General features: G+C 51.7%; 56 protein-coding genes (2 of these 56 only partly in view). 22 read left to right on the top strand and 34 right to left on the bottom strand.

The features are described 5' to 3' along the window. The 3 genes in view from CFI03_RS03795 to CFI03_RS03785 are tightly spaced (at most 13 nt apart) and all read right to left on the bottom strand, a layout consistent with a single transcriptional unit that may run on beyond the window. On the bottom strand, nt 1-1,472 hold the 5' portion of the coding sequence (locus CFI03_RS03795) for a PAS domain S-box protein (RefSeq protein WP_248756474.1). Its footprint begins 301 nt before the window's first position; the window shows 1,472 of its 1,773 coding nt (coding positions 1-1,472); it begins with the start codon at nt 1,470-1,472; its stop codon lies beyond the left edge, outside the window. Beyond that, on the bottom strand, nt 1,444-2,286 hold the full coding sequence (locus CFI03_RS03790; protein WP_248756473.1) for a CheR family methyltransferase: 843 nt from the start codon (nt 2,284-2,286) through the stop codon (nt 1,444-1,446). Before CFI03_RS03790 ends, CFI03_RS03795 begins: the two co-directional genes overlap by 29 nt. 13 nt (nt 2,287-2,299) lie before the next feature. After that, the gene (locus CFI03_RS03785; RefSeq protein ID WP_248756472.1) at nt 2,300-4,975 is read right to left on the bottom strand and encodes an ATP-binding protein; all 2,676 of its coding nucleotides are present in this window, start codon (nt 4,973-4,975) and stop codon (nt 2,300-2,302) included. Between the two features lie 238 nt (nt 4,976-5,213). Here CFI03_RS03785 and CFI03_RS03780 point away from each other — a divergent pair, with 238 nt between their 5' ends. Together CFI03_RS03780 and CFI03_RS03775 are read left to right on the top strand one after the other, a co-directional pair. Continuing rightward, nucleotides 5,214-6,689 carry a circularly permuted type 2 ATP-grasp protein gene (locus CFI03_RS03780; RefSeq protein ID WP_248756471.1) on the top strand — a complete coding sequence of 492 codons (1,476 nt, stop codon included), beginning with the start codon at nt 5,214-5,216 and terminating at the stop codon, nt 6,687-6,689. 30 nt (nt 6,690-6,719) lie between these two features. After that, on the top strand, nt 6,720-7,682 hold the full coding sequence (locus CFI03_RS03775; protein WP_248756470.1) for an alpha-E domain-containing protein: 963 nt from the start codon (nt 6,720-6,722) through the stop codon (nt 7,680-7,682). Between the two features lie 62 nt (nt 7,683-7,744). On the opposite strand, the gene CFI03_RS03770 is transcribed toward CFI03_RS03775, so the two are convergent. After that, entirely contained in the window at nt 7,745-9,067 is a 1,323-nt protein-coding gene (locus tag CFI03_RS03770) for an alpha-L-fucosidase (protein ID WP_248756469.1), read from the bottom strand. A 122-nt stretch (nt 9,068-9,189) separates the two neighbouring features. Between CFI03_RS03770 and CFI03_RS03765 the strand changes: the two genes are divergently transcribed. Further along, on the top strand, nt 9,190-10,035 hold the full coding sequence (locus tag CFI03_RS03765; protein WP_248756468.1) for a helix-turn-helix transcriptional regulator: 846 nt from the start codon (nt 9,190-9,192) through the stop codon (nt 10,033-10,035). A 125-nt stretch (nt 10,036-10,160) separates the two neighbouring features. Beyond that, nucleotides 10,161-10,613: an SgcJ/EcaC family oxidoreductase gene (locus CFI03_RS03760; protein WP_248756467.1), complete on the top strand. Its 453-nt coding sequence runs from the start codon at nt 10,161-10,163 to the stop codon at nt 10,611-10,613. Nucleotides 10,614-10,664: 51 nt separating this feature from the next. Here the strand turns inward: CFI03_RS03760 and CFI03_RS03755 are convergent, their stop codons facing one another. The 3 genes from CFI03_RS03755 to CFI03_RS03745 all read right to left on the bottom strand — a co-directional run bounded on the left by CFI03_RS03755 (nt 10,665) and on the right by CFI03_RS03745 (nt 13,253). Beyond that, nucleotides 10,665-12,236: a malate:quinone oxidoreductase gene (locus tag CFI03_RS03755; RefSeq protein ID WP_280525707.1), complete on the bottom strand. Its 1,572-nt coding sequence runs from the start codon at nt 12,234-12,236 to the stop codon at nt 10,665-10,667. A 212-nt stretch (nt 12,237-12,448) separates the two neighbouring features. Continuing rightward, on the bottom strand, nt 12,449-12,844 hold the full coding sequence (locus CFI03_RS03750) for a hypothetical protein (RefSeq protein ID WP_248756466.1): 396 nt from the start codon (nt 12,842-12,844) through the stop codon (nt 12,449-12,451). 58 nt (nt 12,845-12,902) lie between these two features. Further along, nucleotides 12,903-13,253 (bottom strand): winged helix-turn-helix transcriptional regulator, encoded by a 351-nt coding sequence (locus tag CFI03_RS03745; protein WP_248756465.1) that lies wholly within the window; start codon nt 13,251-13,253, stop codon nt 12,903-12,905. A 142-nt stretch (nt 13,254-13,395) separates the two neighbouring features. Between CFI03_RS03745 and CFI03_RS03740 the strand changes: the two genes are divergently transcribed. Together CFI03_RS03740 and CFI03_RS03735 are read left to right on the top strand one after the other, a co-directional pair. Further along, nucleotides 13,396-14,037 (top strand): NAD(P)-dependent oxidoreductase, encoded by a 642-nt coding sequence (locus tag CFI03_RS03740; protein ID WP_248756741.1) that lies wholly within the window; start codon nt 13,396-13,398, stop codon nt 14,035-14,037. A gap of 345 nt (nt 14,038-14,382) precedes the next feature. Next, nucleotides 14,383-14,748 (top strand): hypothetical protein, encoded by a 366-nt coding sequence (locus tag CFI03_RS03735; RefSeq protein ID WP_127494820.1) that lies wholly within the window; start codon nt 14,383-14,385, stop codon nt 14,746-14,748. On the opposite strand, the gene CFI03_RS03730 is transcribed toward CFI03_RS03735, so the two are convergent. The 4 genes from CFI03_RS03730 to CFI03_RS03715 form a co-directional block, all read right to left on the bottom strand. After that, nucleotides 14,730-15,533, bottom strand: a complete 804-nt coding sequence (locus tag CFI03_RS03730; protein WP_248756464.1) for a GNAT family N-acetyltransferase — start codon at nt 15,531-15,533, stop codon at nt 14,730-14,732. The two genes, CFI03_RS03735 and CFI03_RS03730, sit on opposite strands and share 19 nt — an antisense overlap. 4 nt (nt 15,534-15,537) lie before the next feature. Then, on the bottom strand, nt 15,538-15,912 hold the full coding sequence (locus CFI03_RS03725; protein WP_248756463.1) for a YciI family protein: 375 nt from the start codon (nt 15,910-15,912) through the stop codon (nt 15,538-15,540). A 227-nt stretch (nt 15,913-16,139) separates the two neighbouring features. Continuing rightward, the gene (locus tag CFI03_RS03720) at nt 16,140-17,441 is read right to left on the bottom strand and encodes a polysaccharide deacetylase family protein (protein ID WP_248756462.1); all 1,302 of its coding nucleotides are present in this window, start codon (nt 17,439-17,441) and stop codon (nt 16,140-16,142) included. A gap of 29 nt (nt 17,442-17,470) precedes the next feature. Next, nucleotides 17,471-18,118: a hypothetical protein gene (locus tag CFI03_RS03715; RefSeq protein ID WP_248756461.1), complete on the bottom strand. Its 648-nt coding sequence runs from the start codon at nt 18,116-18,118 to the stop codon at nt 17,471-17,473. A 321-nt stretch (nt 18,119-18,439) separates the two neighbouring features. On the opposite strand from CFI03_RS03715, the gene CFI03_RS03710 reads away from it, so the two are divergent. Further along, nucleotides 18,440-20,881, top strand: a complete 2,442-nt coding sequence (locus CFI03_RS03710; RefSeq protein WP_248756460.1) for a DUF7507 domain-containing protein — start codon at nt 18,440-18,442, stop codon at nt 20,879-20,881. An 87-nt stretch (nt 20,882-20,968) separates the two neighbouring features. Here CFI03_RS03710 and CFI03_RS03705 read toward each other — a convergent pair whose 3' ends face one another. The 3 genes from CFI03_RS03705 to CFI03_RS03695 all read right to left on the bottom strand — a co-directional run bounded on the left by CFI03_RS03705 (nt 20,969) and on the right by CFI03_RS03695 (nt 23,361). Then, entirely contained in the window at nt 20,969-21,685 is a 717-nt protein-coding gene (locus CFI03_RS03705; protein WP_248756459.1) for a DUF5666 domain-containing protein, read from the bottom strand. Nucleotides 21,686-21,803: 118 nt separating this feature from the next. After that, entirely contained in the window at nt 21,804-22,301 is a 498-nt protein-coding gene (locus tag CFI03_RS03700) for an RNA polymerase sigma factor (protein ID WP_248756458.1), read from the bottom strand. 193 nt (nt 22,302-22,494) lie between these two features. Beyond that, a complete protein-coding gene (locus tag CFI03_RS03695; protein WP_248756457.1) occupies nt 22,495-23,361 on the bottom strand; it encodes an SDR family oxidoreductase in 867 nt (288 codons plus the stop codon). Nucleotides 23,362-23,555: 194 nt separating this feature from the next. Between CFI03_RS03695 and CFI03_RS03690 the strand changes: the two genes are divergently transcribed. Then, complete coding sequence (locus tag CFI03_RS03690; RefSeq protein ID WP_248756456.1) at nt 23,556-24,134, top strand: TetR family transcriptional regulator; 579 nt, start codon at nt 23,556-23,558, stop codon at nt 24,132-24,134. 35 nt (nt 24,135-24,169) lie between these two features. Here the strand turns inward: CFI03_RS03690 and CFI03_RS03685 are convergent, their stop codons facing one another. The 4 genes from CFI03_RS03685 to CFI03_RS03670 all read right to left on the bottom strand — a co-directional run bounded on the left by CFI03_RS03685 (nt 24,170) and on the right by CFI03_RS03670 (nt 28,102). Beyond that, on the bottom strand, nt 24,170-25,009 hold the full coding sequence (locus CFI03_RS03685; protein ID WP_248756455.1) for a sugar phosphate isomerase/epimerase family protein: 840 nt from the start codon (nt 25,007-25,009) through the stop codon (nt 24,170-24,172). A 126-nt stretch (nt 25,010-25,135) separates the two neighbouring features. Then, on the bottom strand, nt 25,136-25,576 hold the full coding sequence (locus CFI03_RS03680; RefSeq protein ID WP_248756454.1) for an SRPBCC family protein: 441 nt from the start codon (nt 25,574-25,576) through the stop codon (nt 25,136-25,138). Between the two features lie 107 nt (nt 25,577-25,683). Beyond that, entirely contained in the window at nt 25,684-27,240 is a 1,557-nt protein-coding gene (locus CFI03_RS03675) for an SAM-dependent methyltransferase (protein WP_248756453.1), read from the bottom strand. Nucleotides 27,241-27,331: 91 nt separating this feature from the next. Continuing rightward, nucleotides 27,332-28,102, bottom strand: coding sequence for a TerC family protein (locus CFI03_RS03670; protein WP_248756452.1), 771 nt, complete (start codon nt 28,100-28,102; stop codon nt 27,332-27,334). A 234-nt stretch (nt 28,103-28,336) separates the two neighbouring features. Here CFI03_RS03670 and CFI03_RS03665 point away from each other — a divergent pair, with 234 nt between their 5' ends. After that, complete coding sequence (locus CFI03_RS03665) at nt 28,337-28,852, top strand: cupin domain-containing protein (protein ID WP_248756451.1); 516 nt, start codon at nt 28,337-28,339, stop codon at nt 28,850-28,852. Here the strand turns inward: CFI03_RS03665 and CFI03_RS03660 are convergent. From CFI03_RS03660 to CFI03_RS03625, 8 genes are all read right to left on the bottom strand, one after another. Further along, entirely contained in the window at nt 28,849-29,463 is a 615-nt protein-coding gene (locus CFI03_RS03660) for a histidine phosphatase family protein (protein WP_481857647.1), read from the bottom strand. The two genes, CFI03_RS03665 and CFI03_RS03660, sit on opposite strands and share 4 nt — an antisense overlap. A 104-nt stretch (nt 29,464-29,567) precedes the next feature. After that, nucleotides 29,568-30,275: a DNA alkylation repair protein gene (locus CFI03_RS03655; RefSeq protein ID WP_248756450.1), complete on the bottom strand. Its 708-nt coding sequence runs from the start codon at nt 30,273-30,275 to the stop codon at nt 29,568-29,570. A 156-nt stretch (nt 30,276-30,431) separates the two neighbouring features. Next, on the bottom strand, nt 30,432-31,784 hold the full coding sequence (locus CFI03_RS03650; protein ID WP_248756449.1) for an LLM class flavin-dependent oxidoreductase: 1,353 nt from the start codon (nt 31,782-31,784) through the stop codon (nt 30,432-30,434). Nucleotides 31,785-31,822: 38 nt separating this feature from the next. Beyond that, a complete protein-coding gene (locus tag CFI03_RS03645; RefSeq protein WP_127494777.1) occupies nt 31,823-32,656 on the bottom strand; it encodes an ABC transporter permease in 834 nt (277 codons plus the stop codon). Nucleotides 32,657-32,662: 6 nt separating this feature from the next. Next, nucleotides 32,663-33,457 carry an ABC transporter permease gene (locus CFI03_RS03640; RefSeq protein WP_127494775.1) on the bottom strand — a complete coding sequence of 265 codons (795 nt, stop codon included), beginning with the start codon at nt 33,455-33,457 and terminating at the stop codon, nt 32,663-32,665. 15 nt (nt 33,458-33,472) lie between these two features. Continuing rightward, on the bottom strand, nt 33,473-34,528 hold the full coding sequence (locus CFI03_RS03635; RefSeq protein WP_248756448.1) for an aliphatic sulfonate ABC transporter substrate-binding protein: 1,056 nt from the start codon (nt 34,526-34,528) through the stop codon (nt 33,473-33,475). A gap of 27 nt (nt 34,529-34,555) precedes the next feature. Beyond that, nucleotides 34,556-35,323 (bottom strand): ABC transporter ATP-binding protein, encoded by a 768-nt coding sequence (locus CFI03_RS03630; protein ID WP_248756447.1) that lies wholly within the window; start codon nt 35,321-35,323, stop codon nt 34,556-34,558. A 252-nt stretch (nt 35,324-35,575) separates the two neighbouring features. Continuing rightward, complete coding sequence (locus CFI03_RS03625) at nt 35,576-36,181, bottom strand: TetR/AcrR family transcriptional regulator (protein ID WP_248756446.1); 606 nt, start codon at nt 36,179-36,181, stop codon at nt 35,576-35,578. A 171-nt stretch (nt 36,182-36,352) separates the two neighbouring features. On the opposite strand from CFI03_RS03625, the gene CFI03_RS03620 reads away from it, so the two are divergent. After that, the gene (locus CFI03_RS03620) at nt 36,353-37,417 is read left to right on the top strand and encodes an SDR family oxidoreductase (protein ID WP_248756445.1); all 1,065 of its coding nucleotides are present in this window, start codon (nt 36,353-36,355) and stop codon (nt 37,415-37,417) included. Here CFI03_RS03620 and CFI03_RS03615 read toward each other — a convergent pair. From CFI03_RS03615 to CFI03_RS03605, 3 genes are all read right to left on the bottom strand, one after another. Further along, nucleotides 37,407-37,790 (bottom strand): winged helix-turn-helix transcriptional regulator, encoded by a 384-nt coding sequence (locus CFI03_RS03615; RefSeq protein WP_201003011.1) that lies wholly within the window; start codon nt 37,788-37,790, stop codon nt 37,407-37,409. The genes CFI03_RS03620 and CFI03_RS03615 overlap by 11 nt on opposite strands. Nucleotides 37,791-37,898: 108 nt before the next feature. Continuing rightward, a complete protein-coding gene (locus tag CFI03_RS03610; RefSeq protein ID WP_248756444.1) occupies nt 37,899-38,525 on the bottom strand; it encodes a nitroreductase family protein in 627 nt (208 codons plus the stop codon). 98 nt (nt 38,526-38,623) lie between these two features. Further along, entirely contained in the window at nt 38,624-38,971 is a 348-nt protein-coding gene (locus CFI03_RS03605; RefSeq protein ID WP_116394597.1) for a winged helix-turn-helix transcriptional regulator, read from the bottom strand. Between the two features lie 141 nt (nt 38,972-39,112). On the opposite strand from CFI03_RS03605, the gene CFI03_RS03600 reads away from it, so the two are divergent. After that, nucleotides 39,113-40,039: an alpha/beta fold hydrolase gene (locus CFI03_RS03600; RefSeq protein ID WP_116394596.1), complete on the top strand. Its 927-nt coding sequence runs from the start codon at nt 39,113-39,115 to the stop codon at nt 40,037-40,039. Next, nucleotides 39,999-40,508, top strand: coding sequence for a dihydrofolate reductase family protein (locus CFI03_RS03595; RefSeq protein WP_116394595.1), 510 nt, complete (start codon nt 39,999-40,001; stop codon nt 40,506-40,508). Before CFI03_RS03600 ends, CFI03_RS03595 begins: the two co-directional genes overlap by 41 nt. An 18-nt stretch (nt 40,509-40,526) precedes the next feature. Here CFI03_RS03595 and CFI03_RS03590 read toward each other — a convergent pair whose 3' ends face one another. After that, a complete protein-coding gene (locus CFI03_RS03590; protein WP_116394594.1) occupies nt 40,527-40,880 on the bottom strand; it encodes a winged helix-turn-helix transcriptional regulator in 354 nt (117 codons plus the stop codon). A gap of 139 nt (nt 40,881-41,019) precedes the next feature. Here CFI03_RS03590 and CFI03_RS03585 point away from each other — a divergent pair, with 139 nt between their 5' ends. Then, nucleotides 41,020-41,373 carry a DoxX family protein gene (locus CFI03_RS03585; RefSeq protein WP_116394593.1) on the top strand — a complete coding sequence of 118 codons (354 nt, stop codon included), beginning with the start codon at nt 41,020-41,022 and terminating at the stop codon, nt 41,371-41,373. Nucleotides 41,374-41,461: 88 nt separating this feature from the next. Here CFI03_RS03585 and CFI03_RS03580 read toward each other — a convergent pair whose 3' ends face one another. After that, nucleotides 41,462-42,304 (bottom strand): SDR family oxidoreductase, encoded by an 843-nt coding sequence (locus CFI03_RS03580; RefSeq protein WP_116394592.1) that lies wholly within the window; start codon nt 42,302-42,304, stop codon nt 41,462-41,464. A 137-nt stretch (nt 42,305-42,441) separates the two neighbouring features. Here CFI03_RS03580 and CFI03_RS03575 point away from each other — a divergent pair, with 137 nt between their 5' ends. The 3 genes from CFI03_RS03575 to CFI03_RS03565 all read left to right on the top strand — a co-directional run bounded on the left by CFI03_RS03575 (nt 42,442) and on the right by CFI03_RS03565 (nt 45,804). Next, nucleotides 42,442-43,011: a TetR family transcriptional regulator gene (locus CFI03_RS03575; RefSeq protein ID WP_116394591.1), complete on the top strand. Its 570-nt coding sequence runs from the start codon at nt 42,442-42,444 to the stop codon at nt 43,009-43,011. Between the two features lie 151 nt (nt 43,012-43,162). After that, nucleotides 43,163-44,038, top strand: a complete 876-nt coding sequence (locus tag CFI03_RS03570) for an aminoglycoside phosphotransferase family protein (RefSeq protein ID WP_116394590.1) — start codon at nt 43,163-43,165, stop codon at nt 44,036-44,038. Nucleotides 44,039-44,169: 131 nt separating this feature from the next. Beyond that, nucleotides 44,170-45,804, top strand: coding sequence for a response regulator transcription factor (locus tag CFI03_RS03565; protein ID WP_116394589.1), 1,635 nt, complete (start codon nt 44,170-44,172; stop codon nt 45,802-45,804). Nucleotides 45,805-45,846: 42 nt separating this feature from the next. On the opposite strand, the gene CFI03_RS03560 is transcribed toward CFI03_RS03565, so the two are convergent. The 3 genes from CFI03_RS03560 to CFI03_RS03550 all read right to left on the bottom strand — a co-directional run bounded on the left by CFI03_RS03560 (nt 45,847) and on the right by CFI03_RS03550 (nt 49,096). Beyond that, nucleotides 45,847-46,683: a carbohydrate ABC transporter permease gene (locus tag CFI03_RS03560; protein WP_205411944.1), complete on the bottom strand. Its 837-nt coding sequence runs from the start codon at nt 46,681-46,683 to the stop codon at nt 45,847-45,849. An 11-nt stretch (nt 46,684-46,694) separates the two neighbouring features. After that, the gene (locus tag CFI03_RS03555) at nt 46,695-47,591 is read right to left on the bottom strand and encodes a carbohydrate ABC transporter permease (protein ID WP_116394588.1); all 897 of its coding nucleotides are present in this window, start codon (nt 47,589-47,591) and stop codon (nt 46,695-46,697) included. A 113-nt stretch (nt 47,592-47,704) separates the two neighbouring features. Continuing rightward, nucleotides 47,705-49,096, bottom strand: coding sequence for an ABC transporter substrate-binding protein (locus CFI03_RS03550; protein WP_116394587.1), 1,392 nt, complete (start codon nt 49,094-49,096; stop codon nt 47,705-47,707). Between the two features lie 207 nt (nt 49,097-49,303). On the opposite strand from CFI03_RS03550, the gene CFI03_RS03545 reads away from it, so the two are divergent. The 6 genes from CFI03_RS03545 to CFI03_RS03520 form a co-directional block, all read left to right on the top strand. Continuing rightward, nucleotides 49,304-51,112 carry a cache domain-containing sensor histidine kinase gene (locus tag CFI03_RS03545; protein WP_116394586.1) on the top strand — a complete coding sequence of 603 codons (1,809 nt, stop codon included), beginning with the start codon at nt 49,304-49,306 and terminating at the stop codon, nt 51,110-51,112. Nucleotides 51,113-51,419: 307 nt separating this feature from the next. Then, complete coding sequence (locus CFI03_RS03540; RefSeq protein ID WP_116394585.1) at nt 51,420-52,331, top strand: dihydrodipicolinate synthase family protein; 912 nt, start codon at nt 51,420-51,422, stop codon at nt 52,329-52,331. 50 nt (nt 52,332-52,381) lie between these two features. Further along, entirely contained in the window at nt 52,382-53,782 is a 1,401-nt protein-coding gene (locus CFI03_RS03535) for an ABC transporter substrate-binding protein (protein ID WP_116394584.1), read from the top strand. 103 nt (nt 53,783-53,885) lie between these two features. Further along, nucleotides 53,886-54,740 (top strand): carbohydrate ABC transporter permease, encoded by an 855-nt coding sequence (locus CFI03_RS03530; protein WP_248756443.1) that lies wholly within the window; start codon nt 53,886-53,888, stop codon nt 54,738-54,740. 21 nt (nt 54,741-54,761) lie between these two features. Further along, complete coding sequence (locus CFI03_RS03525; RefSeq protein ID WP_116394582.1) at nt 54,762-55,604, top strand: carbohydrate ABC transporter permease; 843 nt, start codon at nt 54,762-54,764, stop codon at nt 55,602-55,604. Nucleotides 55,605-55,636: 32 nt separating this feature from the next. Then, nucleotides 55,637-56,220, top strand: partial view of an N-acetylmannosamine-6-phosphate 2-epimerase gene (locus CFI03_RS03520; RefSeq protein WP_116394581.1) — the 5' portion only. The gene runs 97 nt beyond the window's last position; only the first 584 of its 681 coding nucleotides appear in the window; its start codon is at nt 55,637-55,639; its stop codon lies beyond the right edge, outside the window.

Raw genomic sequence — 56,220 nt, 5'->3', positions numbered from 1 at the left:
TCCTTCTCATCGAGCTGAATCGGCGGGCATTCTCCCAGATCGAGGGAAATATCATGATTGCCGGTTAACGCTTTCGACTGAATGAGCGGGTACAGCGTCTCGATTACCGTATTAATGTGCTTCGAACTGCGTCTGGTTGGAGCCTGCGCGCCCACGGATAGAAATTCCGTCACAATATTATGCACCCGGTCCAGCTCTTCAATCATAATGTCGGTGTATTCCTTCGACGGATTGTTTCTCGACAGCTGAAGGAAGCCCCGGACGGTCGTCATCGGGTTGCGGATTTCATGCACGATACCCGCAGCCATCTCCCCTGTAATATTAAGCCGGTCGAGACGGGTAATCTCCTTTTCCAAAAACACGCGTTCCGAAATATCCGTTACCACGCTGAGCAGGCAGTCCTCGCCATGAACCTGCATGATTTCGCTCGAAAGCAATCCGTCCCGCAGGTCCCCCGTCTTCGTCATGTACCGAATCCGAATATTACGCGCCGGCTGCCATGGATCATGACGTTCAGCCCCCTTATCGTCCGAGTCTACAATATATTGAAGCATGTCCGCCGATTGATTAATGACTTCATTCCCTTCATAGCCCATCGCTTGCAGCAGGCTCTCGTTCACATTGATATAACGCTTATCCTTTAATGATCTCAGGGCGATTAAGCAAGGAGTCGTGTCAAAAATTTTGCGGAACCGCTCCTCCTCCATCATCTTGCGGTCGGTCACATCGCGGATCGAGCAGACGAAAAGCTGCTGCCCCACGATACTGGCCCTTCCGATCTGAACATCCACGGGGAACGGGATCGAATCTTTGCGCAGCGCCGTTGTCTCGATTAATTTTGCGCCATGATTCGTCTCGGCATGAAGGAAGGAGGACAGAGCCGGAACGATATCGTCGATCGGACGGCCCGCCAGCTTGTCCGGAGCATAACCAAACATTCTCGCTGCCGTGGGATTCAAGGTTTGCATAATGCCGGCTTCATCAATGGTGACAATGGTGTCGTTCGAGGTTTCGCCAATAACCTTCAACAGTTCATTCTGCAGCTTGATATGCTCCTGATATTGATACAGCTGAACGAAAGCCTCGATTTTCATTTTTAACGTTTCGGCATGGTAAGGCTTGAAAATATAATCGATCGCCCCCACCGAATAGCCATGCTTAACATGCTCGGCCGCCTGACTAATCGCCGTAATAAAAATAATGGGCACATGCTTCGAGCGTTCTCTCATCTTGATCAGGCTGGCGGTTTCGAAGCCGTTCATCCCCGGCATCTGAACATCAAGCAAAATAACGGCGAAGTCGGTCGTCAGCACATGCCGAAGCGCTTCCTCGCCGGAATGTGCGGAGTACAGCCTATAGTTCGGGGAAGCCAGAATCGCTTCAAGAGCAATCAAATTTTCCGGACGGTCGTCGACCATCAGAATATTCACCTTGGATACGGCGCTATTTAACTTTGCGGTAAAGCTTCTCATTTGCTTCCATCTCCTTGTAACAGTCTGTGAAGCTGGTAAAGGTTATACTCTCCTTATGCCCCAGACCAAGGAAACCGGAAGGGGACAAGCTCTCATAAAACAATTCATGCACGCGGTTCTGCAAATAAGAGTTAAAGTAAATCATGACATTGCGGCAAATAATGACATGGAATTCGTTAAAGGACTCGTCTACCGCCAGATTATGCTGGGCGAACGTAATCTTCTCCCCTAGAAAAGGACTGAATTCCGCGCGGCCGCTCGTAACCGATACGTATTCCTTGATCGATTTCCTGCCGCCTGACTGCGCGTAATTATGGGAATACGAGGCCAAGCGGTCGAGAGGAAAGGCCCCCAGCTTGGCTTCCTCAATAACCGCTTCGTTCATATCGGTCGCGTAAATTCTTGTCTTCTCCAGCAGTCCTTCCTCATGCAGCAGCATCGCCATGGAGTAGGCTTCTTCTCCGGTCGAACAGCCGGCATGCCAGATGCGGATGCGGGGATAATCCTTCAGCTGCGGAACTACCTTGTCCCGGAATGTCTTGAAGAAGCTGGGGTCGCGGAACAGCTCGGTAACATTGATGGAAAAGTCATTAGCCAGCCGATTAAACGCCTGCCGGTCATGCAGCACCTTTTCCTGCAGGCCGGAAATCGTCCTCAGACGTTCCGTCCGAATCCGATTCCATACTCTTCGGCGGATCGTCGGCATTACATAGTTCCGGAAATCAACCCCGTAATACCGATACAACGCCTCCAGCAGCAGTTCAATCTCGAGCTGCTCAAGTTCATCCATTGGTTCCTTCTCATTCGTACACATGACGCCTTACCACCTATCTGCTCAGCCAAGAATGGATGCGGGCAAACAGCTGCTCCAGCTTGACGGGCTTGCTCATGTAATCGGATGCGCCTGCTTCCAGGCATTTGTCCTTATCGTCCTTCATCGCTTTGGCCGTTAAGGCAATAATCGGAAGATCGCCAAAGCCCGGCATTTGCCGCAGCGTGCGCATAGTCTCGTAGCCATCCATTTCAGGCAGCATAATATCCATCAGGATAAGATCCACGTCCGGATGTTCCTTCAACACTTTTAAGCACGAAAGTCCATTCTCGGCAAAAAGCACTTCCACTTGCTTGCTCTCAAGGGCGATGGTAGTGGCATAAATGTTCCTCATATCGTCGTCCACAATCAATACTTTTTTGCCTATCCAGACCGCATCGTCCAAGCCAGCGCCATCGCTTTCCGGCCCTCTAGCTCTTTCCGGCTCCATGAGCTCGGCGACGGCCGCGGCGGATTCCTGCTGAACGATGGATGGGCCGCCCACGCTCTCGGACGCCTCTTCACTCGGAAGAGTCAGCGTGAATACACTTCCTTTACCCGGCACGCTGGTTACATGAATGGTGCCGCCCAGCAGCTGCGCCATATTGATGCTGATCGAGAGACCAAGCCCCGTGCCGCCGTACTTCCGGTTGGTCGTTCCGTCCGCCTGCTGGAAAGCCTGAAAGATCAGCTCTTGCTTCTCCTTCGGGATACCGATACCGGTATCGATGATAGAGAAGCCGATGCTTCCTTTTGCACGCGATCCCGACTGCGCGTAGTGAATATGCAGCTTTACCTCGCCCCGTTCGGTAAATTTAAAAGCGTTCGAGAGCAGGTTTTTAATAATTTGCATTAACCGCTGCTCATCCGTGTATAGCGACTGCGGCAGATCGGCATCGACTACCGTCTTAAACGAAAGTCCCTTCTGATGGGCTACGGGAAGGAATTGCTGCTCGGCGAATTCGCTAATCTCATGAAGACAAACTTTGCCGTGCACGAGATCGATTTTGCCCGCTTCCACCTTCGCCAGATCGAGAATGTCGTTAATCAGCTGCAGCAGGTCATTGCCTGATTGATGAATGGTATGGGCGTACTTCACTTGATGATCGTTTAGGTTGCCTTCGGTATTGGTCGCCAGAATGTTGGACAAGATCAATAGACTGTTCAGCGGAGTCCGAAGCTCATGAGACATATTTGCCAGAAACTCGGATTTATACTGCGAGCTGAGCGACAGCTGCCTGGCCTTCTCCTCCAGCTGGGTCTTCGTCTTCTCCAGCTCTCTTGTCTTCTGCTCGGAATTCTTGTTCTGTTCCTCCAGCTTCTCGTTAATGCCTCTCAGCTCTTCCGACTGGGTCTGCAGTTCTTCCGTCAGCACCTGCGATTCCGCCAGCAGCTGCTCGACCTGCATGCGTCCCTGCAGACTGCTAAGCACGCTTCCCAAGTGAGTGGATACCTGCTGCAGCAGCGATTGCTGGATTGGAGTAAAGGTGCCGAACGACGCCAGTTCCATGACGGCGATAACCTGCCCTTCGAACTGAACCGGCATAATGAGCAGGCTTGCAGGCGACGCCTTCCCTAATCCGGATGTGATTTGAATGTAATTGTCGGGTACATTGGTCAGCAGAATGGTGCGGCTCTCCAAGGCAGCTTGTCCGACAAGCCCTTCTCCGTTCCGGAAGAAATCTACGCCGATAGCCGAATGCTGGTACGCATAAGATGCCAATCTATTCAACTGATGGCGCCGGCCGGTGCCGTCTTTCAGATAAAACACGCCATAGCTGGCATCAACCAGCGGGGTAATCGCCGTAATAAACAGCTGAGCCAGAGACTCCAGGTTATTAACGCCTTGGAACCGGGTCGCCATATCGGCAACATTCGTCTCAAGCCAGCGCTGCTCCTGCTCCAGAATGGAGTACTTATTCAGCGTAATCGCCATTTCATTAAAGGACCGGGCGATATCTCCGATCTCGTCTTGGGAGCGAACTTCGATATGCGGGATATTTGAGGATGTTTTGGAATCATGATTAAATCCGGTAATGACGCTCGTAATTTTGAAGAGATTGCTCGTGATGCGGTGTGATAGCAGGAGTCCGATAAGCAGGGTTAACAGAAAGGTAATAACCGTAAGAATAGCCGTCAAGGTGTTAACGAAATCAACCATGGAGGCGTTCTTTGTCCGGTCCTCTTCCAGCAGCTGCTGCTGGTATTTCACAAACTTTTGGGAGAGCGGCCCTAACTGCTCGCCTAACGGGAGAGTGGTTGTTTTGAAATAAGCCAAGGCGGCCGCCTTATCATGATTCTTCTCCAGGTTGGCCAGCAGCTCTTCAGAACTTCTTACAAAAGAAGCATCGTTATTCGCCAGCTCCTGAAAGGATTCCCTACCCTCCGGCCGGACGATTAGATCCTCCACCTCGCCGATAAGTCCGGTCATTGCGGTATTCGACGTCCGCAGCTCCTCCATAAACTCGGGGTCCTGCGTCAGCAGATAACCTCTTAAACTGTTGGTCTGCTGCACGGCCAAGTACTGAATCTCCGTTGCCTTATTCAGGACGGCTACCCGCTGGTCTATGAGATTATCGAAGGAATGATTCAGTTTGTCGTTGTAAATGTACGCGGTTATGTTCACCGCGGCCACAAAAAAAGCAACGGATAAGAAGCTGATCAGCAGCTTGCTTCGAATCGTAAACCTCATGCATGCACCTCACTTTTTATTTCCTATATCTTACTATCCCAGCAAAGAAGTGAATATAGCAAAAATTAGAAGTAAACATGCAAAATCAAATTGTCACAAAATAGACACATTTAAGCAAGGGGTTTCGACATACATCCAGTGACCCTCTGCTCTATACTTGCTGTGTTATCCAAATGTTAGTTAAATTGACACTCTAATAGATGGACCAAGGAATAAAAACAATGGAGGGATATGAATCATGGCCATGCTAATGATGAAGGATAACATGAACCAGCTCTTCGCTGATTACGAGCATCCGGCTTTTTACGATGAGATGTTCGAGGGGCGGGGAAAAGGCAGGATTCACTATGGGACAATGCTGCAACGGCTGGCCAAAATGGGGCTGGAAGAGTTAAAGTCCCGCGACAGTTTGATGCAGGAGGAAATGGTTACGCAAGGAATTACCTTTACTTTATATAGCAACAATCCCGAGGATTCCTCCCGGGAAAGAACGATTCCTTTCGACCTGCTGCCGAGAATGATTACTTCCGAGGATTGGGCTCATCTAAGCAAAGGACTTCAGCAGCGGGTTAAAGCGTTAAACCTTTTTATACGGGATATCTATCATGAGCAGAGCATCCTGTCAGACGGGCTCATTCCAAGCGACATGATTCTGAACAACCCTTATTATGTGCCCGAGATGGTTGGCGTCGATGTTCCCGGCGGCGTGTACATTCCTCTATCCGGCATCGATATTATCCGCGGCAAATCCGGCGAGTATTACGTACTCGAAGATAACCTGAGAACACCGTCCGGCCTGTCTTATGTCTATAAGAACCGGGCTTTAATGACAAGCTTGTTCCCGGAATTATTTTTCGATTATCGGGTCCGCAGCATTGATCGCGGCATGAATGCCCTGCTTGGCAGTCTCCGCAGCCTGGCTCCCCATTCCAAGCCAGACCCTCTTGTTGTCCTGCTGACCCCCGGTATATATAACTCCGCCTATTATGATCACTGCTTCCTGGCGCAGGAAATGGGGATCGGGCTGGTTCAAGGCAATGACCTGATCGTGAAGGACCGCATCGTATATATGAAAAGCCGCCAGGGATTGCGGCAAGTAGATGTCATTTACCGGCGTATCGATGACGAATTTCTCGATCCGCAGGTATTCCGCAAAGACTCCTTGCTTGGCGTACCGGGCCTAATGGACGCGTACCTTGCCGGCAATGTCGCGCTGGCCAATGCTCCGGGAACCGGAATTGCCGACGATAAAGCGGTATATGCCTTCGTGCCGGATATGATCCGCTATTACCTGAAGGAAGAGCCCATACTGAATAACGTGCCAACCTATATCCTCACACGGCCCCATGAAAGAGAATATGTCCTTTCCCGCCTCTCCGATATGGTTGTCAAAGAGCGGTCTTTGTCGGGCGGGTACGGCATGCTGATCGGCCCTACGGCTACGGAAGAAGAGATTAAAGCCTTCGCGGAGAAAATCGCTCGGCATCCGGAGCGCTATATCGCCCAACCTACGATAAAGCTGTCCTGCTGCCCTTCGCTGACTGACGGCCGCGTTGCTCCCCGGCACATCGATTTGCGTGCCTTTACGTTTATGGGCTCCGATTCGTCTTATGTGGTGCCCGGAGGCTTGACCCGCGTTGCCCTTCAGGAAGGCTCTCTTGTCGTGAATTCCTCGCAGGGCGGCGGAACGAAGGATACATGGGTGCTTGGATAATAACACCAACTAATGATGAGGTGATTTGAGATGATAAACCGCTATGCGGAATTATTGTTCCTGATCGGACGCTGCCTGGAACGGGCCGACAATTATGCCCGGATCATCAATATTTACTACAGCATGCGCCATGAGCTGATGGAAACCGACGAGGGTTACGCCTGGGAACGGCTTGCTTCCGCCGTCGGCCATACCCATGAGCTGAGCACTCCGGCCAATGAGTGGGTTGTCCTTCATGATCTGACCTTTGACCGGACGAATCCGGACAGCATCTTCTCCAGCATACAGCAGGTTCGAAACCATATCCGCACTCTCCGCCCTTTGCTTCCGGGGGAGCTATGGGATATCATAAACACCTTCTACTTATGGCTGAAGGAGCAGGACGTCAGCAAGCTGATGCTGCAATCTCCTTATCTGTTTTATAAACATATTAGCGAACAGCTGGCTCTGTTTAACGGCACTGCCGATGCCGCGATGGTTCGGGGACAGCATTGGAACTTCATTCAGACCGGCAAATTTGTGGAGCGGATGAACGGCACGGTCCGGATCATTCAGGCCACCTACCGGAACATGCAGCAGGACGAGAAACTGCTGGACGAAGAGCTCCTCTATAACCGCTTCCTGGTTCTGCTGAAATCATGCGGCGGTTACGATGCCTTCCGCAAGTTTCATGCCCATCATGTACGATTGACGGAGGTAACCGAGTTTCTTCTGCTCAATGCCGAATTCCCCCGTTCGATCCGGTTCGGCATTAATTCGCTTGCCAGCTATATTGAGAGAAATCCGCTGCTGCATCATTCGATAAAGAATTTGTCCATTCAGACCAGCGACGTGTTGTCGAGCATCCGGGCGGGCAGGCAGCGCCACGGCGAGAATATTACGGAAGAAGTATTGCTCCTCCTACAGCAATTGCAGCTTACCGTAAGCGATCTTGGTCTATTATTCGCCGATATCTGCTGTCAGGAGGAAGCGCCGGTTACGGTAGAGGTTTGAAAGGGCTGCCAATAAGGACGGAAAGGAAATAGGAGCAGCTGTGCGAACAGCTGCTCCTTGTTCTATTCCTCGTCGATCAGCGTAAGCTCCACAACGGTATTCCGCTCATCCGGAAGCGGATAAGTAGCCGTCTCCGGTCTTGCGAAGTTGAAGAAGGCATCCTTCTCGAACAGATGGACATTCCAAGGACGAGTGACAAATACTTCGGAGCCGTCGGACAGCAGTCTTGCCTGCTTCACGCGACCGGCCAGACCCACGAGGCCGATTGGTCCGATGCTTTCCTCAAGCAAATGCGCGTATAGCTTATTCCCCTTGCGCGTGTACCTGCCCCACTCCGGCTTAGGAAGACCGGCTTCCACGCAGCCGTAAATGCTGTCGCCGTTTTTGCCGAGCCATTCGCCTACTTCCTCCAAAATGTCCAATGACTCGCGCGGAATCTCGCCCTTGGCATTAGGCCCTACATTGAGAAGCAGGTTGCCGTTCTTGCTGACGCACTCAACCAGCTTGCGGATAACCGTCTTGGCTGACTTGTACGTATGGTCGGCCGCGCTGTAGCCCCAGTTATTATTCAAAGTAATGCAGGCTTCCCACGGGATGGAGTTGCCTTCGTTATCGGTAACGCCGCTTGGCGGAATGATCTGCTCCGGAGAGGCAAAGTCTCCCGCATACAGGTTCGGATTATTCGTGTAGATCGATCCTCCCCCTTCTCCTCCCGCATCCAGACGGTTGTCGACGATGATATGCGGCTGAATGGAACGGATCATCTCCATCAGCTCGGTTGCGCGCCAAGCTTCGCCCTTCATCTCGTCATAGGAGAAATCGAACCACATAATATCCAGCTTGCCATAGCCTGTGAGCAGTTCGCGCACCTGGCCGTGCATATAGTCGAGATAGCTCGCGAGCCGTTCCGGATCACGCTTAAATTCCTCATTGTCGCGCATCGGATGATGACGGTCGCCATATGCCGGATAATCCGGATGATGCCAGTCCAGCAGCGAGTAGTACAGTCCTACCTTAAGCCCTTCCGCACGGAAAGCGTCCAGGAACTCTCTGACCAGATCTCTTCCGCATGCCGTATTGGTAGACTTATACTCGGTCAGCTGGCTGTCGAACAGGCAGAAGCCGTCATGATGCTTGGCCGTCAGTACCGCGTATTTCATCCCCGCCGCTTTGGCCGCTTTGGCCCACTCTTTCGGATCGTAACGCTCGGGATTAAACTCGTCGAAGTAGACTCGATAATCCTCGACGCTGATCCGTTCCCCGTTCCTTATCCACTCCCCGCGCGCAGGGATCGCATATAATCCCCAATGAATAAACATGCCGAACCGGTCCTGCAGAAACCACTTGGTCCGTTCTGTACGCTGCTCTATGTTAGATTGACTCATATGACTAGATCGCCTCCAAAAGCTTAGGTTATACCCTTAGTCTAGCGGTCATTTGTGATATGATATAGGCAGCAAATTAGCTTGTATGGGGATTAGATTAACCTAATTCGAGGTGTCGCTTCATGTCGCTCAATCCTAACCACGAGTTTCTTAACGAAATGCTTCAGCAGCTGCAGGTTCATCTCGAGGAAGCTTATTACACGCAATGCTCGCCGCAATGGCGCGAGCTCGATTATATCCCGTCCTACAATAAATTTTATCTGATCTGCGAAGGCGAAGGCTGGCTGAAGATCGGCGACGAGGAATACCGCCCCGTTCCCGGACAGCTCGTCCATATGCCCGCACACGTTCTGCAATCCTACTCCGCCGTCAGTGACCGTCCTTATTCAAAATATTGGTGCCACTTCACCGCGACGATGGGCGAAATGGATCTGTTTCAGTGGCTGGAGATTCCTCCTGTTCTCGACATCTCTCCCGACCTTATGGATAGCTTAATGAAGCTGTTCCGGGAGCTGGTAGAGCTGTATCAGAATCGTTCTTACCTGGCGAGAATACGGGAAAAAGCCATTCTGCTCGAAATTATCGCCTTGTTCCTCTCGCAGTCCGACACGCATCTGAAATTCGTGCCGGGGCGGCTTGGCGAAATCGAGAGGCTGAGGCAGATTGAAGCTTTTATCGAATCCCATCTATCCGAGGCTCTGACGCTGGAGCAGCTTGCGAAGCATGTCCATCTTCACCCCAACTATCTCGTCCGCTATTTCAACAAGCATTTCGCGGTCTCGCCGCTCAAATACTTGAACCGCAAACGGATGCAGAAGGCCAAATCCCTGCTCGGCACAACGGACCTTGCGATTAAGGAAATTGCCGAGCTTGTCGGCTTCCCCGACACGAACCATTTCGCCAAAGCATTCCGCAAGGAAGCCAGCTGCTCCCCGACGGAATACCGTCTGCGCGCAGAGCGCAGCTAATCAGGCCAGCTCCTGTTACGACCAAAGTCTGAGACGGCTTCCTTCCTATGGGCGATTATCTGGCTGCAGGATTATTTTATAATCAGTGCAAAGAGAAAGGTCTGGAAGGGAAGGATGGATGCAAGATGCCGGGTCAACAAGAGGATATTCAAGCCATTCATAATGTATTTCGGGCTCTGTACAGGGCATGGGACCAGGGCGACGGCAAGGCTTATAGCGAGTTTTTCACCCCGGATGCCGACTACGTCACTTTTTTCGGCGAGCACCTGAAGGGACGCAGCGAGATTGACAGCGCTCATCAGGCTTTATGGGACGGTCCGCTGCGCGGATCCAAGATGATTGCGGATTTGCGGGAAATGAAGCTTCGTTTCATTTCTCCGGACACGGCTATTGCGCATGCGACAGGAGCCGTTCTGCTGCGATGGCAGAAGAAAGCGCCCGCGAGCCGCGACTCCATTAACACCAACGTGCTGGTAAGACAAAACGGTGAATGGAAGATCGCTGCCTTCCACAACTGCCGCATCAAAAAGTTCAATTGGCTCACTCGGATGCTATTTCAGCCAAAAAGCAATACGTAAGCGAAGGCATAAAAATAAGGCCATCCAAATGGATGGCCTTTGTTTGTATGATTATGCCAACGCCGAGCTCGTTTGTTTTTTGCCTGCGAGGCCAAGAGCCGCATTTGTTGTTGCATTGATCTGCTGGATCAGCTCAGGGTTTTGCAGAAGCTTGGTTCCGTAGGACGGAATCATCTCTTTGATCTTAGGCTCCCACTCTTTGATATGCTGCGGGAAGCATTTGCCGATCACTTCGAGCATGACCGAAACGGCTGTCGATGCACCCGGCGAGGCGCCAAGAAGGGCTGCGATCGAGCCGTCAGCCGCGCTGATAACCTCCGTACCGAACTGCAGAGTACCTTTGCCCGCATTCGTTTCTTTAATAATCTGTACGCGTTGGCCAGCTACGAGCAGCTCCCAATCTTCGCTCTTTGCGTTCGGGATGAACTCGCGCAAGGCTTCCATGCGCTGTTCTTTGGAAAGCATAAGCTGTTTGATCAGGTACGTGGTCAGGGACATATTTTTCGCGCCTGCCGCAAGCATGTTCGTTAAGTTATGCGGTTTAACTGATGTAATGAGGTCCATGTTGGAACCGAATTTCAGGAACTTAGGCGTAAAGCCCGCGAACGGACCGAAGAACAGCGATTCTTTGTTATCGATAACGCGCGTATCCAGATGCGGTACGGACATTGGAGGAGCGCCCACCGGCGCTTGGCCGTAAACCTTCGCACGGTGCTGAGCCACCACTTCCGGTTTCTTGCAGACCATGAACAGACCGCTTACCGGGAAGCCGCCGATGCCTTTGCCTTCCTTAATGCCGGATTTCTGCAGCAGGTGCAGGCTTCCGCCGCCGCCGCCAATAAAGACGAACTTCGCATTAATGCGCTCCGAGCTGCCGCTGTTCAGGTTGCGCACTTTCAGCTCCCAAGAGCCGTCGTTCGCACGTTTAATATCATCTACATTATGGTTGTAGTTTATGTCCACGTTTTGCTGCTTCAATTGATTGAACAAAATACGTGTCAAAGAACCAAAGTTGACGTCCGTCCCGGACTCAATTCTGGTTGCGGCAATTGGCGTATTTACCTTGCGGTCTTTCATCATAAGCGGAATCCATTCTGCCAGCTTCGCAGGGTCTTCGGAGAATTCCATGCCTTCAAACAATGGATTGCCGGACAATGCCGCAAAACGCTTCTTCAGGAACGTAACGTCTTTTTCCCCTTGCACAAAGCTCATATGAGGAACGGGTACAACAAAGTCCCGCGGATTACGGATCAGATTGCTGTTCACTAGGTAAGACCAGAACTGCTTCGATACTTGGAACTCCTCGTTGACTTTGACCGCTTTGCTAATATCGATGGAACCGTCAGCCTTCTCCGTAGTGTAGTTCAGCTCGCAAAGGGAGGAGTGTCCTGTCCCCGCGTTGTTCCATTCGTTGGAGCTTTCTTCGCCGGCCGTTGCGCGCCGCTCGAACACGGTAATTTCCCACTCCGGCTTCAGTTCCTTCAGCAAAGAACCCAAAGTCGCGCTCATAATGCCGGCACCAATCAAAATTACGTCTGTTTTCGTTTGTTTGCTCATGTTAACCGTCCTTAACCTTTCGATTTGCAGAAAGGATGTTTCACGCTCGTGAAATTTCTCACACATCATTTCTGATCAAAAAAATGAACTGCTTCTATGCTACAGGTTGATAAATAGATATAATGTCTAGTTCTATTATACGACAGTTTGAAGCTATAATCGACGCTATTTCCACATGATTTTTTAACCATTCCCTGAACTATTCTCCACTTCTTCGATCCGGGACCACCCGAAAAACAACAAAACCACCCCAAACTTTGGCGTGGTTTCTTATAACTTCAGCTTATCACTTCATTTGGAATATCCCAGAGAAAGTAATGCTTCGAATAGAGTCTTGTCTCTATGACCGAAGATTGTCCGTTTCGTTCAAAAATCAATCCGGAGCCCAATTGCTCCTTGAACGACCAGCCATACTGCTTCATATAGGCTTTAACCGGCGCATACCGGTCCTGTCCGGAATTGGCGGAGACATATCTGCTGCCTCTATCCGTGGTACCAAACCGCATATGTTTCTTGTCCGAATACTCCAGCTTTGCAATAGCAGACAAAATGGGTGCCGGGTTACCTTCCTGCGACAACGCGCCGCCAAACCGCAAGACAATAAATCCGATCAACATGGCAGCAAGCAAACCGCCGCCGACCAGAGCTAGTTTCCCTAACCGCATGAATCGCATGTCCAGAGCTCCTTCCGTCCCTTATACCTATTCAGACGAATAGTAAGGCTGGCAGGTTTCAGGTTTTGCGCCGCGCCGCATACTTTTTGCCCCACACGCCCATACTCTCGAGAATCGGAAGAAACTGCTCCCCTGCTTCCGTAAGGGAGTATTCGACTTTGGGCGGTACCTCCTGATACACCACTCTATTGACCATCTGATCCTTCTCCAGCTCTCTAAGCTGGCTGGTTAGTATCGCCTTCGAGATGCCGGGCACCAAGCGCTGGAGCTCTCCGAACCGCCGCGTCTCCCGCAAATGCCACAAAATAATGATCTTCCATTTGCCGGCAATTACATTTTGTGTTTCCGTAACGGGACAGACTTCAATCTGTTCATTCGGAATTTCACCTTCAAACGAGCTGCGAGCCATTCCAATCCCTCGTTTCCCTCATGGTATTGTTTTTATGACTATGTAATAAAATAGTGACTACTTTAAAAAATCGTACCAAAGAAATAAGATTAGTTTATACGAAATCACCAAACAAATCCATCAAATCCGGAGGGAATAAATGATGAAAATCGGTATTATCGGCGCTAACGGACAGGTAGGCAGCCTGATTATGAAGGAAGCCCAAGAGAGAGGCCACGAGGTAACGGCTATCGTTAGAAACGCATCCAAAGTCAGCGATTCGAATGTTAGTATTCTGGAGAAGGATATTTTTCACCTGACCGGTGCGGATTTGAAGCCTTTTGACGTGGTAGTGAATACGTTTAAAGCCCCTGAAGGCGAAGAGCATCTTTATGTGGATGCGGGAAGAGCGCTGACCGCCGCGCTGGAGGATGCGCCAGGAACGAAGCTTATCGTGGTTGGCGGCGCCGGAAGCCTCTATGTCGACGAGCAAAAGACAACCAAGCTGATGGACACTCCCGAATTCCCGGCTTTCGTCTATCCGACAGCATCCAACGCCGGCAAACAGCTGGATGAGCTTAAGAACACCAGCTCCATTACCTGGACGTACATCAGCCCCGCTGCCTTTTTTGATCCAAAAGGAAAAAGAACCGGCGCGTATACGAAAGGTCTCGATCATGTCATCGTCAACAGCCAAGGCCAAAGCTACGTGAGTTATGCCGATTATGCCATCGCCGTGCTGGACGAAATCGAGAATCCGCAGCATGCGAACGAGCGGTTTACGCTTGTTGGCGAAGCGGAATAAAGAATAAGCGAGAAGACTCCCTGCAGCAGGGAGTCTTCTTTATTAGCTGCAGATAGCGAACGGAAATTCTCGAATGCTTCCGGCTTAGGGCCGGTACCCGTCGAATGTGATCATATCGCGGCCGCCCCGTAATGAGCCTCCTTCAAAAAGTGAAAAGCGTTATTTTAGCAAGAATCCTCGCTATAAAATGATTAGCCATTTCGGTTTACTTGCTCTAATCCTGCCAGATTCGGCTAATTGACCGGATTTGACGCGAATCTATCCCTGTCTTATTTTACAGCGCGCCCTATTAGGAGTAAGATTCTATTAATTTCACACGCGCAAGCAAAGAAAGGATAGTTACCCATGAACACAGACATCATTTCGGGCATTCAGCTTTATCATCTATGCAGAGACAACAGCCATTACGGGCTGCTCAGCATGTCCTGCGGTTCGGAAACCGGCTGGGGCGAATGCGTCATAACAACCGATGCCCCGCACTTTGACATCATTGCCTGGGGTGATTTTCTGTGCAAGCTAAACCGGCAGTCTCTTGCCGACGCCCGGAACATGGCTCTCCTGAACCGCGAGGTATGGGGCGATGCCAAGACTGAGCTTGTGCTGATGGCTTTATCGAATTTGGACCATTCCGCCGCGGCTGCCAGAGAAGAGGAAACACCTGACTCCTCCATCCTGTTCGAGGAATCCATGAGTTACTTCTCTGTCCTGTAGGCTTCATTTTCAGCTTTTAAAGATACTTCTATATTTAACAGCCTGGTCATCGTCACCATGCCTGCTCTCTCCAAGGTGCGCTTGGACGCCTCGTTATAATACCAACAGCCGCAGATCGCGGTTATGCCGCGAGTCTTGCACCAATTGCGCATCTGGACGATTAGCGCTGTCCCATAGCCCTGCTTCCTGTAAGCTTCATTCGTAAACATTCCGATACTGGCAAATCCGTCAAGCAGCTTGGAGCGCTCCGCAACTCCAATGCCCAGCAAGTTCTTGCCTTTGTAATAAACGAACAGCCCTCCAGCATGCAGCCACTGATCATAATTATTTAAAAAATCTCCGCACACCTGCTGAACTACAGGAAGATCTTGCGGTACAGCAGGACGGAATACTTCATCGCTCTCCATGTTGATCGGAATCTCTACCCCGCTGTCCTGAAAAAAGTAAGCCTGCTTGTTGATCTTAAAATCCTGATCAATAGAGAGGCTTACAAACAGCTCATCGCAGGTGGGTACGAATATATTTTTTACCGCATGCCGTTCCAGCGCTTCGAGAAACAAGGCCTGCGCTTTCTTCAAAGAAGACCTCCGGATGTAAAACTGCGTCAGCAGCTCTCCGTTATGCAAGGCATAATAACCAATGTCCTCCTGACCATCTTGAATCCGATAAAAGGCGGATGTAACGATATGATCCTCCAAAAAAGAATCAAACGGCGAGGATAAGCCTTGTAAATATTCGGCTACGAGCGGTTCAATCTCATCCATTGTACAAGCTTTTATAATCATTCGATTAACCTTCCCCTTTGAAATAATGAATCGGCCGGATCTCGATTCCCCATTCGAACGGCTCACCGTCATTCACCTGCACGGCCGGATGCAGGGACGCAACCCGTACCGCTTCTTCCATATTCTCCGCTTCTATAATAAACACGCTGCCAATCATCTCTTTCGTCTCGGTAAAAGGACCGTCCAGCACCTTCACCTTCCCGCCTGCCCGCCGCAGGCTTCTGGCTTCCGTCCCGAGACCCGCATCGATAAGAACCTGATCCGTGCCATAGAGCTCCTCAAGATGAGGCGTGCATTGACTCATGACCTCGGCGATCGTCTCCTTAGGAAGCGCATCCATTCTTTCCGCATTCAAATAACCTAAACAAAGGAATTTCATGGCGATATTCTCCTTTACCCATAGATTATGGTTAGCCGCTGGTACTGGGCCTTATAGGATCAACGAACGGCAGACCGCTAAATCGACCGATGCTTAAGATTAAATTTTTCTGCGCTCCAAGGGCTGAAACCTGCTGCTTCGATTCAGCCGAAATATTTTTTGCAAAAAGGATAAAAAAAGCACCCAAAACGGGTGCTTCGCTGCGAAACATATAAGTAAGGTTATGATTACTTGAAGGCAACAAACGTTAAATCCTTGCCTTTTAAATATTTTATAATAGCGGGAAGCGCTTGTACCGTGTATTTGTCTTCATGCAGGACATAGATGCCGCCAGCGGATTCGACATGATGGAAGTACGCGGTGATATCCTCCGGTGTCTTAGCATTCCAGTCCTCCGGGTCCCGGTTCCACAGTAAAGTCTTCATATTATGCTGATCGGCCGCGGAGACGAGCTCGTCATTAACCGCGCCATACGGCGGGCGGAATAACGTAACCGGCTTATCGGTCAGCGCTTCAATCGCTTTGCTTGCTTTGGACAAGTTCTCGCTTTGTTCTTGCACGGTCGATTTGGTGAGCACGCTATGATCCCAGGAATGATTGCCGATGGACATGCCATGCCCGGCTGCGTAAGTGACGGCTTCTTTATGATGGGCCACATTTTGCCCGATAAACAGGAAGGTCGCCGGTACGTTCTGCTCCGTCAGGATATCAACGATATCCTTTGTCAGCTTGGACGGCCCGTCGTCAAAGGTTAAAGCCACGTACTGCTTCGGCAAACCGAAAAACTTCTTGTCTTTATCGATATCGATGATTTTGAAAGCCGACTTCTCTTCAAGGGACTCGGACAGTACCGAATTCTGAGCAGCAGCAGTAACAGGCTGTTCAGCCGTTACTACAGCGGCATCCCGAGTCGCAGCCGTGTCGCTCTCTGTGGATGAAGCATAGACAACCGGCAGGCCGGAATTACCTTTTGTCACCTCGGCCTTCGCCACTTGACCGCCAAGCAAACGCGCGGAGTCCACCTTGCCTCCGGTAGCGATCGAAAGGATGGCCAGCAGGCCAATCATTATAAGAATAGCAACCGCAACCTTCGGCAGACGCGAAGCGAAGCCGGTTCTTGAATCCGGACGGTTGGAAACAGGCATCAAGACCGCTTGGACCACTTGCTCTTCTTTTGCCGGCGATTCAGGCGGAAGCTCCCCTTGGCGGATTTGTCTAATCAATGCCATATAGGCTTCGCTGCAAGCAAAATATAACGGAACGCGGGTACTGCCCGTCGTTCGAATAAAAGAACTGTAATGCGAATTGCGGTAAGGATCCCACTTGGAGTAAGGAGAGATTCGAATCCTGTCTCCATGCAATGGCCCCAGTGCTTCAAGTTCAAGAAACGTAAACTCGTCAATTTCGATTACGTAGGTTGCGTACTTGTCGTCTTGGGTGACGCCGATCTTCATCTGGCTAATACCGCTTGAGGTCCTCCCAAGAGACAGCAGCTCCAACACCTGCGTGCTGTATGTCTCCATCCCCATATCGTTCTTCTCCCGTTCCCGGCATGACTTTAATCGGATGAACCACCATCAATAGAGCTTGTGTTTGGCGCAAACGGAGATGTCAACCGGTTCGTAAAGTCGTTTACAATGTTAAGAAGATGCGTCTTCTCCTGACGGAGGGCATCAAATTTCTGCTTCATCTGGGAGAGCTCGGCTTCCAGCCGCGTATTCTTCTCCTCGAGTTCGTTAATCTTCTTGTTCTTTTCCGCGGTTGTTTCATTGTGCTTCTGCAGCAGGCCCGCATAGTTCTGGCGCTCGAGCTCGATAACGCTCTTAAGCTCCTCTATCTCCCCGGATAAAGTGGCGTGAAGCTCGCGGTAGTCATCCATCATCTGATCAACCTTCAGATTCTTGTCGCTAAGCCGCTTTTCCAGATCCAAAATGCTTTTTTCCCGTTCCTCGATAACCTTGCCGAGGTTCTTCAAATCCCTGTTCAGCCGGTCAATCTGACCATTCGCATGCCCAAGCCGGTCCTGCAGGTCGTTATGGCTCATTTCGACATGCTGCTTGGCTTTAATCATCTGCTCAACGGCGAATACGAGATCAAGCGACCGCTTGTCCAAGTGGCCCTTATTAATCAGAACCGAGCCTGAAGACTCATCGCTCTGTTCAGCTTTGGCCGAACTAGCCGACACTTCCTCCTGAGGCTCCTCCACGTCCCTCCTTATCCCAAGATCCTCTCGCGATTGCTGCTGCTCTTTCTTCTTTTGGAAAGGAGAAAACATAGATCAACTCACCTTTTCTGAGAAAATATGTCGATTAATATCGAAAAATGTTTCCTTCATTATAGATTAATTTTCCAAGTTTATATGCGGGGCTAAAGTACCTAATTGCGCCCGTGTAACTAGGCTTAAAGGAGTGGTCACACAGGAGGATATACCGATTTTTCCGCGGCCTGCCGGTCCTCCGAAATATGACACTATAGGCGGCCGGAGTGCATATATTGGCTTATCTATTTATGGATAGGCGGTGATGACATGCCATTTATTCTTCGCTTCAGCGGCAACGATACCGGAGCGATTACCTTTACAGGCAATACGCTGGGATTAAGCAGATCCTCGACTGAAGGGGTTCCCGGCACCCGCGATTATATCGGAGATTTTATTACTGTAAATACAGCCCTGCAGTTCGGAAGCTACCCGCCCGGATCAACCTCTGACTTTAATCTGGACAGTTCCATGGCCATGCTTCGATTACCGGAAGACAGTACGGTTCTTTACGCGGAGCTGGTGTGGGCAGGTACTTACCGGGTTAGCGGCGGGACAAACAATTATTTGCCTTTCATCGATAAATCCGTTTCCATTACAACGCCGCAGGGCACGACCTTGTCCGTGGCGCCCGATCCCGCTACGGCGCAGGTATCTTACCGCAACGCGACCTACAACTATTTTCGCTCTGCCAATGTGACCTCTATCGTGCAGGCCGGAGGTGCCGGCCCCTATATCGTGGGTGGCGTTGTCGGCAATATCGATTTCGGCAACAGCACGGCCAACAGCTGCGGCTGGACGCTCTGCGTCGTTTACGAAGATACGAATATGCCGTTCCGCAACCTGAGCCTAAATGTCGGAATCGTAGAGATTGCCGCCGGCAGCGATCCCTCCGTAACGACGGTCCTGACCGGATTCGCAACACCCGTCTCGGGGCCGGTGAGCGGCCGCATGGCGCTTTGCGCCCAGGACGGCGATGCCAACAAGGTTGGCGATCAGGTATTATTCGGCCCCAATGAAGCCAGCCTGACCATCTTGTCCGGTCCCAACAACTTCCCGAACAACTTTTTTGCCTCGCAGATTAACGATGACAGCGGTCAGCTGGACACCTCCGGCACCTTTGGCGACCGGAACCAGATTAACGGCGAGCCCGGAACCCAAATCGTCGGCGGCCGGCAAAGCTGGGATATTACAAACGTCGATATTTCGGAAACGTTAACGAATAATCAAACAACGGCCGCCTTCCAGCTCCGGACGTCCAATGACGGCTACTCCGTCATCGCCGCGGGAATCTATATCGACATCAATTCCCCCCGGATTACGGTTCAGAAGAGCGTTAATGCCGAAACGGCGGAGTTAGGCCAAACGCTTACCTATACAGTGATCGTTAGCAACTCGGGCACGGCAGCGGCAGACGCGGTATTCCTGCTCGACACCCTGCCGAACGACACCTCGTTTGTGCCCGGCAGCGTTACCGTTGACGGAGCGCAGACGGAAGGCAATCCGCTGACCGGAATCAGCCTGGGCATTCTGGAGCCGGGCGGAACCATTACCGTCACTTTTCAGGCGGTAGTCGGTTCTTACCCGGAGGACGGTCTTATTCGGAACCAGGCCCTTGTGGAATTCCAATACGAGAGTATAACCGGCGGTCCGATCCTAGCCGGCGATATTCCATCCAACGAAGTCATTACGACGATTATCCCTTCCGAATACGAGCTAGCCCTTGTCAAATCCGTCGACCGTGAAATCGCGCTGCCGGGCGAAACGGTTCTGTATACGGTAACGGTAACGAACCTGTCGAACGCTCCGCTGACAAATGTCCGTGTGACTGATCCTACTCTGTCGCTGGATCAGACGATCCCGCTTCTTCCGGCGGGTGAATCGCGGAGTTTTCCAGTCGCATTTGTTGTTCCTGCGGGAACAAGAGGCAATACCGGCATTGTCAATATCGCCTCGGCCGTCTCCGATCAGACCGGCCCCGTCCTGGGATCGGCAACGGTACTTATTCCCGCTCTGCCGGGTCTTGCCGTGGACAAAACCGCAAACCGTTCAACCGCTGCGCCAGGCGATACAATTGTCTACTCCATTAAGGTAACGAATACGGGAAATATTCCGTTAACGAATGTTCAAGTTTCGGATCCGCTGCTTGGCCTTGTGGAAACGACCGGTGTTCTGGAACCGGGTCAATCCATTACGATTCAGCGGTCTTACGTTGTCCCGCTAAACGCCGCGAACGGCAGCATTATCGCGAATGCGGTAACGGTCGTATCCGTCGAGACTCCTCCCGTAACCGATCAGGAAGAGACAACGGTTGTTCCCCCGCCCGTCGAGGTAATCAAATCCGCTTCACCCGACGAGGTGACCATAGGGGAACAGATTGCCTACTCGGTTACGATTGTAAACCGCGGTCAGACCTCCTTGGTTGATCTGCGGCTGTCGGATATACTCCAGGAGCCTCTGGAGTTTGTGCCTGGCAGCGTCAGGGTAAACGGCCAGCGGCGCCCCGGCGTTCAGCCGGACCAGATTGCGCTTGGCACTTTGCCTCCGGGAGCCGAGATAGAAGTAACCTTCCGCGCGGTTGCCAATCAGGTCAGCGCGGACGAGAAGGTCATGAACCAAGCGGTCGCCACCTTCCGCGTCGAAGTGGCAGGTCCTACCTTCCAGGTGCCGTCCAATCCCGTTGAAATCGAAGTGAAGGAAGAAGAGGAATAGTTCTTTGCCATTGTTTCACGTGAAAAAACGTAACCCTTAGCATGCAAAAAGAGGCCCCCGCAAACAGGCGCCTCTTTTTGCATGCTATTATTTTTGCGGAGCGAAGTTATTGTAAATACGTGTTGCGTTTACCTTGCCGGAGCTCAGGTCATCCGTTGTAAAACCGGATACCGCGTTGCCCACTTTGAATTCTTTTTGCAGCAGCTCGTCGGATTGTTCGCCGGCGGTTGGCTCCGTGATTCCCATGATCGTGTCCGGAGTAACCGTTACCCATACGTCGTTAACTTTGAAGCTTTTGCCGTCGGCGCTTACTTCGGAGATAACGCCGTCAATGTTAACGGCCATTTTACCCGTCGTAGCAGGCTTTCCTGCGTCTTCTTTCTCAGGCGCGATCAGGTTGTAGATCACATCAGCCGTAACTTTGCCCGTGCTTACATCCTGGGAAGTATAACCGGATACGATGTCGCCCACTTTAAAATCTTTATTGAGCAGCTCTTGGGATGGCGCTGCCGCTGTTGGCTCGCTGCTTCCCAGCTGCGTTTTATCCGTTACTTCTACCCACAGATCGCCTACTTTGAAGCTTTTGCCGTCCGTGCTTACTTCGGAGATTACGCCATCAATGTTAACCGCAACCTTGCCCATGATCGGAGGCTTGGATGTCGCTTCAGCCGTTTGCCCTTGATTCGTAGGCGTGGATGCCGGGCTGTTTTGGTTCTGATTTACGCTAATTACGCCAACCGCCAAAATTGCTGCTGCCGCAATACCTACTGTCCAACCTGTCAATTTCTTTTTGCTTTTTTCCATTTTAATCGGCTCCTTTTGATTTGTAGGATTATGTGAAGTCTTCTCTAATTCCAGCATTAACTTCTGATAGGTTGCCTCTTTGAAGTCGTCGCTGGTTCGCAATTGAGACATCGCGGACTTATAGACAGATTTCTTCATTCTCCAGGCCTCCAATCTTATCTTTTAAGAGTGCGCGTCCTCTGGCCAGCCAGGTTCCTACCGTTGCGGCCTTCGCCTGCATAATAACGGCAATCTCCTGGATCGAATATCCTTCGTAATAATGAAGATGGATCGGAATCCGATACTTCTTGTCCAAGGAGAGCACCGCCTGCAGAACCTCGTTTTCTTCCTTGGGGAGGTAGCTCAGGTCTTCGGGAACAGGGTTTCTGCTTTTGAACCAGCCGGTCTTCAGCATATTTTTGCTTTTATTGATGGTTGTTCGAATCAACCAAGCTTTTTCGTGTTCGCTGTTCTCGAAGACAGGACGCTTCTGCAGATACGTCAGGAAAACCTCCTGCGTCACTTCTTCCGCATCAGCTATATTTTTCAAATAAGCGAAAGCAATCTTGATCATGCTTTGCGAATATAGATCCAAGGCCCGTCGCACAGATTCATTGAGCTCATATGAATTGTACACCTCAGCACCTCCTTTCACTTGTAATACAACTGAGTGCCCAATTATTTTTCATTCATGCGATATTTTTTTTATAGACGTAACGGAAACAGGAAGTGGATGCAATTATTCGGTTAGTAAAATAGCCCAAACGCCAAAAAGGCACATTCCCCTGCCTGCCGGGCAGGTTGAGGAATGTGCCTTTCTATAAGATAAATTATAAAGAGCGGCCTGCAAGCGAAGCCCTTAGAACTTCCTTCATGCCAATAGGCTCCCTGCCAAGCAGCCGGGCCAGCGTATCGTCCGTACGCGCGAATTCGCCGCTGCGCATTGCCTGGAAGAGCCCGACGAACATATCCGCCCGCTCTTCGGGAAGTCCATGCGCGATAAGTCCTGTTCTATACTCTTCATCGGATATGACAACCCGTTTAATCGGACAGCCGGTTACTTCCGAGGCCAGCGCCGCAATACCGGCGAGGTCAAAGGTTTCCGAAGCTGTAAGGATGGGGGTAATCCCCTCCAGAGTTCCCTCGGTCATCGCGATAGCCGCAGCCTCGGCCAAGTCGGAATGGGCCGTCCAAGCTACCGGCCCGTCTTCCGGTGCCGCCAATATCCCCGTCTGAATGGCATCTCCAAGCATCATAATCGCCGAGCCCGCATAAAAGCCATTGCGCAGCGAGGTAAACGCCCTGCCCGATGCTTGCAGCAGCCTCTCCGTAGCCGCATGGTCGACCATGGGAGGGAAGGAGGATTCTCCCGAGGATCCCATCTGGCTCGTATAGTAAATGCGTTGAACGCCGGATTTGATGGCTGTCTCAATCGCCGTTCGATGATGCCGGAATGCCTCCTCTCCGAGACTGTTGGAGGAAACGATAAGCACCTGGGATGTCCCTTCAAAAGCATACGCCAGACTCTCCGCGTCGTTATAATCCCCCTTGCGGACGCGGACGCCCCGTTCTTGAAGCTCCTTCACCTTGTTCGCATCCCGGACGCTAACGCCAATCTGTCCGGCCGGAACACGCTCAAGCAGCCGATTTACCACCATTCGGCCAAGCTGGCCGCTTGCTCCCGTAACAATAATCATAATAAACATCTCCTGTCCCATAAAAGTTCAATGCCACAATGTTGTTTAAATAACACCGTTGTGTATACTACATGTAATAATTATATTAGGCGGTCCGGGCAGCCCTAACAATCAGCAATGAAGCCCTTTGGTTGCTTACGCAACACGGAGCTGTTTTTGTTGGTTTACCCCCTAATGAAGGAGAGAACCGCAAGATGCCTGTCAACGCGAACGATCCCCGCGTCAAACGGACGCGTCAGCTTCTAATGCAGTCTTTTATGCAAATTCTCGAGGAAAAGAAAAATATATACTCGATATCGGTACAGGATATTGCAACGCGGGCTACGGTAAACCGTGCCACCTTTTACGCCCACTTCGAGGATAAGTACGCGTTTCTCGAAAGCTGGATGAGCGAAAAGTTCCTGAAAAAACTGGAGAACGAGCTGCCAAACGGCGCTCTATCCGACATGCTAAGCTTAAAAGCGCTTATTGCATCCGTGTTTGACTTCCTGTCCCGTACCCGGCAATATATGACCCCCGGGGACAGTCAATTTGAGCCGCTGTTCGAGATTGCCATGCAAAAAGAGCTAAACCGGCTTCTTCTCGATTGGCTGAACAAAGAGGATTCCTCCGCCCCTCGGACAATCGTGGAGGCTACCGCGCTTCTTGTCAGCTGGGGAATCTTCGGATCCGCCGTACAGTGGAGCCGCAGCCCTCAAAACCGTCAAATGGATGCGATGGTGCAGGATGTATTGGTCGTGGCAGCGGCAAGCCTCTCGCCTGTTATGGAATAAAAAAACACTCCCGGCAATGGGAGTGTTCCTCTGATTTAGAATGTTAACGCTTGCCTGGCAGCCAGCCGGCCTTCCCGCACGAACCTTGCGGCTTCCGCCATCTGCAATTCGCTTACGGCCTCCATTGTCGCAAAGCCGTATGGCTTATGCTGCTCAAGCAGCTCGAAGAATAACGGATAGTTCAGTTCGCCAAGACCGGCTGCCGTTTCTATTAAGGTACCGTCTGCCGCGCGGTTCAAATCCTTCACGTGGGCGCTTACGATGCGCGGGCCAAGCAAACGGAAAGCTTCGCGGATTGTATGATCCTGATTCTCGAACCGGGCCGGATTCATTAAATTGCAAGGGTCCATGACGACGCCCACGCATGAGGATGGAAATCGTTCAATCGTCTCGGCCAATGTTTCAGCTGTATCGATCATATGTCCCTGGGCCGCTTCCAGCCCAATCGTTACGCCCCAGCGCTCCGCCTCTTCAACAAGCTCCTCAAGCGCTCGGTTTAATCGGTCTATGTGCTCCCCGCGGCGCTCCGGATCCGTTACTCCGCCAACCTCCGTCGCCACAATCGGCGCGCCGAAATGCCGCGCATTCCGAAGATGCTCTTTGAAGCGGTCTACATTATGGCGGTAAACCTCGTCATCGAGATCGACCAGACTCGCATAACAGCCCAGCACCGCGATACGGACGCCGTTTTCCGCAAATGCGCCGCCGACCTCCTGTGCAAGCCCGGGGCTTAGCTTGCCCAGCCGCGAGTCTACATCGGAGAACGCTTTCCCCAGCGCTAATTGAACATATGGAAATCCGTTAGCGGCTATCTTGGCCGCCAATTCCTTATAAGGCAAAGTTCCAAGCAAATGAGCTAAAATTCCGACTGACATGATAACCATCCTCTCACGTTTCATCTGAAATCTACTTGTCTCTCATTATACGTTGTAATGCCCGGATGGCAAGGCGCAACGAACGTAAAGAAACCCGCGCTTCGCTCGAAGCAACGGGTTTCCTAACTAGCCTTCCTGCAAAACAAGCTTTAACCGATCAAAGTTCTGCTCATTGCCGTCGGCCGCATAAGCCTTAACAGCCTCAAAGGTCCTCTTGTCCATGAACAGCTGACGGAACGTTAATCTCGCGCGGCCGTCCAAATCCTCGAATATAGCCGTCACCCGGAACTCGGGATTGGACATATGCTTAAGGACAATCCGCTCCAAGGGTACAATCTCCTCGAAGACATTATGATTCTCATAATCCACGCCGTTTGGGCCATGCATCGTAAACCGCCAATTACCGCCCGGCTTGATCTCGAACTCATGGAAGGTATTCGTGAAGCCGTTAGGTCCCCACCAGCGCTTAAGCAGCTCCGGATTTACCCATGCTTCAAACACCCGTTCACGTGAAAATTCGAACTCGCGCGTCGAAACAATCTCATTCTCGCCAAGAATAGCAGCCATAATTAATCCACTCCACCTTCCGTGTATTCATTCATTAGTGATTAGCGCTAACTGTTTACCGGTAGCCTAAGCATAATAGATGACGTTACGTAAGGTTCAAGCGTTTTTTAGGCGAGCTCAAAATTTTTCATCAAAGCCCTTGCTTCCTCATGGTCGGGTTCGAGCCTAAGCAGCTCCCCAAGGTAATGCAAAGCTTGTTCTTCCAGCTCCAGCTCGAAACAGCATATGGCCAGACAATAAAAGACCGTAGATACAATCTCCTCTTCGTCTTCCTCAACGGAAATCTCCAGGAACCGCTTGGACTCGCCGTACATGTCCATTTCGAACAGCAGCAGGCCCGCTTCAAGCGCCAGATCGTACTTCTGCTCCATCACGTAATACGACGACCACATCCGCTCGATTCCGAGCAGAATATCTTCCTTCTCCTCATCGAGGGCTTCCGCCATCAGACTCGAAATTCGCTTCGTGCTCTGGATAAAGAATTCCGCGTCGTAGCCGCCAAGACGCCAGAAGCTAAGGATTTGCCGAAGTCCCATATCGTCGATATAGCGGTCTAACCACCACTTCAAACTGTAAAAATCATCCGGTCCGAAACGCTCTACGGAGCGGCGGTACGCCAGCCTGGTCTGGTAATAGTCCTGCGGCGAATTCACGCTGATCATACAGCCGATATTGATATTGTCATAGTGATGCGAAGGGAACATGACCAGAGCGCCGCTGCGTTCCAACACTTCCCCCATCGCATGATAGTTCGCCGTCAGAGAAAAGCTGCCATGAAAGACAAGCTCCGGCGGTTCCGCGAACCTCCAGTGCTCGAGCAGGTGATCCCCTTTATCCGCCGTCAGCAGCACGATTCCCGCCTGAGATAACTGATTCAGCCGGTCCAGGCAAGCCAGAGAGGCCTCCGGGAATAAAATATGCGAGTCCTCGAGCTGCTCCTGATAGACGGCAATAACGTCGCGGTAAGGATAAGACGCATCCTCGTACTGCGGCGCGCGCCGGAGCTCGTAGCTTAAAGCGATTTGCGACAGCAGCTCCGATGGTTTAAGCGAATCCTTGTCTTCAGGGTACTTTACCAACACATCGGCCTCATATACCTGACCTTCGCCTATATAGAGCAGCTCTTGCGGAATACTGTCAAAAAAATAGTTCGCCACAATGACGAGAGGCTGCCGCAAGTCTCCCCTGCGGATCGTTTCTCCCGATGCGGCCAGTGCTAATTCCGAATCTTGGACAGCATCAAACCGGGCAAAATCAAGCATTCCCCGCTCGATAAAAGACTGAAGGGCAGGATGCTTCCGCCAAGCCTCCACATTGTTTACAGCAAGGTCGGTCATGATATACCGGAACGGCGGAACCGCGATTCCCGCAAAGTCTATTAACCGGCTTAACTCATGCAGCACATGGAAAGCGAACCGGCCAGCCCCTGCTCCAAGCTCCACAATCTGAACAGGCTCCAAGTTTTGTCCTTGATTCGCTCTGTCCTGAAGAAATCCGAACAGCATCTCGGCATAAGCCGCCGCAATCATTGGATTGCTCGTAATATATTGAGGAACCTGGTCGTTATTCCAGGCCCTCAAGCCTTCTTCTTCGTAATATTGCCTGTTTATTTCCCATATTGGCGCTTCGCTAAAGCGGTAGCGCTGCGTATTTGAAATCTTCATCTATTCCTAACCCTGCTTTCTATGCTTCGAACAATACCTCCTATATTACCTTAATAGAAGGCATTTTACGAAATTTAGGGCTAAATTTCTCTTAAGAGGCCTCAACCTTCTGCGTTTTCTTGCCCGGAGCAAACCAGCCGAGAAGCGCAATCGCAACCAACACGCCATAGAATACGAGCGTCCAGCCCGTGCTATGAGGGAAATCATGATCCAGAACGCCGATATCCTCATGCGCCAGCGTAATGACGGCCAGCTTCACCCCAACCCAAGCGACGATAGCATACGCCGTAGTCTCCAGTGCCGGGCGATCGGCAAGCAGCTTCACAAACCAGGTTGCCGCGAATTTAATTAGGATTAGGCCCGCAATGCCGCCAAGCAATACGACCGCGAATTTGCCTCCATCCATACCGCCAAACTCGCCAAGCGGAGAATCCGGCAAACCAAGCGCAAGAGCTACCGCAGCCAGAATGGAATCAATTGCAAACGCGAGATCCGCGATAGCGATTTTGCTTACTGTAGGCCAGAAGCCGGAACCCGCTTTTTGTTTCTCGTCTTTGTGAACATCCTCGTTCTTTTTGCCAAAACGCGCCTGAATAATGTGCTTTAAACCCAGGTATAGCAGATACGCTGCGCCAATCGCCTGTACCTGCCAGACATTCGCAATGAAAGAGATTGCGAATAGAGCGCCAAAACGAAAAACAAACGCCATAATAATACCGTAGTTAATCGCTCTTTTCTTCTGATCGTCCGGTAAATTCTTGGCTATTACCGCAAGCACCAGCGCATTATCGGCGGATAACAAGCCCTCCAATCCTATCAGGATCAGCAATGCCCACGCATACTCCAGCCAGATCGATTCCAACGTGGATTCCCCTCTCTTCGAACATAATCGGTATGAGTAATTTTCTCTTGTCCGTTAATGCATATACGTAAGAAATGCTCAAAGGAGTTCACTTTTTTCTCAATAAGAAGGAACTGGAAACGAATTGGATAAAAAACGTATCCGGAGAGACGTTATGAAGCTTCTTCCCCTTTCGGTAGGCGCATGCATAGGATAAAGCGATGAATATATCGTTTTGCCGAGAGGAGAACATCGATGTATCTATATCCTTACCGCTATGATCAATGGCCTAACAACTATTGGGGTTATTATTGGGATCCCCGGTATTACAATTGGAGCTATAATGTTCCGAACGCGTACTACAGAGAGATTGCGCTAAAGGATTACGGAACAGGCCCGCTGGTTGTGAACCTGGAGGATGCAACCAAGCAAAACAGGAACTACCGTACCGCATTATGGACAGGAAAATACTTTCAAATGACATTAATGAGTATTAATGTTGGCGAAGATATTGGGCTGGAGGTCCATCCGACAACCGATCAATTTATTCGAATCGAACAGGGACAGGGATTGGTACAAATGGGTGACAGCAAAGAGCATCTGGACTTTCAAACCATGGCTTACGAGGGCTACGCCATTCTTGTCCCTGCCGGAACATGGCATAATGTCATAAACACAGGTAACGAGCCGCTTAAGGTTTATGTCATCTATGCTCCGCCCCATCATCCTTTTGGTACCGTACAGGAAACCAAACCGACTGAACAGGGCTAAGGCGAGTTCAGCTCATCCAAATCAAAGCGCCCCGCAATGTCGTAACCATTTCCTTGACCTTTGGGCTTGATAACAACCGTTCCCACTGACTTGATCTCCCCCAATCCAACGCCTGGAGGAAAACTGTGCGCCATGATAACCTTGTTGGTCCCTGGAGGCGGCGGGATTTCCAACTGGGCCGATAAGGCTTGCAGAACAGCTTCTTGCTGGGCGGGAGGAACGGAACCGCCTAATTGATAGATCCGCACCCAGAACGGATCCGTACGGACGTTACCTGCTCCGAAAGCTAGCTCGGCGGTTTCCTTCGTTCTGCAGAACGGGCTTGCAACAACCGGCACTTGAACAGGGATATGCAATTGGCGAAGCGCATTTCCATAGCTTACAGCCTGACTCCTGCCGGCCTCCGAAAGATTTCTTTGGGTTGAGCAGTCATTGAAGTTGATGCTCGGCGAGTCCGCGCCAACCGTCGCGTCTCCATGCCTGACATATAAGATGTAGCCTCCTTGCTGGAGGGACTTTAGCAAGGAGGGATCCGCGGGCATAGCTTCAGCCGGGTCCGCTTGAAGCAGAATAAGTATGCACAACATGCTGAAAAGCCAAAGCTGTTTCATATTCGTCCTCCTCTAGGTTCTTACGTTCCGTGAACTAGTATCCGCAAGCCGGAGGAAATAAAACCAATCAAAAAGGCGCCCGGATTCCGGGCGCCTTTTTGAGCCTAACATCTTACATACTTGCGTTTGAAGCCAACCTGCCCTCTGCCTAAAAACTTCTCGATATTAACGGCAGCGTTGATGTGCTTGCTTTTCTTCGTGTCTTGGCCGACCTCAACCGGACCTACTTCCTTCGCGATCTCAACCGCCTTATCATGAAGCGGCTTGTACGATATGGCCACCGTGTACAAGAAATTGTTCATCGAATATTTCGTCCGCTTGGGAGCATCGTGGATCGTATTTTTCACCAGCTCCAGCATGCCGGCGATTTTCTCCTCGGAGAACTCGCTGTCCTTGCGATTGCCAAGCAGCCAGCAGTAGCAGCTCCAGCCTGCCGACATCTTCAGCTCTTCGCCGCTTGCAATCCATTTATCCGACACCTCTTGGGCGATGTCCGTCTCGGATAAGGTGACCGCCACCACATAGTCGGAGATCATATAGAAATACGCGCTGTCGATCCAACGCTCGAAATCCGCCTCGGTCATCGCCTTTGGTTCGGCAATGATCCCGGCGAAATACATGGCATCGTAATTGCCTGTTGCATACAGCTGATCGGCCAGCGGCTGATTATGTTTGATTTTGCGGAAAATAGGCTTCATCTCGCCTGTCGCCACGCCAAACAGCGGTTCGTGCGCGCCATTGCCCATATAAATCTTCTTGGTTCTTTCTTTGCCAAGCCCTTCAAGCTCCTGCATGACCTCTTCTAGAATCATTGTTCGCACATCCTTCGGAATGGATTGTTGTCAGGGCTATCGCCTTCTTCCTTGAATATACCATAAAAACGCCTACCCTCTCATTAGGACAAAAAAAGACACCCCTTCGGGTGCCTTTAACCTGTTGCCAGATAAGTCCATTGATGTACAAATGGGTTATGCCTGCTGTAAACCGGCTAGTCTCTTGAAATGATCGACCGACGGCACCGGCAGCCCCAGATGCTCGCGCAGCGTGGAGCCCTCGTACTCCTCGCGGTAGAGCCCGCGGCGCTGAAGCACCGGAACGACTTGCTCCACGAAATCGTCCAGATCGCCCGGCAATACCGGCGGCATGATGTTAAAGCCGTCGCAGCCGTAACCGTCATACCATTCTTCCATCAGATCAGCAAGCTGCTCCGGGGTGCCTACGAATTGCATATGGCCCCGGGCGCCTAGAAGTCTGCGGCCAAGCTCGATAATGGACAAGTTGTCTTTGCGGGCGAGATCCATAATAAGCTGGACGCGGCTTTTCATGCCGTTGCTTGCTTCCACCGGATCCGGAATGTCCGGCAGCGGACCGTCGGCCGGGAATTTGCTGAGGTCCGTCTGAAGCATGCCGGATACCATCATGACCGCTTCCTGCGGATCGATCAGGTCAAGCAGCTCCCGCTCCTTGCGGCGGGCTTCCTCTACCGTCGAGCCAAGGATAGGCGACAGTCCCGGCATAATGAGCAGGCTTCCCCGCTCCCGTCCTGCCGCGATCAGCTTCTCGTTTACGCTCTTGTAGAAGCCTTGCGCGGAAGCCAGCGAGGTCTGCGCCGTGAAGATCACCTCGCCAATGCTCGCGGCAAAGTCCTGCCCGGGTCCCGACGAACCCGCCTGAATAAGCACCGGGTAGCCTTGCGGCGGACGCGGCACATTCAGCAGCCCATGCGCGGAATAGAATTGCCCGCCGTAATCGGCGGCACGGAACTTCGACTCATCGGCGAACGTTCCCGATGCCCGGTCCATTACAAGCGACTCCTGCGGCCAGCTGTCCCACAGCGCCGTTACAACGTCCACGAATTCCTTCGCCATCTCATAGCGAGTCGCATGCTCCGGATGTTTCTCCCTGCCGAAGTTGCGGGCTTCGGTATCGACCTGAGACGTTACGATATTCCAGCCGGCCCGGCCGCCGCTCAAATGGTCAAGCGTAGCAAAGCGGCGTGCCGCATTATAAGGCTCGTTATAAGTCGTCGACAGCGTTGCAGTCAGGCCGATTTTTTCCGTTACCGTAGATAAAGCGGACAGCAGCGCCACCGGGTCGAGCATGCCAGCCGCCGCGCGGCTTGGATAGATCAAGTGCAGCAGATCCGCAAAAAAGATCATATCGAACTTGCCCTTCTCCGCCGACTTTGCGATCCGCTTATACCATTCGATATCGAACATCCGCTCCACGCCCGATTCCGGATGGCGCCAGCCGGCATGATGATGCCCCGTGAAATAAATAAACGCGCCTAGATGAAGCTGCCCTTGTCGTTGTCGACTCATGCCTATTCCCCACTTTCCAAGTAAGTATCGATCTATCCTTAACCTTTATAGCTGTTGTTCCAGCGAAGGCATCTTCTCTCCACCAGCCGCACGACCGAATCCGACAGCTTGCCGACCAGAGCGAACAAAATAATGCCAACGAACACGATGTCCGTCTGCCCATACACGCGGGCATCCTGAATCATATAGCCGACACCGGCGCTTGCGCCCATCATCTCCGCTACGGCAAGCAGCAGCCAGGAGGTCCCGACGGACAACCGGACGCCAAGCAGAATATTCGGAAGCGCAGCCGGAATAATGAGCTTCGTCAGCAGCTGTAGCTTGGAATATTGCAGAATGCGCGTCACCTCGTACAGCTTGCGGTCCGCGCTGCGAACGCCAAGATGCGTATGGAAGTAAAGCGGGAAGAAAGAACCTAGCGCAATGAGCAGAACCTTCGAGAATTCGCCTACTCCGAACCAAAGAATGAAGAGCGGAATTACCGCAAGCAGCGGAACCGTCCGCAGCATTTGAATGCTTGGATCAAGCGTGCGCTCTGCCCATTTGCCAAGACCGGTAAATACGCCAAGCAATAGTCCCGTCGCGCCGCCCAGCAAGAAACCTCCGCCTGCCCGAATCGCGCTGGTCGATACATGCTTCGCCATATCCCCGTCCACGCAGAGCTTCCAGAACGCCTCCGCAATCCGGGATGGCGCCGGCAAGGCCGATTCGGATATAAGTCCAAGCGCCGATGCCGATTCCCACAAGGCCAGCACGATAACGGGCAGTACCCAGCCGTACAGCCACTTCGGCATTCCCGCCCGGCGCTTCCGGCCAATCGCCGCTTGCCTTCCGCCGGCTTTAGAGCCTAATGTCACCTCGTTTGCACTCATCGCCCATTATCCCTCCCCGCCTAAGGAATCCCGCCAGCGCAAAAGTCTTTTCTCCGCCAGCCTTACCAGCGAATCGGTGACCTTGCCAACTACCGCGAACACAATAATGCCTACGAAAATAACGGACGTCAGCGAGAACGATCGCGCGTCGTTAATGATATAACCGATGCCGGAGCTGGAGCCCATCATCTCGGCTACGACCAAGCCAAGCCAGCTAACCGCGATGGAAAGCCGAATGCCGAGAAAGAGAGACGGAAGAGAGGCAGGAAGAATAAGCTTCGTAATCGTCTGCCATCTCGTAAATTCCAACACGCGCGCTACGTCAAACAAATTGCGGTCTACGGAACGGACGCCAAGGAAGGCGTTCACGTAGAGGGGGAAGAAGGCCCCCTTTGCGATAAGCAGGATTTTGGACGTCTCGCCAAAGCCGAACCACAAAATAAAAAGCGGGGCCACGGCAAGATGAGGCAGCGTCCGGAGCAGCTGCAGCGACGGATCGAGCAGCCGCTCGGCTTTGAGCGAGAAGCCTACCCATAATCCGGCCGCTAAGCCCAGCCCCCCGCCGATAAGGAACCCCAGCGCCGCCCTGCCCGCGGAAACGCGCAGGTTGCTTAGCAGCTCGCCCGAGGAGAGCATGCGTCCGAATTCGTCCACAATGTCCTTCGGAGGAGGGATCAGCACGGCATTCACCCATCCGTTTGAGGACGCGATCTGCCAGATGACCAGCACGGCCAGCGGAACCATCATTCCGATCAGCACGTGAACCGCGCGAAAGGCAAGCTTATTCCTCGTTATCTGCATGATTGCACCTCTTCTTTACTTAAGAGCTTTTTCGATGTATTGGTTGTCGAACACGTCAGCGACCTTAATCTGTTTGCGGATAGTGCCTAATTCGAATTGGAAATCGGCTGTTTTTTGCTGCTCGGCGATTGTCTCGTCGCTTACCGGAATATTAATCATGGTCGAACGGTCCTGAATGCCCTTCACCAGTTCAAGCGGAATGCTGCGCTCGTCGGCGTAACGCTTGAAAGCTTCGTCTTGATTGTCCGCTTCCCATTTGCGAGCCTCTTCGAATGTCTTCAGATACAGCGTCACAAGGTCCGGATACTTCTTCGCAAATTCCGAACGAACCAGCTGGAACGACGGGGACAATACGCCTTCGCTCTCGCCGTCTGCCAGCACGCGGGCTTTGCCGCTCAGCGTATTCAGGGAAATGTACGGATCCCATACCGCCCATGCGTCTACCTTGCCGCCCTCGAAGGAAGGCTGCGTCTCATCCGGCTGCAACTGAATCTCTTGAATATCGGATTGCTTCAGACCGGCCTTATCCAGTACCCGGTAGAGGAAGTTGTAAGCGTTGCTGCCCTTCGTTACCGCTACCTTCTTGCCTTTCAGATCGGCAATGCTCTTAATGTCGCTGTCTGCCGGAACAATGATCGCTACGTTATTCTTGCCGTCGAGCAGCTGCGAGATGATCGTGAAATCAACGCCTGCCGCCTGCGCCGCGATCGGAGGCATATTGCCCATGCCGGCAAAATCGAGATGATTGGAAGCCATCGCTTCAATCATCGGAGGACCGCTTTGGAACTCTACCCATTCCACCTTGGCGCCCAGCGCTTCAAAGGCATTTTCAAACCATTTCTCCTCTTGCGCTTTGCCGAACAGGCCGCCCTTGCCCTGCACGCCGATCTTAACGGTTACGCCATCATAGGAAGCCGTAGCCGTCGAGGCATTGCCTTCCGCATTCGCCGAAGCACCAGCCGATTCGGCAGGCTTGTTGTTCCCGCCGGCATTGTTATTGGAATTGCCGCAGCCCGCTACGATAAGAACCAAAGCGATGATTGCCGTTATCAAACCGTATTTTTTTCTCATATATCCGCATCTCCCTTAAGTTTCCGATTAAATGCCTGCACCCTGATCAAGCAGGGGCGGCTGTTCTATCTTTTCAAACTCGCCAAGCACCTTCGAGCGAAGCTCCTGGAAGGCTGCTCCTATCCGCTTGCGCGGGTAGGGAAGATCCACGTTAATGACATTGCGGATATGGCCGGGTCGCGGGTTCATAATAACGACCTTCTCCCCGAGGAATACCGCTTCGTCCAAATCATGCGTCACGAACAGCATCGTCGTCTTGCTGCTTCGCCAGATGTCCAGCAGCGCCTCCTGCATGTGCGTCCGGGTAAAGGCATCCAGCGCGCCGAACGGCTCGTCGAGCAGCAGAACCTCGGGCTTGCGGAGCAGCGCTCTCGCAATCGCGACCCGCTGGGCCATCCCGCCGGACAACTCCTTCGGATAAGCCTTCTCGAACCCCTTCAGGCGTACCAGCTCAATCAGCTCGTCGACCTGGCGGCGAACTTGCGCGTTTCCAAGCGACAGGTTTGCGGCAATATTCTTCTCGACGGTCAGCCATGGGAACAACCTGGGCTCTTGAAAAATAAAACCTTTATCCACGCCCGGTCCCGTAATGGCCTTGCCGTTTAACTCGACCGTTCCTTCGTAAGCCGTATCCAGCCCTGCTACGATCTTGAGCAAAGTACTCTTGCCGCAGCCGCTTGGTCCGATGAAGGTAACGAATTGTCCCCGCTCTACCTGCAGCCGAATATTGCTTAGCGCTACCACCGGTCCTGCAGGAGCCGCAAAAGTCTTGTTTAATCGCTCAATCGTTAGCATGAATACCGCCTCCAGCTTAATCTAAATTTTTCACACCGATTTACTTGGGATTATAGTTATAAAAAATGGGGCATCTGCCCTCGTCGTTGTGTACCCTCGCCAATCTCTGGATGTCCAGTCGATATTCCGGCGTACTTTTTAACAAACCGAATAATCGCTCGGTTTGTTATTGGCTAAATTGTAGCAGTGGCTCCCATTCGTTGTCAATCACAAAAAAAAGCGAGTTCTGCGCAGCAGCGCAACCCGCTTTTCCTACTGCTTGGTTCGTGTCGCGAATAGAGCGACAATCGAGCTCGCTTGCGCACGGATCGGCACCTCCGCGCCGGGAACCTTCTGCAGGGTTAAGCCTTGAATCAAGCTTACGAAATAATAGGCAAGCTCAAGCGGATCGCCGCCGACAACAAGCCCCTCCTGCTGGCCCTGCTTCATCATGGCCGCGACCGGTCCAAGGTTGTTCGTGAACCGCTCCGTAACCGCCTTGCGGATCTCTTCGGAGGAAGCATCGGACAAGCGCGACGTATGAATAAGAATGGTATAAGCCCAGCTATTCTCAAGAGCAAGCCAAGACTCAGCTAGCATAAACAGCTTCTCCAAGGCCGGACATTCCTGTTCTGCAATTCGGGTGACATGGTCTCCGTAGCCCGTCTGACCCCTTCTCAGAATCTCGCTTATAATCTCGGTTTTCGATTTAAAGTAATGATACATGTTGCCTATGCTCATGCCTGCTGCCGCAGCAATATCGTTGATGCTTACCGAACCGATCCCTTTTACGGCAATGGTCTCGAGAGCGGAATCTAGGATGTGGTTAATTCTTTTCTCCCTTTGCATGAGATCCTTTTCTACGTTTCTAGGCGACATAAAACAAAGCAGCCCCTTTCTTGACCTCCATTATAGCAGAGGGCATGAAACAGGGCGATCCCGGCCTCACCATGGGTTACCTGAAGGTGCGTATAGGAGTTGAAAGTGCGTACTTCACGGCTTCCCTTTTCTGTTTCACAATAGTCTTCAGAAGCAGAGGAGGAATGTTAGATGAGAACAACAGACACATCCAAAACCGCCCTGGTCGTAGGTGCAAACGGCGTAATCGGACGGAATCTTATTGATTATTTGAGGACGCTTCCCGAGTGGGATATTATCGGCGTGTCGCGCCGCGGCGGAGAGGCTTCCGATCGGGTGCGGTATATCGCGGTTGATCTTCTGGACGAAGCGGATACCCGGGAGAAGTTAAGCGGCCTGACCGCCGTTTCGCATATCTTTTACGCTGCCTATCAGGATCGGCCGACCTGGGCTGAACTTGTGGCACCCAACCTTGCCATGCTCGTCAATGTAGTCAATGCCATTGAACCGATTGCGCGAGATCTGCAGCATATCAGCCTCATGCAAGGCTATAAAGTATACGGGGCGCATCTTGGTCCCTTCAAGACGCCGGCGCGCGAGACGGATGCCTATCATATGCCGCCTGAATTTAATATCGATCAACAGCAATTTCTTGAGCGTCGGCAACCGGAAAGCAGCTGGACATGGTCGGCCCTCCGTCCATCGGTTGTTGCCGGTTTTGGGCTAGGAAACCCAATGAACCTGGCGATGGTTATCGCCGTCTACGCTTCCATGTCCAAGGAGCTTGGGCTGCCGCTTCGTTTCCCGGGAAAACCCGGGGCTTATAACAGCCTGCTGGAGATGACCGATGCGAATCTGCTTGCCCGCGCAACCGTATGGGCGGCTACCGACGAACGCTGCGCCAATCAGTCTTTTAACATTACCAACGGCGACCTCTTCAGGTGGAATGAGCTCTGGCCGAAGATCGCCGCCTATTTCGGCCTGGAGACCGCCTATCCGTTACCGATGTCGCTTGAGGTGGTTATGGCGGACAAAGAACCGCTCTGGAATGCCATGGTCGATAAATATGATTTGCAGAGAATCAACTATAAGGAAGTCTCCTCCTGGCGGTTCGGAGATTTCGTGTTTTCCTGGGATTACGATTTCTTTGCCGACGGCTCAAAAGCTCGCCGCTTCGGGTTTCATGACTATATCGACACGGAGAAAATGTTTATGGACATATTCGAGGACTTCCGCCAGCGGAAGGTCATTCCGTAATTTCATCGGCAGATACTGGAGGCTGGAACAGAACCTTTCCTTTGCCGCCGTACTTTTTGTCGATATACCCATCGCCCCACCGGCACATCGCATGCAGGATATCCTTCAGACTCCACCCGTAATCCGTTAACTCATATTCGACCTTCGGAGGTATCTGATTATAGGAAATGCGGTTGATGATTCCATCCCTCATGAGTTCATTTAGTTGCTGCGTCAGTACTTTTTGCGAGATCTCGGGGATTAGGCGCAGGAATTCGCCATTACGCTTCTTGCCGAATGTAAGATGGAACAATAGGACCGGCTTCCACTTGCCTCCGATCGCTTCAAGAGTGGCTTCGACCGCGGTATTGAAAATTTTTTCTTCATTCTGCATAGCCTGGTATCGCCTCCTATGCTCCACTTTATCATTTTACCTCTAACAGGAGTACCGTTCCGAGGCAAAATAAAGGGCGTCCATACGATGGACGCCCTTCCCTTTTATTTAGAAACGCTCAAAGCTGACGAACTCGCCAACCGGCTTGCGGTAGCCGCGTACCCGGCGGTTCGATGTATCTTCTTTCCCGATGCCAATGAGCAGAGCGGGAACATAACGGTCCGGCACGTCCAGCACCTTCATCATGGCTTCGGGATCAAAGCCGATCATTGGGCTCGTGTCCCAGCCCTTCTCTTTGGCTGCGAGCATGAACAGCATGGCGGATAGATTCGCGTTGCGGATAGCCTCGTCCCGCTTGAAGGCCTCGCCCCGCTCTTCGTAAAATTGCTGCACGGACTCGACCGTATGGTCGAATTCCTGTTTATTAATAACGCCGAGATGCAGCAGCCCTTCATTAAGCTCCGCCGTGTTCTGATGCGCATCCAGATGGCCAAGAACAAGAATAACAGCCGAAGCGGTTTTTACTTTATACTGCTTGTTTGCCGCTTCATATACTTTCTGCTTCATCTCCTCATCCCTGACGACAACATAATGGGCATGCTGCAGATTGAAGGACGACGGCGCGTATTTCACAAGATCAAAAATTTCGTTCAGCTCTTTATCTTCAATGGAAACCCCTTTAATGAATTTGTTTGCGGATCTTCTCTCCGTAACTACGGATACGAAATCGTTCATTTCGTCCGCCTCCTCTATGTATGATTTGTATGCGTGTATTATCTTTAATTTAATTATCTTAATTTTAAGACATTTAAAATGGAAATGCAAGCCTTTTTTTAAGCTTGCCTGCTCTCCTTCTTCTCCTGTAGCAGATAGGCGCCATACTGCTGGGTCCACGTCCACATCGCTTCAAAAACCGGCTTCAGGCCTTGGCCGCTCTCTGTCAGTTCATATTCGACATGCAGGGGCACGCCCGGATATATCGTGCGGGTGACAATTCCCTTCTCCTCTAACAGCCGCAGGCGGTCCGTTAAGGTTTTGGGGCTGATGGGCTCCAGCTTGCGGCGCAATTCTCCAAATCGCCGGGTCCCGTTAAACAGTTCGAATAAAAGAAGAAGCATCCATTTGCCATCTAAAATCTCCAGAATCGGTTCTACCGTGCCCGGACAGGATTGGTCCATCATCCTGCTTCCCTCCCATAGTTCATTTTTTGAAACTATTGCACATTAATGTAACTACTTTTCAAATATACCATACCTCCCTTATGATGTGAATCAAGCAATAAAGAAAAAGTTAATAAATGGATTCGAAGAGGAGGTTGAACGTTGAATAGACCTTTTAAGTTAGATCCTGAAGAGTATCCGTTTACCGATCATTGGCTGCCCTATCGTGACGGCTGCATTCATTACCTGGATGAAGGGCAAGGACCAACGGTTCTTCTGCTGCACGGCAATCCGACTTGGTCATACCTGTACAGAAATGTGATCAAAGAGCTTAGCGGGGAATGTCGTCTCCTTGCTCCGGATTACCCGGGGTTTGGCATGTCGACAGCTCCCGAAGGCTACCGGTTTACGCCGCAAGAGCAGTCGGAAGCCATTCAATATCTCATTCGCCATTTGGACCTACGGGACTTTGTTCTTGTCGTTCAGGATTGGGGAGGTCCAATCGGGTTGAACTACGCCGTACAGCACCGCGAGAATCTTCGCGGGATTGTCGTGATGAATACATGGGCCTGGCCAGCCACCATTTTACCTTTGAAATTGTTCTCGCTTGTTATGGGGGGATGGCCAATCGGGTATTGGCTTCAGACACGCCGCAATTTTTTCGCCAAAGCGATTGTGCCTCACGGGATTTACCAGACCGGCAAAGTGACGGACAGCTTGCGAAAGGCTTATACCGACCCGTTCCCTACCCCGAAATCCCGAATACCTACCTGGGTCTTTCCGGGACAGATCCGCAAGTCGCGGGCGTGGCTCGCCGGTATCGAATCGAAACTGTCGAACTTGGCCGATTTGCCCGCCCATATTCTATGGGGAACAAAGGACAGCGCGGGCTTCCCGCTCGGGCAAATGGTCAAATGGCAGCGCTATTTGCCTTTTAATCAAACCGAAATTCTGGAGGATGCCTCGCATTATGTACAGGAGGACCGGCCGGACCGGGTAGCGGCATCCATTCGGGGAGTTATGAACAGAACAAGAGGAGGAGTATCAGATGAAAACGATTTTGTGGGCAACATTAAGCGCCAACGGTAATTACGCGCAATCGGGTCCCGAAAACCCGCCAACCAAGGAAGCCTTGCAAGACTTCGCAGCCCAGGCTGGAGCAGCAGGGAACTTTATTGTAGGACGCCGGACCTTCGAAGGAATGCGGGGAGGCGGCACTCCCGGCCCATTCGGCGGAATCGACATCGTGGTCATCTCCAGGAACACGGCGGAAATCCCCGGGGTAAAGGTTGCGAAATCGCCGCAAGATGCCTTGGAATACCTGCAGGAGCGAGGGCATCAGACCGCTCTCATTAGCGGTGGGGCGGATATCCATAATTCGTTTCTGGCTTCGGGTCTGGTAGACGAATTGATCTTTAACGTGGCGCCTGTATTAGAGGGTAAAGGGTTAAATCTTATCACAGATAAAGATCGGTACCAATTCAAGCATGTGGAACTGTTGGACTGCAAGCCGCTGGGCGGCGGTGTCGTTCAACTGCGTTATGGCATCGACAGATAAGTTGCAGGTGCATGCGGATCACTCGGACTTTTTCTCTAAACGATCTGCCCCATGCAGCGATTCCATATGCTCGATATGCTCCTCGCCCCAATCGTTCATCACCTGCAGCACTTTGCTTAATCCTTGGCCGTATTCCGAAATCGAATATTCGACCTTCGGAGGAACCTGGTTATACACCTCGCGGTGAACGATATCGTTGTACTCAAGCTCTCTTAATTGCTGAGTAAGCATTCTTTTGTTAATGTCCGGTATAGCTTTAAGAAGCTCGCTGAAGCGCATCGTCCCGTTTGAAATAAGCTGAAGCAGGATAACTGGCTTCCACTTGCCGATCAATATATCCAGTGCCGATTCGAATTTGCAATATTGCTTCATGATCTCTCCACCCCTTATGCTGCGCTAGGTAACTTTTTATTTCCTTTGTTTAGATAAAGTGCCTACTTCCTTCTTTGGATAACTCAGGTCTATTATACCTTACAGGAGCTAAACAAAGAGAAGGAGGACGGCATTCTTGATGAATATCACGTTATGGATTATTCAAGGGCTTACGGCCTTAGGCTTTATTTACTCGGGGTGGTTGAAGGCTTTTCAATATGAAAAAGCTAAAGCTTCTTGGGGTTGGATAAAAGACCTTCCGAAGGGACTTGTCCTTTTTATCGGGCTGGCGGAGCTGCTTGGAGCTATTGGAGTTATTCTTCCCGAAGCGCTTGATATTGCGCCAATCCTGACGCCGGTAGCCGCGGCGGCGCTTGCCGTTGTTGTCTTGCTTGGTGCGGCGCTTCATGTTAGTCGAAAAGAATACCGGGAACTTGTCGTAAACCTTGTCTTTATCCTATTGGCCTTATTTGTTGCGATAGGTCAATTTTAAGCCGCGAAACGCGGCGCGAAAAAACAGCCCTCCGCCTGGCCAGCAGCCGGGTAGAGGGCGATTAGATTCCAACCATGATCTCCTTAGTTTAACCTTCCTTCGGAAAATCCGTTGAGTAGGCGAGCTCCTTCTGCGCCTCCAGTTCCTGAAGACGGCCGGTCAGCGCCTGATGAATAACCTGATAGCAATCGCTGCCAAGGGCAATTCTTTTGGGTGCGGGATGCTGGTCAACGCTGTCGATCATAATGGCGGCCATTTTGGCAGGATCCCCGATGGAGACGGCTGTTTTATCCTCTACGATCTTTCTTGCCTGCGCTGCCGGAGAGATATCGTAAGCTTCCATTCTGGAAGCAAGCTTTATGCTGTGATGCCTGAAGTTCGTACGCGCTCCGCCTGGCTCCACGATGGTAACGCCGATATGGAAAGGAGCAACTTCCTGTCTTACGGCCTCGATAAAGCCCTCGATTCCCCACTTCGTCGCATGATAGAGCGACCCGCCCGCAAACGCGGCTTGTCCGCCTACGGTTGAGAGCTGTATGATTCGCCCTCCGCGCTGCGCGCGCAAGTGTGGCAAGGAAGCCCGTACCAGCTGGATGGAACCAACAAGGTTGGTGTTGATCTGATGGGTAATCTGTTCATCCGTCAGTTCCTCCGCCGCGCCAATAAGGCCGTAACCCGCATTGCTGACAACAACGTCGATAGTGCCCAATTGATCGAAGGCCCGGTTAACAACCGTATAGATTGCCGAGGTGTCGGTCACGTCAAGATGAGCCACCCACAGAAGATCGCCGTACTTTTCCTTAAGATCATCCACCACGTCCAGATTACGCACCGTACCGGCCACGCGGTCGCCACGCTCCAGAAGCTGCTCGGTCATATGCCGGCCAAAGCCGCTGCTAATCCCCGTAATAAACCAAGTCCGTTGTGCCATCGTTCATTCCTTCTTTCTTGGAGGTTCTGATCAGCATTTTATAAATTATAACTAAACAGTTAGTTAAATATAGTGCTTTCTAACCGGTTAGTCAAGTATGATATACTAGGTCAAAAATGAACGAAGGATGATTACGGATGAGAAATGCCGAAGCGACACGCGAACGGATTCTGGAAGCCGCTATGGAAGAGTTCTCTACTTTCGGCATTGCCGGGGCGCGGGTCGACCGCATTGCCAAAACCGCCGGCTGCAATAAAAATCTAATCTATATTTATTTTGAAAATAAAGAAACGCTCTTCACCACGGTTCTGGAAAAGCATCTCGACCAGGCGTTCGAAGGCATTCCCTTCTCGCTTGACGATATTTCGGGCTTTGCCGTCAACGTCTTTGATTTCGCTATGGCCAACCCAAAGATTATGCGGCTGCTTATGTGGTTCACGCTGGAGCAGAATACGGTCAGCAGTCTTCCCGTACGCGATGTCGCCCATGAACAGAAGATAGACAAAATAAGCGAAGCGCAAGCAAGCGGCAAGATAATCTCGACCCTTCCCCCCGCTTTTCTTCTAACGTCCATCATGACGATTGCGACCTCTTGGGCGGCAACCAATCCTTTTGGCCCCGGACTGAATCCGGAAGCGGCGAAAAATCACGATGCTCTGCGGGAATCCGTCGTCAAAGCGGTCGAGCTGCTGCTCCAAGCCAAATAAATAAACGCCCGATGAATGCCTTTGCGCTTCGTGACATTCATTAGGCGTTTTTTGTGTTATAGCCGTTTTCTCCTTTGATATGCCGAAGACAGGTTGTTATGATCGAGGTACCGATACGAGCAGCGACTAATTTAAGAAAAGGGGCGAGTTTATGATTGAAATTACGACTGAGCTGGTGCGTGGATTAATTAGCAGTCAATTTCCGGAATGGAAGGACTTAGAGATCAAGCCCGTGGAAAAAAGCGGCCACGATAACCGTACCTACCGGTTAGGCAACGAAATGACCGTACGCCTGCCGAGCCATGAACGTTATGCCTCCGCCGTTGCGAAGGAGCTGCTGTGGCTTCCCGTGTTTAAGCCTCTCCTATCTCTGCCGATACCCGCTCCCGTTGCTCAGGGCAAGCCTACCGCGGAATATCCTCTTCCTTGGTCCGTTAACCGCTGGCTCGAAGGCGACACCGTTACGTATGCCAACATCCGCGATCTCAACGAATTTGCCGAAGACCTTGCCGGCTTTCTGAAAGAACTGGAAGCCATCGATGCGAAGGATGGCATTCCGGCAGGCATACAAAACTTCCATCGCGGGGGAAACTTAGCCGTATACGATTCCGACTCCAGAACGGTTATCGAGAAGCTGGAGGGCGAGTACGACCGGAAGCTTCTAACCGAGATTTGGGAGCTTGCCCTTGCGACGAAATATGAAGCGGCTCCGCTATGGCTTCACGGCGATATTGCCGTAGGCAATCTGCTTGCGCGGAATGGCCGGCTATCCGGCGTCATCGACTTCGGAACCATGGGTGTCGGCGACCCCTCCAGCGATCTGGTCATGGCATGGAACTTTTTCGACGAGGCCAGCCGCGAAGTATTTTTGAGTGCCATGAATGTCGACCGGGATACCGTTAACCGCGCACGCGGCTGGGCCCTGTGGAAGGCGCTTATCACTTACGCTTGGAATGAGCCGGGCTCGGATGCTTCGGATTGGGGCAAGCGTGTTATCGATGTTATTGTTCAGGAATACGGCAGCTAACCGGATATCCCTCAAAATTGACATAACAGGTCCATTCTTTACGCTTATCCCGCAGCCCGATTCAAGCGAATCCGCCTTTCCGGTATAATTATTTTTAATATTTCGTAAAAATTCGAATCCGGGTGAGCGCCATGCTAAAAGTAATGATTGTCGAAGACGAACCGCTTATTCGCGCTGGCTTAAAGCATTATTTCCCGTGGGAGCAGCTCGGCGTTGGCGGGATTGTGGAGGCCGAGAACGGCAAGGCCGGCGTAGACGTGGCTCTGCGGGAAAAGCCAGATTTAATCGTGACCGATATACGCATGCCCGAGATGAACGGGCTCGAAATGATCGAACAGTTAAAGCCGCTGCTTCCGAATGCCAGCTTTATCATTCTTACCGGCTACAACGAATTCAAGTATGCGCAGGAGGCTATTCGTCTCGGCGTTGTTCAGGAGTATTTGCTTAAGCCGCTGGAGTATGACGTCAGCATGGAGGCGATAACGGCCTGCATCAACCGGCTGGAGCAAAAGCGGGAAGAACGGCGGAAGAAGCAGGACTTCGAGGCAAAAGCCGCAGAGCTGACGAAATGGCAATACGGCCAGGCTGTGAAGCAGCTCATGGACGGAAGCTTATCCGATCTGCCGGGCTGGAGACAGCTGCTTGGACTTCATGAGCAGTCAGAGCCGACTTACGTGGCATTAGCGGCAAGCTGCTTTGGCCGCGGCGGACTGCAGCAGGAGCGCAAATGGCGTCAGACGGCGGAGCAGCTTATCGGCAATGCGGCTGCCGACATTTCCCCGGTGCATCGGCTTATGGGCTATACGAGCAGAGGCAGGCTTTACGTTCTGTTGGTACTGGCAGGACTATCCGATCCGGCAGAGGCAGACCAGCTTCTAAGCAAGCGGCTAGCCTCTTCTTTAAATCCTTTTCCTCCCGATACTCGGCTTTATCTCTCCGTAGGGGCAGCAACGTCCGATCCGGCACAAGCAGGAGCTGCTCTCAAGTCCGCCGGACAAAGCCTGCTCCAACGTTTTGCTTCACCCGAACAATGGTTGATATCGGCGGCTCACCGGCCGGCGGACGAATCCCCGGCAGGCGGAGACCGCTTCGTCTCGCTTCACCCGGATGACCGCAAGAAGCTGCAAGCCTGCCTGGAGCAAGGGGATTCCGCTGCAGCCAGCGAGCTGATGGACAGGCTATGCGAGCAATCGGAGCAGGCTCTGCCCCATGTTCAAGCGGAGCAATGGCTCGTATTCCTGCAGGAGATCATTAACGTCACCCTGCGCTTTGCCCACAAGGAGGGCATACCAACTGAGGGAGTATCCAGCGAGAAGCTGCTGGATTTGTCTTTTGTCCATGACTACGGAACCCTTAAGAGCTTATTTGATTATTTGGCGTTATGGGTCGTGCACCTGAACGATGTCTATTCCAAGCAGACCCATTCCGCTTCCCAGGAGAATGCGGTGTTCAGCCAGATTAAAGGGTTTATCGAGAAAAATATTGATCAGGAGCTTAGCCTGCAGATGGTAGCCGATCATTTCTTCTATAACCCCTCGTATTTAAGCCGGCTGTTCAAGTCGAAACTGAATCAGAACTATTTGAGCTTTGTCACCGAGATTCGCATCGATTATGCCAAAAAGCTGCTGCGCGACCCTAACCGGCTTGTGACCGACGTATGCGCGATGTGCGGTTACAAGAGCTACAAGCATTTCGTGAAAATGTTCCGGCTTGTGGCGGGCGCAACGCCAACCGACTATCGCAGGCAGCTGGGCATTATGCACTAATAGAAAAATGGCGATGCAGGGTTATCCTGACATCGCCATTTTTCAGCCTTTCACGGCTCCCATCGTAATGCCTTGCGTGAAGGCTTTCTGGAACAATAGGAAGATCACAATCATCGGAAGCGAAGCGAAGGCCGCGCCAGCCATCAACACGCCGTACGGCGTCGTATATTCTCCCTTCAGCGTTGCGACGCCGAGCGGCAGCGTCATCATAGGGGTAGAGCGGATCATAATGAGCTGGCTGAAATAATCATTCCAGGCATTGATGAAGGTAAAGATCGCAAGCGCCCCAAGCGCGGGCTTGAGCAGCGGAAGCACGATGCTGTAATAAAGCCTCAGTTCGGAGCAGCCGTCCACCTTGGCCGCCTCGAGCAGCTCTCCGGGCAAGGTCTGCGCGAACTGTTTAACGAGAAAGATGCCAAAGGGCCAACCGATCGCGGGAAGAATTAACGCTTTATAATGATCGATCCAGCCGAAGTCGGCAATCATCGTGAATAGCGGGACCAGAATAACCTGCTTGGGCAAAGCCATGGCTGCGACAAACAACGTAAAAATGATTTTCCGGCCGGGAAACTGCTTTTTTGCCAGCACGTAACCCGCCATGGAGGCTACGAGGCATACGCCCGCCATCTCTGCCGCGGCAACAAAGAAGCTGTTGAAGGTCCAGCGCCAGACGGGATTTTTGAACAGAACCGTGAAATTCTCGAGCGTTGGAGCGTGCGGGAACCATTCCGGCGGAATAGCCACTGCCACGTTTTGCACCTTGAAGGCGCCGGTAACGATCCAATAAAAGGGAAAGATAAAAAACAAGGCCACCGCAAGAAGCACGATATTCGAGATCAGCTTTTTTGGTTTTTTTCGAAACGGCATGGATGCATGCATGAGCTTTCCTCCTAGTACTCGACGTCGCTGCCCAGAAATTTGAACTGAATGAGCGAAATGATGCCAATGACAACGGCCAGAATCATGCCCATCGCGGCTGCTACGCCAAATGACCCCAGCATAAACGCTTTCTCGTACACGCCGTACATGACGGTCGAAGTGGCGTTAAGCGGCCCCCCAGCGGTAAGGAGCTGGACAATCGCAAAGGTCTGGAACGTATTAATCGTCGTGATAACGATAATGTACAGGTTGGTTGGCATCAGCATCGGCCATATGATCTTCCGGAAAATTTGTCCCGGGGTGGCCCGGTCAATTTGAGCGGCTTCGATGTAGGAGGTCGGGATATTCCCCAAAGCGGCTACGTACAGAATAATCGGCTGGCCGACGGAGGTCGTCACAAGCACCGCGATAATCGCGAATAACGCCGTCCGGAGATCGCCCAGCCAGGCAATGGGCTCCGCGCCAAACAGGCTGGTTACATAGTTCAGAATGCCGTAATTCGGGTCATAGATAGAGGCCCATACCACGGTGATGCTGACTACCGAGGATACCGCCGGCAAGTAGAACACACCCCGGAAAAAGGATCTCGCGAGCTCGCTTTTCCGGTATATCGTGTTGGATACAAAAATCGAAAAGGCAATAACGGCCGGGACGGTAATTAGAACGATCAATATCGTGTTCTTCATCGATTTCAGAAACGTCTTATCCCGGAACAGATCGGCATAATTGCGGAGTCCAATGAATTCGAATCGGTTCAGACTGTAGTCGAACAAGCTGATATAAGCGCCTCTGAGCATCGGATAAGCGACGAACAGCAGGAAGAAGGCAAGTGCGGGAAGCAAGAATAAATAACTGGCCAGCCATTCGCGCCATAATAAGCGTTTGGATTTTAGAGCCGTCAGAAGCATGATGCGTCTCTCCTTTCTTTCTGAAAAAAAGAGCAGCGCAGAGGCGCATATAAGCCGGTGCAAGCTTGGCTTCTATGTCGTTCAGCCTATGCGCTGCTCAGTAGTACGCTTTCCTATTTCAGCTGGGCTTTGGCCTTCGCAATCGCTTCATCGGCGCTTTTCGCAAAGCTGTCCAATGCCTCTTTGCCGGTCTGCTGGCCTAACAGAACGCTTTGCAGTACCGGGAACCAGTACGTGCGGATTTCCGCATAGCCGTCCGCAATGGTTGGAGGTGCCGTAATGAACTGGCGGGCAAGCTCCGAGTAAGCATATTCCTCATCGTCGTACAGGCCCGTAACCGAATTGCGAACGGACAAGCCGCCGGTCTGGATCAGGTTTTTCTTGCCGTATACTTCGTCATTCGCTACAAAATCGATAAACGTTTTTGCGGCCGCAATCTTCGCATCGTCGCCGTTGTTGAAGATCGCCATGCCTCCCAAATAGGGCTCCAGCTTAGGCGCTGATCCGTCCAGCGTTGGGAACGGCAGCAGCGCTTCTTCAAACTCCGCTTTTTTGAGCGTCGAGTTCTGCGCTTTCAATACGGCCGAGTAGTTGATGGAGAAGGCCACCTTGCCTTGCAGGAACAAATCGTTGACATCGGACGCCGCGAGAGCAGCCGATCCCGAAATGACCAGCTTATCCTTCTGGGCTTGGGCAATCCAGTCCAGCGCCGCGCCGGCTTGATCGGTATTAATCGCAACGGCGGAGAGATCATCCTTCAGGAAAGACGACAACCCAAGATTCGCAATATACGCCCGCGTGCCTTGGTCGCCCGCTTGGCTCTTGGCGAAGAAGACGGATGGAATAACGTCCGGTGCCTTCTCTTTCACCGCTTGCAGCGCAGCCTTATACTCGTCAAAGCTCCATACGCGGTCCTTGCGGTCCAGCGGAAGCAGATCGAGGGCGCCTATTTTTTCGAACACCGTTTTGTTTACGGCCATCATGAACGGAGCCGTGTTAATCGGGTACATGACCGTTTTGTCGCCCACCATGGACTGCTTCCAGAACGCTTCCGGAATATCGCTGCGCACTTCGCTTGAAATCATGTCGTCGAGCGGTGCGAGCAGTCCTTTCTTACCCCAGTCGATAACTCGTCCGGGAGCGTCATAGATGACATCGGGAGCGGAGTTGGAGGCAATCGCCACGTTCAGCTTCTCCGGCCCTCCGTCGAATGTAATCATCTCGAGATTCACTTTAATTTCCGGGTGTTTCTGGTTGAATGCGGCAATCATTTCTTTCTCGTACTTGCCAACCTCACCGTCTAAAGCCTGGAAGTTGGGAAAGTTCCACCATGTAATCTCAACGGGCTTTGCTGCCGGTGTTGCTTCCCCGCTGGCCGTTGCCGTATTCTGCGGTTCGTTTGTCGTCTTGTTGTTTGGCGCATTGTTGTTGGAACTGCAGGCTGCCGTAAGCATAGCTAACAAGATAGTCGTTATAATCGTTGCCTTCTTCTTCCGTGCTGCCATTTCTATTCCCCCTGCTCCTGATTGAAGACAAGCAGCTGCAGCTTGCCCGTCTCCTGCCGTTTAAGCATAATTTATTTGAAAAAGGGGGAGAATCCCCCGGTTTTTACATGACATTCCCCTTTTTTTACGTCATCTCGTCTATATTATCATTGCAGTAGCAAATGTTATAAACAGTGCTATATTTAGGTCATAAAGGAGGCGGGAAGCTTGGGCAGATTCAGACAATTGCGCGTCAATCATCAAATTTTCATCCTTATGATTTGCATTATTACCCTTCCGCTGACGATCATGTCGGGCATCGTGTACCTGTTCTCGCTTCAAACGGTCAAAAACGAATATCAGAACAGCGCCAATCTTATTCTGAACAATTTGTCCTTCAATATCGACCAGTACCTGCAAAGCATTGAGACCGGCACGCTTACCGCCCAGCTCGACAGCCAGCTGCAAAGCTCGCTTGTCCATTGGTCGGAGAACAAGAATACGGATCCAAGCGATATCAGCATCAAATACGGCGGCGTCATCGAACAATTTATTAGCCGGATTGAGCTTACGGTTAAGAACGTCGACAGCGTGCAAGTATTTGCCGGCGGCCGGATCTTCTATTCGGCGGACTTTAATCAATCCGACTATAACACGGATGATGTCTTCAACCAGGACTGGTATAAGAAAACGCTCCATTCGCAAGGCAAGGCGGTTTTATTTGGCGCGCATACCCCTTTTCTGCGGACGAATTCTTCCGAATCGGTCATTTCGATCGCCCGGGTCATCAACAAGACGGGAACCCGAACCAATCTTGCCGTCATCCTTGTCGATATCCGGCTTGATTCCCTTCGCGAGATCTTAAGCTTGTCCGAGAATACGAACCGTAATTTTCTTATTCTCGATGACGAGGGCGGCATCGTCTATTCCTCGGACCCTAATCAGGAGCAGCTGCTGAAGGATCTTGGACAGCCGGGCAGTCAAGCGAAGCTGCAGGCTTACGCGGGGAACTATTACTCCGCCATGAACGGCGTCCCTTCTTACCTGAACTTTATTACCTCACCTTTCTCCGGCTGGAAGGTTATTCAGTACATGGATGAGCATAACATGACGAAGGATGCGGCCATGTTCCGCAAAATATTGCTGTGGGGCGCTTTATGCTCCCTCGTTACCGCGCTGCTCTTCATGATTATGCTGTCCAAGCGCGTCACCAAGCCGATTATTCAGCTCAGCAAGCAGGTCAGGGCGGTTGGGCTTGGCAAGTTCGACGTCGACCTCAGCACGGAGCGGCAGGACGAGTTCGGCGTGCTCTATAAAGGTATCCGCAAAATGGTCGAGGATCTGCAGGAGCATATCGAGCGGTCGTCCATGACGCTGGCCCAGCAGAAGGTTGCGCAATACGGAGCGCTAAAAAGCCAGATTAACCCGCATTTCCTGGCCAATGCGCTTGAGTCGATCCAGATGAAGGCGATTATTGCGGGACAACGGGATATTGCGGATATGGTGGGCTTGCTTGGCCGGCTGTTCCGCATTCATATTCAGACCGGCAAGGATATCGTAAGCCTGCGGGAGGAGCTGGAGCATACCCGGCTGTACGTGAAGGTGCAGCAAATGCGCTTTGGCGATAAAATCAGCTACTCGGAAAAAATCGAGCCCGGCGCCGAAATGCTTCCGGTTCTGCATTTCTCGCTGCAGCCGATTGTGGAGAACGCCATCGTTCACGGCTTGGAGCGTAAAAGCGGCCAGGGCAGCCTTGAAATAGCTGCTTTTGTCTCCGGGCAAGCCCTGCATATCGAAGTCGCGGATAACGGTGCCGGCATGACGGAGGAGGATTTCGCAAAGCTCCGTCAACGCTTGAACGAAGCCGCCGAGGACACGCTTGGCAGCACGCATATCGGCGTCAAAAACGTGCAGGACCGCATCCGCTATTATTACGGCGACGGATACGGTCTCGCATTTGAAAGCCGGCCCGGAGAAGGTACAAAGGTGACCCTTCGGTTCCCTGCCGCCAAAGCGATATCCGACACCCCGCGTTAACTAAAAATCTCTGAAAGTCTCGTCCAAGCGGCGGGACTTTTTTCTTCTTCGCTATTTTGGAAGCGCTTCCCACAGAGATACCTCTCTTTTTACACCCCAAGGTTCATTTTTTACCTCATCGCCCGAAACCGCAGGCAAATCTAATTTTTTGTGTTAAAACGTTAGCTAAGGACAGCCGGCAGTCCTTACCGCAGTTCAAACCAACGATCGGAACGCTATGTTCCAAAAGGGAGAAAATTATTTTCATCCGTTTCCAAGGAGAGAAAATAATTCTCCAATTACTTCAAGAACAATAGGGGGACTAACCGTGAGCCTGCAAAAATTCCATGGGATCATTCCGGCTTTTTACGCTTGCTACGACAATGACGGAAACATCTCGAAAGACCGTACCGGACAACTTGCGTCCTATCTGTTAGCCAAGAAGGTACAAGGCGTGTACGTAGGGGGAAGCTCGGGCGAGTGCATCTACCAGAGCATCGAAGAGAGAAAAGCGGTACTCGCTTACGCAGCGGAAAACCTGAGGGGCAAGATGACGCTTATCGCTCACGTTGGAGCGCCGTCCACCAGAGACAGCATCGAGCTGGCGAAGCATGCCGCAGAGCTCGGTTATGACGCTCTTTCCGCTATACCGCCGATTTATTTCAAACTGCCGGACAGCGCGGTCATTCGTTATTGGAACGACATTATCGATGCAACCCCGCTTCCGTTCATCATTTATAACATTCCGCAGACGACCGGCTACCAGTTAACGCCTGCGGTATTCCGCAAGCTGCTTGCAAACAACAAGGTTATCGGAGTAAAGAACTCGTCTATGCCAGCCCTCGACATCGAGCGGTTCAAATCCGCCGGCGGCGACCGCGTAATCGTCTTTAACGGTCCGGACGAGCAATTCGTGGCTGGCCGCATCATGGGAGCGCAAGGCGGAATCGGCGGCACTTATGCCGCAATGCCGGAGCTGTTCCTGGAAGCCAACGTACTGCTGCAGGAAGGCAAGCTGGAAGAAGCAACGCGTCTTCAAAGCGCGATCAACGACATCATCATTGCGCTTTGTTCCTTAAACGGCTCGATGTATGCCGGCATCAAGGAAGTGCTTCGCGCAAGAGGGGTAGACATTGGCGGCGTTCGGGCTCCGCTCGAGAACCTCAGCGGCAATGACGGAGAGAAGATCCAGCTGATTATCGCGAGTATCGATAAGGCCATTGCCGATTTTGTTCGCTAAAAAATTCCACTGCCAGATCAGATCCTAACACGAAAAGGGAGCGGTTAAAGATGAAGAAATGGTCCATGGGCATTACCGCGGTAACGATTATGGCTTTGCTCGCCGGATGCTCCGGCAATGCCAATAACGAGGGTTCAAGCGCAAACGGCGGCGGTAATTCGAAAGGCAAAGAAAAGGTCGCGATTAACGTATGGCTGACCCCGCAATGGAAAGGCGTGCTGGATGCAACCGAGCAGGGCGCCGATTACGACAGCTTCCTGAAATACGCGGCCAAGAAATTTACCGGGCAATACGACAAATATGACGCTGACATTAAAGTGGAAGTCGTCGCCGGCGATCAGCGGGACCAGCTGCTGAATGTCAACCTGAACGGCGGAACTGCTCCAAACGTCTTCTTCGAAAGCACCTTCGCCATGGGCGACTACGTGCACCGCGGCGCGCTTGAGCCCCTTACCGACATCATCGACGACAATGCGAAGAGCGATATCGCCCAGAACTACTGGGACATGGTGACGTTTGGCGACGATATTTACTTCTACCCGTTCCAGAACAACCCGGGAACGCTCGTCTACAACGCAGATATGTTCAAGGCAGCCGGACTCGAGCAGTACGTCGGCGGAGAGAACGAGATCAAGACCTGGACGCTTGCCGAATACGAGCAAATTCTTGAGGGTCTCAAAACCAAGCTTCCTAAAGACAAATACTCCAACGCTTACCCGATGGCACTGTTTGCCGTCAACAACCAAGGGGATACCTGGAACCTGTCTTACCTGAGAATGTTTGGCTTGGACTTCTTCGATAAAGACGGCAATATCGTGCTTGGCGAGAACGGCGTTAAATCGGCGGCATGGCTGAAGAAAATCTACGACGCCAAATATACGAATCCGGGCGCGGAATCCGTCTCCTCCAATGACGCAAATGCCATGTTCCAAAACCAGCAGCTCGCCATCAGCTTTACGAATCCGGTTCTGTTCAACGGCATTAAAGCCAATATGGCAAGCGGCACTTCTCCTAAGTTCGATATCAGACTGGCGAATATCCCTTCGGAAAGCGGCGACCCGCTGACCTTCACTTACGTCGTTGGCGCAAGCGTATTCCAATCCAAGGATCCGAAGAAAACCGAAGTGGCCAAAGACTTCGTGAAGTTCTTCTCCAGCGATCCAGAGCTCGTGAAATCGTCGAAAAACGGCATTCCGGTGCGCGCATCGGTTATTAAAGAGCTGAGCGGCGAGAATCCGTTCTTTGCTGCCTACGATGCGAACTCCAAATACATTTTCAACTTCAGCGGCAACGTTCCGGGCTACAGCCAATTGCGCGAGGCGCTTTATCCGGAGCTGCAGGCTTTGTACATGGGGGCAAAAACGCCTGAGCAAGCCATTAAAGATTATGTAACGAGCGGCAATAAGGTTATTCAGTCCAACAAAGAAAACTCGGTCATTTATAAGAAATAGCTAGGTTAGACAAATAAACAGGATCAGCGGCTCTTCGTCTTCGGGGAAGCAGGAAGAGCCGCTAATCGGAAAGGCAGCCACCATGCGCATTCGGAACAGTTTTGTGAAAGAGAACCTTACCGGCTATTTGTTTATTTTACCGCAAATGCTCATATTCCTTGCTTTTCTCGTGTATCCGATACTGGAAGGCATCCGGCTCAGCTTTTATAAAATCAATTACCAGAATGAAACCTTTGTAGGCTTCGACAATTACGCAGCGTTGTTTCATGATCCCGTCTTTTTCAAAGCGCTCGTGAATACGGTCGTGTTTGTTGTATTTATCGTTCTGTTAACCGTAGGCTTTGCCCTGTTTGTGGCATCCGCCATCTTCGATAAAAATGCCAAGTACGTTTCCTTCATCCGGGGAAGTTACTATATACCGGTCATGGTCTCCATGGTCGTCATGAGTATGGTGTGGAGTTTCCTGCTTAATCCGGCTAACGGCCTCATCTCCTATTTCGCAAGAGAAGCTGGGCTGGGCACGGTTAATCTGCTCGGCAATACGCAGACGGTCATGCCCGTTATTATCTTCGTGACGTTCGCCGGCAACGTCGGTCAGTCGATTATTCTTTATATCGCTTCCATGATCGGGGTATCGAAGGACCTCTTCGAAGCCGCCGAGGTGGACGGGGCCAACAGATGGCAGGTCATTACGAAAATCCTAATCCCTTCGGTTCAGCCGACCACGATCTACATTACGATCATCAACATTATTGCCGTGCTGAAGATTTTTGTGGTTATTCAGCTTCTGACAGGCGGCGGGCCTAACAACGGCTCCGTCACCCTTATGTATTACTTGTACAATAACGCGTTCAAATACAACCAGCTTGGCATCGCTTCCGCAGTTGGCGTTATCATGTTCGCCATCACCTTGCTGCTGTCGATCCCTCAATTAAAGGCCATGCTCAAACAGAAGTAGAAGCGAGGAGTTGAAATCACGATGTCGCAACCGAAGAAAGCAAATAAACTGCAGCCCTTTGATCTGGTGTCGAATATTCTGGTTACCTTCTTTGCGGTAATCAGCTTGTTCCCTCTGTATTGGCTGTTCACCAGCTCCTTGAAAAATAGCTCCGATGTGGTGAAAATGCCGCCGGACTGGTGGCCCGCTTCCATTACCTTCGCCAACTACGTCGATATTTTCCGGAACCAGCCCGCTTTAAGATGGACGTTCAACAGCATCTTTGTCGCCGGAGCTACGACGATTCTTGTCATTGCCGTTGGCTCGATGGCGGCTTACGCGTTCTCGAAGATCCATTTCAAAGGCCGGCAGATCATCTTTATCGTGTTTATTTCGAGCCTGATGATTCCAAAGGAAATTATGATTGTCCCTTTATTCCGCATTGTGCAGGATTTCGGTATGGTCAACAGCTTCCACGGCATGATCTGGCCTAACGTAGCCGGCGCATTTGGGGTGTTCCTGCTGAAGGGCTTTTTCGACAGTACGCCGGATGCGCTGCGGGAAGCAGCCAAAATAGACGGTGCCGGGGAGTGGCGGGTCTTCCTGCAGATTATGCTGCCTATCGTCAAGCCGGGCATCGGAGCTTTGTTTATTTTGAACTTCGTGCAGATTTGGAACGATTACCTGTGGCAGCTTGTGATCGGTCAGGAGAAGACCATGAAGACTCTGATGGTTGGCACCGCAACCCTGATGCAGGACCTCAATCCGAACTTTGCCTACAAAATGGCGGGAGCTACCGTTGCCGCGGTTCCCATGCTGATTATCTTTATTTTGTTCCAGCGCTATTTCACTTCCGGGGCTACGGCCGGTGCCATTAAGGAATAGCTTCACACATTGAGAGAAGAGAGGTCATTGGCATGAATAACTTGTTTAAGCGAATACATGGAAAGCTGGTCGTCTCCTGCCAAGCGCTTCCCGAAGAGCCGCTGCACAGCCCGTTTATTATGGGGAAAATGGCCTATGCCGCTTCGCTTGGCGGAGCGGCCGGCATCCGGGCAAACAGCGTGGAGGACATCCGCGAGATTAAGACGCGCGTTAACCTGCCGATTATCGGCATTATTAAGCAAGTATACGGGGATTGCCCCGTATTCATTACGCCAACGATGGCAGAGGTGGACGCGCTTTGCGAGGAGGGCGTTGAGCTTATCGCCATGGACGCTACGGACCGCGTCAGACCGGATGGCTCGACGATCGCCGAACTGTTCCCGGAAATCCGCGCGAAGTATCCGAACCAGCTGTTTATGGCGGACTGCTCGACCTACGAGGAAGCGCTGCAGGCCGCCGAGCTTGGCTTCGATTGCGTGGGCACAACGTTAAGCGGTTACACGGAAGCAACAAAAGGCCAAGCGCTCCCTGACTTCGGGCTGATTACCAAGCTGGTGCAAGCCTTGAATGTGCCCGTTATTGCCGAAGGCGGCATTTCATCGCCGGAGGAGCTGCG

The sequence above is a fragment of the Paenibacillus sp. ATY16 genome, assembly GCF_003399985.2.
GTDB classification, from domain to species: domain Bacteria; phylum Bacillota; class Bacilli; order Paenibacillales; family Paenibacillaceae; genus Pristimantibacillus; species Pristimantibacillus glycanilyticus.
The sequence above is the reverse complement of the archived record's forward strand: the minus strand, read 5'-3'. Positions and strand labels throughout refer to the sequence as shown.

What these genes read in the sequence shown, in the direction of transcription:
- CFI03_RS03790 (WP_248756473.1), bottom strand. Translation starts at nt 2,286, where the DNA reads ATGTGTACGAATGAGAAGGAACCAATGGATGAACTTGAGCAGCTCGAG.
- CFI03_RS03785 (WP_248756472.1), bottom strand. Translation starts at nt 4,975, where the DNA reads ATGAGGTTTACGATTCGAAGCAAGCTGCTGATCAGCTTCTTATCCGTT.
- CFI03_RS03780 (WP_248756471.1), top strand. Translation starts at nt 5,214, where the DNA reads ATGGCCATGCTAATGATGAAGGATAACATGAACCAGCTCTTCGCTGAT.
- CFI03_RS03775 (WP_248756470.1), top strand. Translation starts at nt 6,720, where the DNA reads ATGATAAACCGCTATGCGGAATTATTGTTCCTGATCGGACGCTGCCTG.
- CFI03_RS03770 (WP_248756469.1), bottom strand. Translation starts at nt 9,067, where the DNA reads ATGAGTCAATCTAACATAGAGCAGCGTACAGAACGGACCAAGTGGTTT.
- CFI03_RS03765 (WP_248756468.1), top strand. Translation starts at nt 9,190, where the DNA reads ATGTCGCTCAATCCTAACCACGAGTTTCTTAACGAAATGCTTCAGCAG.
- CFI03_RS03760 (WP_248756467.1), top strand. Translation starts at nt 10,161, where the DNA reads ATGCCGGGTCAACAAGAGGATATTCAAGCCATTCATAATGTATTTCGG.
- CFI03_RS03755 (WP_280525707.1), bottom strand. Translation starts at nt 12,236, where the DNA reads ATGTGTGAGAAATTTCACGAGCGTGAAACATCCTTTCTGCAAATCGAA.
- CFI03_RS03750 (WP_248756466.1), bottom strand. Translation starts at nt 12,844, where the DNA reads ATGCGATTCATGCGGTTAGGGAAACTAGCTCTGGTCGGCGGCGGTTTG.
- CFI03_RS03745 (WP_248756465.1), bottom strand. Translation starts at nt 13,253, where the DNA reads ATGGCTCGCAGCTCGTTTGAAGGTGAAATTCCGAATGAACAGATTGAA.
- CFI03_RS03740 (WP_248756741.1), top strand. Translation starts at nt 13,396, where the DNA reads ATGAAAATCGGTATTATCGGCGCTAACGGACAGGTAGGCAGCCTGATT.
- CFI03_RS03735 (WP_127494820.1), top strand. Translation starts at nt 14,383, where the DNA reads ATGAACACAGACATCATTTCGGGCATTCAGCTTTATCATCTATGCAGA.
- CFI03_RS03730 (WP_248756464.1), bottom strand. Translation starts at nt 15,533, where the DNA reads ATGATTATAAAAGCTTGTACAATGGATGAGATTGAACCGCTCGTAGCC.
- CFI03_RS03725 (WP_248756463.1), bottom strand. Translation starts at nt 15,912, where the DNA reads ATGAAATTCCTTTGTTTAGGTTATTTGAATGCGGAAAGAATGGATGCG.
- CFI03_RS03720 (WP_248756462.1), bottom strand. Translation starts at nt 17,441, where the DNA reads ATGGGGATGGAGACATACAGCACGCAGGTGTTGGAGCTGCTGTCTCTT.
- CFI03_RS03710 (WP_248756460.1), top strand. Translation starts at nt 18,440, where the DNA reads ATGCCATTTATTCTTCGCTTCAGCGGCAACGATACCGGAGCGATTACC.
- CFI03_RS03705 (WP_248756459.1), bottom strand. Translation starts at nt 21,685, where the DNA reads ATGGAAAAAAGCAAAAAGAAATTGACAGGTTGGACAGTAGGTATTGCG.
- CFI03_RS03695 (WP_248756457.1), bottom strand. Translation starts at nt 23,361, where the DNA reads ATGATTATTGTTACGGGAGCAAGCGGCCAGCTTGGCCGAATGGTGGTA.
- CFI03_RS03690 (WP_248756456.1), top strand. Translation starts at nt 23,556, where the DNA reads ATGCCTGTCAACGCGAACGATCCCCGCGTCAAACGGACGCGTCAGCTT.
- CFI03_RS03685 (WP_248756455.1), bottom strand. Translation starts at nt 25,009, where the DNA reads ATGTCAGTCGGAATTTTAGCTCATTTGCTTGGAACTTTGCCTTATAAG.
- CFI03_RS03680 (WP_248756454.1), bottom strand. Translation starts at nt 25,576, where the DNA reads ATGGCTGCTATTCTTGGCGAGAATGAGATTGTTTCGACGCGCGAGTTC.
- CFI03_RS03675 (WP_248756453.1), bottom strand. Translation starts at nt 27,240, where the DNA reads ATGAAGATTTCAAATACGCAGCGCTACCGCTTTAGCGAAGCGCCAATA.
- CFI03_RS03665 (WP_248756451.1), top strand. Translation starts at nt 28,337, where the DNA reads ATGTATCTATATCCTTACCGCTATGATCAATGGCCTAACAACTATTGG.
- CFI03_RS03660 (WP_481857647.1), bottom strand. Translation starts at nt 29,463, where the DNA reads ATGAAACAGCTTTGGCTTTTCAGCATGTTGTGCATACTTATTCTGCTT.
- CFI03_RS03655 (WP_248756450.1), bottom strand. Translation starts at nt 30,275, where the DNA reads ATGATTCTAGAAGAGGTCATGCAGGAGCTTGAAGGGCTTGGCAAAGAA.
- CFI03_RS03650 (WP_248756449.1), bottom strand. Translation starts at nt 31,784, where the DNA reads ATGAGTCGACAACGACAAGGGCAGCTTCATCTAGGCGCGTTTATTTAT.
- CFI03_RS03645 (WP_127494777.1), bottom strand. Translation starts at nt 32,656, where the DNA reads ATGAGTGCAAACGAGGTGACATTAGGCTCTAAAGCCGGCGGAAGGCAA.
- CFI03_RS03640 (WP_127494775.1), bottom strand. Translation starts at nt 33,457, where the DNA reads ATGCAGATAACGAGGAATAAGCTTGCCTTTCGCGCGGTTCACGTGCTG.
- CFI03_RS03635 (WP_248756448.1), bottom strand. Translation starts at nt 34,528, where the DNA reads ATGAGAAAAAAATACGGTTTGATAACGGCAATCATCGCTTTGGTTCTT.
- CFI03_RS03630 (WP_248756447.1), bottom strand. Translation starts at nt 35,323, where the DNA reads ATGCTAACGATTGAGCGATTAAACAAGACTTTTGCGGCTCCTGCAGGA.
- CFI03_RS03625 (WP_248756446.1), bottom strand. Translation starts at nt 36,181, where the DNA reads ATGTCGCCTAGAAACGTAGAAAAGGATCTCATGCAAAGGGAGAAAAGA.
- CFI03_RS03620 (WP_248756445.1), top strand. Translation starts at nt 36,353, where the DNA reads ATGAGAACAACAGACACATCCAAAACCGCCCTGGTCGTAGGTGCAAAC.
- CFI03_RS03615 (WP_201003011.1), bottom strand. Translation starts at nt 37,790, where the DNA reads ATGCAGAATGAAGAAAAAATTTTCAATACCGCGGTCGAAGCCACTCTT.
- CFI03_RS03610 (WP_248756444.1), bottom strand. Translation starts at nt 38,525, where the DNA reads ATGAACGATTTCGTATCCGTAGTTACGGAGAGAAGATCCGCAAACAAA.
- CFI03_RS03605 (WP_116394597.1), bottom strand. Translation starts at nt 38,971, where the DNA reads ATGATGGACCAATCCTGTCCGGGCACGGTAGAACCGATTCTGGAGATT.
- CFI03_RS03595 (WP_116394595.1), top strand. Translation starts at nt 39,999, where the DNA reads ATGAAAACGATTTTGTGGGCAACATTAAGCGCCAACGGTAATTACGCG.
- CFI03_RS03590 (WP_116394594.1), bottom strand. Translation starts at nt 40,880, where the DNA reads ATGAAGCAATATTGCAAATTCGAATCGGCACTGGATATATTGATCGGC.
- CFI03_RS03585 (WP_116394593.1), top strand. Translation starts at nt 41,020, where the DNA reads ATGAATATCACGTTATGGATTATTCAAGGGCTTACGGCCTTAGGCTTT.
- CFI03_RS03580 (WP_116394592.1), bottom strand. Translation starts at nt 42,304, where the DNA reads ATGGCACAACGGACTTGGTTTATTACGGGGATTAGCAGCGGCTTTGGC.
- CFI03_RS03575 (WP_116394591.1), top strand. Translation starts at nt 42,442, where the DNA reads ATGAGAAATGCCGAAGCGACACGCGAACGGATTCTGGAAGCCGCTATG.
- CFI03_RS03570 (WP_116394590.1), top strand. Translation starts at nt 43,163, where the DNA reads ATGATTGAAATTACGACTGAGCTGGTGCGTGGATTAATTAGCAGTCAA.
- CFI03_RS03565 (WP_116394589.1), top strand. Translation starts at nt 44,170, where the DNA reads ATGCTAAAAGTAATGATTGTCGAAGACGAACCGCTTATTCGCGCTGGC.
- CFI03_RS03560 (WP_205411944.1), bottom strand. Translation starts at nt 46,683, where the DNA reads ATGCATGCATCCATGCCGTTTCGAAAAAAACCAAAAAAGCTGATCTCG.
- CFI03_RS03555 (WP_116394588.1), bottom strand. Translation starts at nt 47,591, where the DNA reads ATGCTTCTGACGGCTCTAAAATCCAAACGCTTATTATGGCGCGAATGG.
- CFI03_RS03550 (WP_116394587.1), bottom strand. Translation starts at nt 49,096, where the DNA reads ATGGCAGCACGGAAGAAGAAGGCAACGATTATAACGACTATCTTGTTA.
- CFI03_RS03535 (WP_116394584.1), top strand. Translation starts at nt 52,382, where the DNA reads ATGAAGAAATGGTCCATGGGCATTACCGCGGTAACGATTATGGCTTTG.
- CFI03_RS03525 (WP_116394582.1), top strand. Translation starts at nt 54,762, where the DNA reads ATGTCGCAACCGAAGAAAGCAAATAAACTGCAGCCCTTTGATCTGGTG.